56 protein-coding genes (1 of these 56 cut by a window edge) are annotated in these 56524 nt (G+C 71.1%); 28 read left to right on the plus strand and 28 right to left on the minus strand.

Features of this window, described 5'->3' with window-relative positions:
• On the plus strand, nt 1–887 hold an 887-nt coding region (locus ADL03_RS32660), incomplete at its 5' end, for a WD40 repeat domain-containing protein (RefSeq protein WP_197288849.1).
• Nucleotides 888–964: 77 nt separating this feature from the next.
• On the opposite strand, the gene ADL03_RS32665 is transcribed toward ADL03_RS32660, so the two are convergent.
• The 4 genes from ADL03_RS32665 to ADL03_RS32680 form a co-directional block, all read right to left on the minus strand.
• The gene (locus ADL03_RS32665; protein ID WP_053737455.1) at nt 965–2128 is read right to left on the minus strand and encodes an acyl-CoA dehydrogenase; all 1164 of its coding nucleotides are present in this window, start codon (nt 2126–2128) and stop codon (nt 965–967) included.
• A gap of 78 nt (nt 2129–2206) precedes the next feature.
• Complete coding sequence (purE, locus tag ADL03_RS32670; RefSeq protein ID WP_255353438.1) at nt 2207–2701, minus strand: 5-(carboxyamino)imidazole ribonucleotide mutase; 495 nt, start codon at nt 2699–2701, stop codon at nt 2207–2209.
• A complete protein-coding gene (locus ADL03_RS32675) occupies nt 2698–3885 on the minus strand; it encodes a 5-(carboxyamino)imidazole ribonucleotide synthase (RefSeq protein ID WP_053737456.1) in 1188 nt (395 codons plus the stop codon). The genes purE and ADL03_RS32675 overlap by 4 nt, the downstream gene beginning before the upstream one ends.
• Complete coding sequence (locus ADL03_RS32680) at nt 3822–4739, minus strand: helix-turn-helix transcriptional regulator (protein WP_063798783.1); 918 nt, start codon at nt 4737–4739, stop codon at nt 3822–3824. Before ADL03_RS32680 ends, ADL03_RS32675 begins: the two co-directional genes overlap by 64 nt.
• Before the next feature lie 68 nt (nt 4740–4807).
• Here ADL03_RS32680 and ADL03_RS32685 point away from each other — a divergent pair, with 68 nt between their 5' ends.
• Nucleotides 4808–5569: an NAD(P)-dependent oxidoreductase gene (locus tag ADL03_RS32685; RefSeq protein WP_053737457.1), complete on the plus strand. Its 762-nt coding sequence runs from the start codon at nt 4808–4810 to the stop codon at nt 5567–5569.
• Here ADL03_RS32685 and ADL03_RS32690 read toward each other — a convergent pair.
• The 4 genes from ADL03_RS32690 to ADL03_RS32705 all read right to left on the minus strand — a co-directional run bounded on the left by ADL03_RS32690 (nt 5527) and on the right by ADL03_RS32705 (nt 9011).
• The gene (locus ADL03_RS32690; RefSeq protein ID WP_053737458.1) at nt 5527–6465 is read right to left on the minus strand and encodes a hypothetical protein; all 939 of its coding nucleotides are present in this window, start codon (nt 6463–6465) and stop codon (nt 5527–5529) included. The two genes, ADL03_RS32685 and ADL03_RS32690, sit on opposite strands and share 43 nt — an antisense overlap.
• The gene (locus ADL03_RS32695) at nt 6462–7256 is read right to left on the minus strand and encodes an ABC transporter ATP-binding protein (RefSeq protein WP_053737459.1); all 795 of its coding nucleotides are present in this window, start codon (nt 7254–7256) and stop codon (nt 6462–6464) included. Before ADL03_RS32695 ends, ADL03_RS32690 begins: the two co-directional genes overlap by 4 nt.
• The gene (locus ADL03_RS32700) at nt 7253–7633 is read right to left on the minus strand and encodes a GntR family transcriptional regulator (protein WP_053737460.1); all 381 of its coding nucleotides are present in this window, start codon (nt 7631–7633) and stop codon (nt 7253–7255) included. The genes ADL03_RS32695 and ADL03_RS32700 overlap by 4 nt, the downstream gene beginning before the upstream one ends.
• 610 nt (nt 7634–8243) lie before the next feature.
• A complete protein-coding gene (locus ADL03_RS32705) occupies nt 8244–9011 on the minus strand; it encodes a hypothetical protein (protein WP_197288850.1) in 768 nt (255 codons plus the stop codon).
• 140 nt (nt 9012–9151) lie between these two features.
• On the opposite strand from ADL03_RS32705, the gene ADL03_RS32710 reads away from it, so the two are divergent.
• The 3 genes from ADL03_RS32710 to ADL03_RS32720 all read left to right on the plus strand — a co-directional run bounded on the left by ADL03_RS32710 (nt 9152) and on the right by ADL03_RS32720 (nt 12555).
• Nucleotides 9152–11344 carry a sigma-70 family RNA polymerase sigma factor gene (locus ADL03_RS32710; protein ID WP_053737461.1) on the plus strand — a complete coding sequence of 731 codons (2193 nt, stop codon included), beginning with the start codon at nt 9152–9154 and terminating at the stop codon, nt 11342–11344.
• Nucleotides 11345–11579: 235 nt separating this feature from the next.
• Nucleotides 11580–12092, plus strand: a complete 513-nt coding sequence (locus ADL03_RS32715; RefSeq protein ID WP_231642577.1) for a GtrA family protein — start codon at nt 11580–11582, stop codon at nt 12090–12092.
• Nucleotides 12022–12555 (plus strand): GtrA family protein, encoded by a 534-nt coding sequence (locus tag ADL03_RS32720; protein WP_053737462.1) that lies wholly within the window; start codon nt 12022–12024, stop codon nt 12553–12555. The genes ADL03_RS32715 and ADL03_RS32720 overlap by 71 nt, the downstream gene beginning before the upstream one ends.
• Before the next feature lies 1 nt (nt 12556).
• Here the strand turns inward: ADL03_RS32720 and ADL03_RS32725 are convergent, their stop codons facing one another.
• Nucleotides 12557–13831: an ATP-binding protein gene (locus tag ADL03_RS32725; RefSeq protein WP_053737463.1), complete on the minus strand. Its 1275-nt coding sequence runs from the start codon at nt 13829–13831 to the stop codon at nt 12557–12559.
• Nucleotides 13831–14505: a response regulator transcription factor gene (locus tag ADL03_RS32730; protein ID WP_053737464.1), complete on the minus strand. Its 675-nt coding sequence runs from the start codon at nt 14503–14505 to the stop codon at nt 13831–13833. The genes ADL03_RS32725 and ADL03_RS32730 overlap by 1 nt, the downstream gene beginning before the upstream one ends.
• Nucleotides 14506–14536: 31 nt before the next feature.
• On the opposite strand from ADL03_RS32730, the gene hisN reads away from it, so the two are divergent.
• Entirely contained in the window at nt 14537–15316 is a 780-nt protein-coding gene (hisN, locus tag ADL03_RS32735; RefSeq protein ID WP_053737465.1) for a histidinol-phosphatase, read from the plus strand.
• Here the strand turns inward: hisN and ADL03_RS32740 are convergent.
• The 4 genes from ADL03_RS32740 to ADL03_RS32755 are packed head-to-tail and all read right to left on the minus strand — an operon-like array spanning nt 15297 to nt 19156.
• The gene (locus tag ADL03_RS32740) at nt 15297–15548 is read right to left on the minus strand and encodes a hypothetical protein (protein ID WP_053737466.1); all 252 of its coding nucleotides are present in this window, start codon (nt 15546–15548) and stop codon (nt 15297–15299) included. The genes hisN and ADL03_RS32740 overlap by 20 nt on opposite strands.
• Nucleotides 15545–18346, minus strand: a complete 2802-nt coding sequence (locus ADL03_RS50565) for a glycohydrolase toxin TNT-related protein (RefSeq protein ID WP_053737467.1) — start codon at nt 18344–18346, stop codon at nt 15545–15547. The genes ADL03_RS32740 and ADL03_RS50565 overlap by 4 nt, the downstream gene beginning before the upstream one ends.
• Nucleotide 18347: 1 nt before the next feature.
• Nucleotides 18348–18662 carry a WXG100 family type VII secretion target gene (locus ADL03_RS32750; RefSeq protein ID WP_053737468.1) on the minus strand — a complete coding sequence of 105 codons (315 nt, stop codon included), beginning with the start codon at nt 18660–18662 and terminating at the stop codon, nt 18348–18350.
• Nucleotides 18659–19156, minus strand: coding sequence for a YbaB/EbfC family nucleoid-associated protein (locus tag ADL03_RS32755; protein ID WP_053737469.1), 498 nt, complete (start codon nt 19154–19156; stop codon nt 18659–18661). The genes ADL03_RS32750 and ADL03_RS32755 overlap by 4 nt, the downstream gene beginning before the upstream one ends.
• Nucleotides 19157–19253: 97 nt before the next feature.
• On the opposite strand from ADL03_RS32755, the gene ADL03_RS32760 reads away from it, so the two are divergent.
• Nucleotides 19254–19694 (plus strand): MaoC family dehydratase, encoded by a 441-nt coding sequence (locus ADL03_RS32760; RefSeq protein ID WP_197288851.1) that lies wholly within the window; start codon nt 19254–19256, stop codon nt 19692–19694.
• Nucleotides 19695–19705: 11 nt separating this feature from the next.
• Here the strand turns inward: ADL03_RS32760 and ADL03_RS32765 are convergent, their stop codons facing one another.
• From ADL03_RS32765 to ADL03_RS32775, 3 genes are read right to left on the minus strand one after another with little or no spacing between them, the layout of a single operon-like run.
• The gene (locus tag ADL03_RS32765) at nt 19706–20635 is read right to left on the minus strand and encodes a hydroxymethylglutaryl-CoA lyase (protein ID WP_053737471.1); all 930 of its coding nucleotides are present in this window, start codon (nt 20633–20635) and stop codon (nt 19706–19708) included.
• Nucleotides 20622–21149: a PH domain-containing protein gene (locus tag ADL03_RS32770; protein WP_053737472.1), complete on the minus strand. Its 528-nt coding sequence runs from the start codon at nt 21147–21149 to the stop codon at nt 20622–20624. The genes ADL03_RS32765 and ADL03_RS32770 overlap by 14 nt, the downstream gene beginning before the upstream one ends.
• Before the next feature lie 13 nt (nt 21150–21162).
• On the minus strand, nt 21163–21981 hold the full coding sequence (locus ADL03_RS32775; protein WP_053737473.1) for a biotin--[acetyl-CoA-carboxylase] ligase: 819 nt from the start codon (nt 21979–21981) through the stop codon (nt 21163–21165).
• Nucleotides 21982–22098: 117 nt separating this feature from the next.
• Here ADL03_RS32775 and ADL03_RS32780 point away from each other — a divergent pair, with 117 nt between their 5' ends.
• Entirely contained in the window at nt 22099–23745 is a 1647-nt protein-coding gene (locus tag ADL03_RS32780) for an acyl-CoA carboxylase subunit beta (RefSeq protein WP_053737474.1), read from the plus strand.
• The gene (locus ADL03_RS32785; protein WP_053737475.1) at nt 23742–23975 is read left to right on the plus strand and encodes an acyl-CoA carboxylase subunit epsilon; all 234 of its coding nucleotides are present in this window, start codon (nt 23742–23744) and stop codon (nt 23973–23975) included. Before ADL03_RS32780 ends, ADL03_RS32785 begins: the two co-directional genes overlap by 4 nt.
• A 260-nt stretch (nt 23976–24235) precedes the next feature.
• Here ADL03_RS32785 and ADL03_RS32790 read toward each other — a convergent pair whose 3' ends face one another.
• Nucleotides 24236–24622, minus strand: a complete 387-nt coding sequence (locus ADL03_RS32790) for a hypothetical protein (protein ID WP_053737476.1) — start codon at nt 24620–24622, stop codon at nt 24236–24238.
• Between the two features lie 107 nt (nt 24623–24729).
• Between ADL03_RS32790 and ADL03_RS32795 the strand changes: the two genes are divergently transcribed.
• The 3 genes from ADL03_RS32795 to ADL03_RS32805 all read left to right on the plus strand — a co-directional run bounded on the left by ADL03_RS32795 (nt 24730) and on the right by ADL03_RS32805 (nt 28136).
• Nucleotides 24730–26112, plus strand: coding sequence for an MFS transporter (locus ADL03_RS32795; RefSeq protein WP_053737477.1), 1383 nt, complete (start codon nt 24730–24732; stop codon nt 26110–26112).
• Entirely contained in the window at nt 26081–26671 is a 591-nt protein-coding gene (locus tag ADL03_RS32800) for a nucleoside triphosphate pyrophosphatase (RefSeq protein WP_197288873.1), read from the plus strand. The genes ADL03_RS32795 and ADL03_RS32800 overlap by 32 nt, the downstream gene beginning before the upstream one ends.
• 181 nt (nt 26672–26852) lie before the next feature.
• Nucleotides 26853–28136, plus strand: coding sequence for a dicarboxylate/amino acid:cation symporter (locus ADL03_RS32805; RefSeq protein ID WP_053737478.1), 1284 nt, complete (start codon nt 26853–26855; stop codon nt 28134–28136).
• A gap of 56 nt (nt 28137–28192) precedes the next feature.
• On the opposite strand, the gene ADL03_RS32810 is transcribed toward ADL03_RS32805, so the two are convergent.
• Entirely contained in the window at nt 28193–28849 is a 657-nt protein-coding gene (locus tag ADL03_RS32810) for a hypothetical protein (protein ID WP_157529537.1), read from the minus strand.
• Between the two features lie 133 nt (nt 28850–28982).
• Here ADL03_RS32810 and ADL03_RS32815 point away from each other — a divergent pair, with 133 nt between their 5' ends.
• The 8 genes from ADL03_RS32815 (at nt 28983) to ADL03_RS32850 (ending at nt 35948) form a co-directional block, all read left to right on the plus strand.
• Nucleotides 28983–30764: an acetyl/propionyl/methylcrotonyl-CoA carboxylase subunit alpha gene (locus ADL03_RS32815; RefSeq protein ID WP_053737480.1), complete on the plus strand. Its 1782-nt coding sequence runs from the start codon at nt 28983–28985 to the stop codon at nt 30762–30764.
• A 338-nt stretch (nt 30765–31102) separates the two neighbouring features.
• Nucleotides 31103–31489 carry a DUF1707 domain-containing protein gene (locus ADL03_RS32820; protein ID WP_053737481.1) on the plus strand — a complete coding sequence of 129 codons (387 nt, stop codon included), beginning with the start codon at nt 31103–31105 and terminating at the stop codon, nt 31487–31489.
• Complete coding sequence (locus ADL03_RS46030; protein ID WP_197288852.1) at nt 31468–32265, plus strand: HAD-IA family hydrolase; 798 nt, start codon at nt 31468–31470, stop codon at nt 32263–32265. The genes ADL03_RS32820 and ADL03_RS46030 overlap by 22 nt, the downstream gene beginning before the upstream one ends.
• Before the next feature lie 10 nt (nt 32266–32275).
• Nucleotides 32276–32842: a GNAT family N-acetyltransferase gene (locus ADL03_RS32830; protein WP_063798786.1), complete on the plus strand. Its 567-nt coding sequence runs from the start codon at nt 32276–32278 to the stop codon at nt 32840–32842.
• A 6-nt stretch (nt 32843–32848) separates the two neighbouring features.
• Nucleotides 32849–33433, plus strand: a complete 585-nt coding sequence (locus ADL03_RS32835) for a DUF3558 domain-containing protein (RefSeq protein WP_053737482.1) — start codon at nt 32849–32851, stop codon at nt 33431–33433.
• A gap of 97 nt (nt 33434–33530) precedes the next feature.
• The gene (locus tag ADL03_RS32840; protein ID WP_053737483.1) at nt 33531–33896 is read left to right on the plus strand and encodes a hypothetical protein; all 366 of its coding nucleotides are present in this window, start codon (nt 33531–33533) and stop codon (nt 33894–33896) included.
• Nucleotide 33897: 1 nt separating this feature from the next.
• Nucleotides 33898–35133, plus strand: a complete 1236-nt coding sequence (locus ADL03_RS32845; protein ID WP_053737484.1) for a PPE domain-containing protein — start codon at nt 33898–33900, stop codon at nt 35131–35133.
• Nucleotides 35133–35948, plus strand: coding sequence for an ESX secretion-associated protein EspG (locus tag ADL03_RS32850; RefSeq protein ID WP_053737485.1), 816 nt, complete (start codon nt 35133–35135; stop codon nt 35946–35948). Before ADL03_RS32845 ends, ADL03_RS32850 begins: the two co-directional genes overlap by 1 nt.
• Nucleotides 35949–36025: 77 nt before the next feature.
• Here ADL03_RS32850 and ADL03_RS32855 read toward each other — a convergent pair whose 3' ends face one another.
• Complete coding sequence (locus ADL03_RS32855; RefSeq protein ID WP_045317832.1) at nt 36026–36475, minus strand: gamma-glutamylcyclotransferase family protein; 450 nt, start codon at nt 36473–36475, stop codon at nt 36026–36028.
• Between the two features lie 109 nt (nt 36476–36584).
• Between ADL03_RS32855 and ADL03_RS32860 the strand changes: the two genes are divergently transcribed.
• The 4 genes from ADL03_RS32860 to ADL03_RS32875 all read left to right on the plus strand — a co-directional run bounded on the left by ADL03_RS32860 (nt 36585) and on the right by ADL03_RS32875 (nt 39945).
• Nucleotides 36585–37988, plus strand: a complete 1404-nt coding sequence (locus ADL03_RS32860) for an NAD(P)H-quinone dehydrogenase (protein WP_053737600.1) — start codon at nt 36585–36587, stop codon at nt 37986–37988.
• Between the two features lie 44 nt (nt 37989–38032).
• On the plus strand, nt 38033–38608 hold the full coding sequence (locus ADL03_RS32865; RefSeq protein WP_053737486.1) for a class F sortase: 576 nt from the start codon (nt 38033–38035) through the stop codon (nt 38606–38608).
• Between the two features lie 29 nt (nt 38609–38637).
• The gene (locus ADL03_RS32870; protein WP_053737487.1) at nt 38638–39327 is read left to right on the plus strand and encodes a hypothetical protein; all 690 of its coding nucleotides are present in this window, start codon (nt 38638–38640) and stop codon (nt 39325–39327) included.
• Between the two features lie 78 nt (nt 39328–39405).
• Nucleotides 39406–39945 carry a sortase domain-bontaining protein gene (locus ADL03_RS32875; protein WP_157529539.1) on the plus strand — a complete coding sequence of 180 codons (540 nt, stop codon included), beginning with the start codon at nt 39406–39408 and terminating at the stop codon, nt 39943–39945.
• A gap of 3 nt (nt 39946–39948) precedes the next feature.
• Here the strand turns inward: ADL03_RS32875 and glpK are convergent, their stop codons facing one another.
• Together glpK and ADL03_RS32885 are read right to left on the minus strand one after the other, a co-directional pair.
• Nucleotides 39949–41457, minus strand: coding sequence for a glycerol kinase GlpK (glpK, locus tag ADL03_RS32880; protein WP_053737489.1), 1509 nt, complete (start codon nt 41455–41457; stop codon nt 39949–39951).
• 14 nt (nt 41458–41471) lie between these two features.
• Complete coding sequence (locus ADL03_RS32885) at nt 41472–42215, minus strand: MIP/aquaporin family protein (RefSeq protein ID WP_082373671.1); 744 nt, start codon at nt 42213–42215, stop codon at nt 41472–41474.
• Between the two features lie 285 nt (nt 42216–42500).
• Between ADL03_RS32885 and ADL03_RS32890 the strand changes: the two genes are divergently transcribed.
• Both ADL03_RS32890 and ADL03_RS32895 read left to right on the plus strand, forming a co-directional pair.
• Nucleotides 42501–44210 carry a glycerol-3-phosphate dehydrogenase/oxidase gene (locus ADL03_RS32890; RefSeq protein ID WP_053737602.1) on the plus strand — a complete coding sequence of 570 codons (1710 nt, stop codon included), beginning with the start codon at nt 42501–42503 and terminating at the stop codon, nt 44208–44210.
• A 28-nt stretch (nt 44211–44238) separates the two neighbouring features.
• On the plus strand, nt 44239–45675 hold the full coding sequence (locus ADL03_RS32895) for an alkaline phosphatase (protein WP_053737603.1): 1437 nt from the start codon (nt 44239–44241) through the stop codon (nt 45673–45675).
• A 549-nt stretch (nt 45676–46224) separates the two neighbouring features.
• On the opposite strand, the gene ADL03_RS32900 is transcribed toward ADL03_RS32895, so the two are convergent.
• From ADL03_RS32900 to ADL03_RS47600, 6 genes are all read right to left on the minus strand, one after another.
• Nucleotides 46225–47418 (minus strand): amidohydrolase, encoded by a 1194-nt coding sequence (locus ADL03_RS32900; RefSeq protein WP_197288874.1) that lies wholly within the window; start codon nt 47416–47418, stop codon nt 46225–46227.
• An 89-nt stretch (nt 47419–47507) separates the two neighbouring features.
• A complete protein-coding gene (locus tag ADL03_RS32905) occupies nt 47508–48680 on the minus strand; it encodes a M20 family metallopeptidase (protein WP_053737491.1) in 1173 nt (390 codons plus the stop codon).
• A 214-nt stretch (nt 48681–48894) separates the two neighbouring features.
• Nucleotides 48895–49188 (minus strand): hypothetical protein, encoded by a 294-nt coding sequence (locus ADL03_RS32910; protein WP_053737492.1) that lies wholly within the window; start codon nt 49186–49188, stop codon nt 48895–48897.
• 56 nt (nt 49189–49244) lie between these two features.
• Nucleotides 49245–50240 (minus strand): methylmalonyl Co-A mutase-associated GTPase MeaB, encoded by a 996-nt coding sequence (meaB, locus tag ADL03_RS32915; protein ID WP_053737493.1) that lies wholly within the window; start codon nt 50238–50240, stop codon nt 49245–49247.
• Nucleotides 50233–52368, minus strand: coding sequence for a methylmalonyl-CoA mutase (scpA, locus tag ADL03_RS32920; RefSeq protein WP_053737494.1), 2136 nt, complete (start codon nt 52366–52368; stop codon nt 50233–50235). Before scpA ends, meaB begins: the two co-directional genes overlap by 8 nt.
• Complete coding sequence (locus tag ADL03_RS47600; protein WP_157529540.1) at nt 52365–54512, minus strand: methylmalonyl-CoA mutase family protein; 2148 nt, start codon at nt 54510–54512, stop codon at nt 52365–52367. Before ADL03_RS47600 ends, scpA begins: the two co-directional genes overlap by 4 nt.
• 89 nt (nt 54513–54601) lie before the next feature.
• On the opposite strand from ADL03_RS47600, the gene ADL03_RS32930 reads away from it, so the two are divergent.
• Together ADL03_RS32930 and ADL03_RS32935 are read left to right on the plus strand one after the other, a co-directional pair.
• On the plus strand, nt 54602–56227 hold the full coding sequence (locus tag ADL03_RS32930) for a serine/threonine-protein kinase (RefSeq protein WP_197288853.1): 1626 nt from the start codon (nt 54602–54604) through the stop codon (nt 56225–56227).
• 9 nt (nt 56228–56236) lie between these two features.
• Nucleotides 56237–56524, plus strand: the 5' portion of a protein-coding gene (locus ADL03_RS32935; RefSeq protein WP_053737496.1) for a purine-nucleoside phosphorylase. 504 nt of this gene lie beyond the right edge of the window; only the first 288 of its 792 coding nucleotides appear in the window; the start codon lies at nt 56237–56239; its stop codon lies beyond the right edge, outside the window.

Genomic DNA, 56524 nt, shown 5'->3' on the forward strand with positions numbered 1-56524 from the left:
CCGACAACACCCGCATCCTCACCGGCAGCAACGACAACACCGCCCGCATCTGGGACGCCACCACCGGCCAACCCATCCACCAGCTAACCGGACACACCGAGCGGGTTCGATCCGTGGCCTGGTCCCCCGACAACACCCGCATCCTCACCGGCAGCAACGACAACACCGCCCGCATCTGGGACGCCACGACAGGCCAACCCATCCACCAGCTAACCGGACACGAAACCGCGGTCAACGCAGTGGCCTGGTCCCCCGACAACACCCGCATCCTCACCGGCAGCACCGACAACACCGCCCGCATCTGGGACGCCACCGCAGGCCAACCCATCCACACACTCATCGGACACGAAGACGCCATCGACTCCGTGGCCTGGTCCCCCGACAGCACCCGCATCCTCACCGGCAGCGACGACAACACCGCCCGCATCTGGGACGCCACCACAGGCCAACCCATCCACCAGCTAACCGGGCACCAGAGCCTGGTCAACGCAGTGGCCTGGTCCCCCGACAACACCCGCATCCTCACCGGCAGCGCCGACAACACCGCGCGCATCTGGGACGCCACCACCGGCCAACCCATCCACACACTCACCGGACACACCGACTGGGTCCGATCCGTGGCCTGGTCACCCGACAACACCCGCATCCTCACCGGCAGCGACGACAACACCGTCCGCATCTGGGACGCCACTACCGGCCAACAGGTGGAGTCGTACATAGCGTTCTTGCCTGCTGACGAGCTAGCTATTCTCGATGCCAAGACAGACGCATTGATCGGTTGTACCGACGGTGCATGGCGCTGGCTCGGCTGGAACGTCATGCGCGACGGCCGGATTGACCGCATCCCAGCGGAATCCTTCGGCCCGCTACCTCCGTTGCCGGAGTAAAAGACGCAAACGGCCTGGCGGCCGACCCGATCGAGAGATCAGGTCGGCCGCCAGGCCGTTGTCGATACGTTGAAGAATCAGCCGTTCAGGACGGCGCGCGACATGACGACGCGTTGGATCTGGTTCGTGCCCTCGTAGATCTGCGTGATCTTCGCGTCCCGCATCATCCGCTCCACCGGGAAGTCACGCGTGTACCCGGCCCCACCGAACAGCTGCACGGCGTCGGTCGTGACCTCCATGGCCACATCCGACGCGAAGCACTTGGCAGCAGCGGTGATGAACCCGATGTTCGGCTCACCGCGCTCGGCCTTGGCGGCGGCGACGTAGACCATGTGGCGCGCGGCCTCGATCTTCATCGCCATGTCCGCGAGCATGAACTGCACGCCCTGGAAGTCCGAAATGGACTTCCCGAACTGCTTGCGGTCCTTGACGTACGCGACCGCGGCCTCCAGGGCGCCCTGCGCGATGCCCACGGCCTGTGCACCGATCGTCGGACGCGTGTGGTCCAAAGTGCGAAGAGCGGTCTTCAGGCCGGTGCCCGGCTCACCGATGATCCGGTCGGCGGGGATCGTGCAGTTCTCGAAGTAGATCTCGCGGGTCGGCGAGCCCTTGATGCCGAGCTTGCGCTCCTTGGGGCCCACCGAGAAACCGGGGTCGTCCTTGTGCACGACGAACGCCGAGATGCCCGCGGACTTCTTGGGCGCGTTGGGATCCGTCACGGCCATGACCGTGTACCAGGTGGACTCGCCGGCGTTGGTGATCCAGCTCTTGGTGCCGTTGAGCACCCAGTGGTCGCCGTCCAGGAGGGCCCGCGTGCGCATGGAGGCGGTGTCCGAACCGGCCTCGCGCTCCGACAACGCGTAGGAGGCCATGGCCTCACCGGACGCGATGGAGGGCATGACGAGCTGCTTCAGCTCCTCGGAGGCCGAGAGCAGGATCGGCATCGTGCCGAGCTTGTTCACGGCGGGGATCAGCGACGAGGACGCGCAGACGCGCGCGACCTCTTCGATGACGATGCAGGTCGCCACGGAGTCCGCGCCCTGGCCGTCGTAGGACTCGGGGACGTGGACGGCCGCGAAACCGGCCTTGACCAGGGCGTTGTGCGCTTCCACGGGGAAGCGCTCGTTCTCGTCGACCTCGGCCGCGAACGGCTTGATCTCCTTCTCGGCGAGCGAGCGGACGGCCTCTCGCAGCGCCTCGTGCTCCTCGGCGAGCTGGTAGGTGCCGAAGCTCGGGTTCACCTTGTTACCTCCCGGTAGCGAGTACTCGGCACGATGTTAGCGCCCGTTCACACGGGGCGCTGCTGTGCCGTTGAGCACTCAGAGGGACTTCTGCAGAGCGGCGTCCTTGTCCAGCACCAGCTGCTCCAGTTCTGCCTGGAAGCGGGCCATGCGGTCCTGCAACGCGGGGTCGCTCGAAGCCAGCATCCGGACGGCCAGGAGGCCTGCGTTGCGGGCACCACCCACCGAGACGGTGGCGACCGGGACGCCCGCGGGCATCTGCACGATGGACAGCAGGGAGTCCATGCCGTCGAGGTACTTCAGCGGCACGGGCACGCCGATGACCGGGAGCACGGTGGCGGAGGCGACCATGCCGGGCAGGTGGGCGGCGCCGCCCGCGCCCGCGATGATCACGCGCAGGCCGCGGCCGGCGGCGGAAGCGGCGTAGTCGAGCATGCGCTGCGGGGTGCGGTGCGCGGAGACGACGCTCACCTCGAACGGCACGTCGAACTCGGCGAGGGCCTCGGTGGCGGCCTTCATCACCGGCCAGTCCGAGTCGCTGCCCATGATCACGCCAACCTGAACAGCAGTCACTCCGAGCTCCCGTGAATGTCGTATCCGTCTGACCAAACGCCGGTGGACAACCAGTCCGCTGCCAGCCGCGCCCGCGAGCGGACCGTCGTCATGTCGGTGCCGAGGAACGTCACGTGGCCGACCTTGCGGCCCGGCCGTTCCTCCTTGCCGTAGAGGTGCACGTGCGCGTCCGGGAAGCGGGCGAACAGGTGGTGCACGCGCTCGTCCGGGCCCATGGCGGGCGGTTCGGACGCGCCGAGCACGTTCGCCATCACCACGGCCGGCGCCATCAGGTCGGTGCGGCCCAGCGGGTAGTCGAGGACGGCGCGCAGGTGCTGTTCGAACTGGGAGGTGCGGGCGCCCTCGATCGACCAGTGGCCGGAGTTGTGGGGGCGCATCGCGAGCTCGTTGACGACGACGCCGTCCGCGGTCTCGAACAGCTCCACGGCCAGCACGCCCACGACGCCCAGCGCGTCGGCGACCTTCAGCGCCAGCTCCTGGGCGGCGTCACCGTCCAGGGCGGGTGCCGGTGCGAGGACCTCGACGCAGATGCCGTCCGACTGCACGGTCTCGACCACCGGCCACGCCGCGCCCTGTCCGAACGGCGAGCGCGCCACCACGGCGGCCAGCTCGCGGCGCATCGGCACGCACTGCTCGACCATCAACGGCGTCCCGGCCTCCAGCAGCTCCGGCACGACCCGTTCGGCGCTCTGCGGGGTGTTCAGCATCCACACGCCGCGGCCGTCGTAGCCGCCGCGGATCGCCTTCAGCACGCACGGCCAGCCGTGCTCCGCGCCGAACTTGAGCACGTCGCGCACGTCGTGGACCTCGGCGAACGGCGGCACCGGCAGCCCGAGCTCCCGCAGCCGCACGCGCATCTTCAGCTTGTCCTGCGCGTACTGCAGGGCGTCCGGTCCGGGATGGACCTTCACGCCCTCGGCGACCAGCGCGCGCAGGTGCTCGTTCGGCACGTGCTCGTGGTCGAACGTGACGACCTCGCAGCCCTTGGCGAACGCGCGCAGGGCGTCGAGGTCGGTGTGCGTGCCGAGCACCACGTCGCGCGCCACGAGGGCGGCCGGGTCGTTCTCGGAGACGGCGAGCACGCGCAGGGACTGGCCGAGCGGGATCGCGGCCTGGTGCGTCATGCGGGCGAGTTGCCCGCCGCCGACCATGCCGACGACGGGAAGACGGGTACGGGAGTCCACGGTTCAGGCAGCCTACCTGCACGTTCCGAGCCGCTCACCGGCAGAGCCGGGTGGCGGGGGTGGCGTGAGGCGCAGGTCACGGGCGGCGGGGCGGGCGGGTCCGTCAGCAGTGCCAGCCGCTGCGCGGTCACGCTGCCCGCGGGCGCCGTGTGGATCACCAGCCGCTGGTCCTGCTCGACGTCGGCGACCACCTCGCAGTCGAGCTCCAGCAGGCCCGCGACCGGGTGCCGCAGCCGTTTGCGGTCCGAGCGGCGCACGGCCACGTCGTGCGCGGCCCACAGGCGGGCGAACAACGGGCTCGTCATCAGGTCGTCGACCAGCGGGCGCGCGGACGGGCGGCGGGCGAGGGTGGCGCGCAGGTCGGCGACGTGGCCGCGGGCGATGTCCTCGCGGTCCTCCTCCGGCACCCAGCCGCCGGGGCCGAGGAAGAAGGCGCGCAGCAGGTTGCGGCCGGCGAAGCTGCCGAAGACCTGTTCGGCGGGGCGGGTCCACGCCAGCACGTCGCCCAGATCGGTGATCACGAGCGCGATGTCGTCCTGGAGGCGGTCGAGCAGCAGCCGCAGGCCGGGGCGCACGCCGGTGGGCGGCGGTTCCTCGGGTGCGGCGGAGCCGGCCAGGCGGAAGAGGTAGGCGCGTTCGTCCGGGGTGAGGCAGAGGGCGCGGGCCAGGCCGTTGAGGACCGCGGCCGACGGGTGCGGGCCGCGGGCCTGTTCGAGGCGGCTGAGGTAGTCGACGGACATCCCCGCGGCGGCCGCGACCTCCTCCCGGCGCAGGCCGGGCGTGCGGCGCCGGCCCCCGCCGCGCGGTGGCAGACGTTCGCGGCGGGTGCGGAGGAACGAGGCCAGTTCGCGCACGGGTTCCACGGTAGCCGCGTACCGGCTGTCCCTGGCTACCGCGCGGCCGTGGCCGCAGGCTCGAAGGCATGAGGATCGCGATGACGGGGACGACCGGGCGGGTCGGGAGCAGGTTGCTGCCGAGGCTGCGCGAAGCGGGGCACGAGGTGCGCGTGTTCACGAAGAGGCTGGCGGACACCGAAGCGCTCGAAGAGCTCGTGGACGGTGCCGACGCCGTGGTGCACGTGGCGGCGGCGCTGAGGACCAGCACGGACTTCGAGGGCGTGAACGTCCACGGCACGAGGAGGCTGGCCGAGGTGTCGGCCGGGGTGCCGTTGTTCGTGCACATGAGCACGAACCTGGTCTACCCCGGCGGCTTGCTGCGACCGGCCACGGAGGACGACCCGGCGGAACCGTTGCCGGAGCTCGGCGACTACCCGAGGACGAAGGCGCTGGGTGAGCAGGCCGTCAGGGACACCAGGGAGGCGACGGTGCTGCGGCTGGCGTTCGTCTACGGCGACGGTGACCCGCACCTCGCGGAGTCGTTGCGGTGGGCGGAGCACTGGCCCGGTCACCAGCGGCTGCACATGGTGCACCACGCCGACGTGGCGCAGGCCGTGGTCAGGGTGCTGGAGACCGGGACGACCGGGACGTTCAACGTCGCCGACGACAGCCCCACGACCGCCGCCGAGCTGCACCTGCTGAACGGCATCACCCCCAGTGAAGCCGTTCAGCAGGCGCAGTTCGACCCGTGGCACGGGATCGTGTCGACGGTCCGCGCGCAACGGGAGCTCGGGTTCCGGCCGCGCTACCCCTCCGCCTGGGCCGCGGCGACCGCGGGCGTGCTCTGAGGAGCGGACGACACGTCGCGGCGGTGGGAGCGCGAAGGCCGCCACCCGCCGCCGCGGCGCAGCAGCCGGAACGTCAGGTACAGCGTCAGGGCGGCCAGCACCACGCAGATGCCGAACTCGATGAAGCGGAACGCGAGGATGCGGTCCACCGGCTGGAAGTCGGCGAACGTGCCGGCGGCCGCCTTCGTGCTGCGCATGCAGCTGTGCGGCAACGGGAACTCGGCACAGCGGGCGGTCACGCCGACCGGTTCCAGGTCGTTGCCGACGAAGCCGTCGGTGATCTTCAGGGCGTCCGCGGGCACGACCGTCGTCTGGTCCCAGCGGGCGATCGAGCGGTGCACGGGCAGGTAGTGGTCACGCGCGAACGTGGCCAGCACGACGCGGACCAGCGTGTAGGCGACGAGGGTCGCGGCCATCGCGGTGACCGTGTGCCTGGTCAGCAGACCGGCCAGGACACCGGTGGCCAGGCCCAGCACCGCGTACCCGGCCTGCACCGCCCAGTGCGCCTCGAACATCGACCACGAGCGGTCGCCGTCGCCACTCAGGCCGTCACCGCTGCCGACCAGCGCCCCGAGCACGGCGGCGGCCAGGCCGAGCACCGCGAGCTTGCCGCGCAACCACCGCGCCGGCGTGACGTCCTGGCCCCACGCCACGAAGTAGGTGCGTTCCTCCAGCTCGCGGGCGAGCAGCGGGGCACCCCAGAACGCGCCGACGAGCGCGCCGAACCCGAGCTGCACGATGAGGCTGTAGAAGGCCGCCAGCGGCATTCCGGTCTGGACGCCGCCGGTCTCGGCCGACGCGAGACCGAGCGCCGAGAGCAGGGCGACGACCGACATGACGGCGATCGCCCACCGGTGCTGGCGCCAGGTCAGCCAGATCATCGCTTCCGCGTTCACGCCGCACGCTCCAGGTGCGCCACGACGAGCTCCTCCAGCGTCACGTACCGCGCGGTCCACGGCTCGTCCACCCGTTCACCGCCGGAGCGCACCAGGAACGACGACTGCGCCTGACCGTGCCTGGCGGACACCACGGGTCCCTCCACCGGAGGTCTCGACGCGTGCGGGCCGGTGTAGAGGACGTGGTCCTCCAGCAGTTCGTCGGTGTCGCCGTCCACGATCAGGCGGCCGTCGTGCATCAGCAGCAACCGGTCGGCGACGCCGCCGATCTCGGCGACGACGTGCGTGGAGAAGACCAGCGTCATGCCGTTGTCCGTGACCTCGGTCAGCAACGAGCTCATGACCTTCCTGCGCGCCAACGGGTCCAGTTCGGACAGTGGCTCGTCCAGCAGCAGCACGTCCGGTCGTGCGCCCAACGCCAGTGCCAGCGTGACGTGCGTGCGCTGGCCGCCGGAGAGGTCGCCTATCTGCAGGCGTCGCGGCACCTTGAACCTGGTGAGCCAGGCGTCGGCGAGGTCGTTGTCCCACCTGGTGTTCATCCGCCGGCCGAACCGCAGGACGTCCGCGACCTTGAAGCCCTTGTACATCGGCTTGTGCTGCGGCACGTACGCGACCCGGCCCGCGACCGCGGCGTGCCCCGACTCCGGGGGCAGGTGCCCGGCCAGCACGTTCAGCAACGTCGACTTGCCCGAGCCGTTGGCGCCGACGACGGCCGTGACGCTGCCCGGCGGCAGTTCGAAGGAGACGCCACGGATGGCCCACTTCGACACTTCGGCCGCAACCACGCTCATCGCGCTCCCCCACTCAGCACCTCGCGCAGCAGCGCGAAGATGTCCTCGTCCTCCAACCCGGCGGCGCGTGCCTCCGCGACCCAGCCGGCGAGCGTGACCCGCAGCGGGTCCAGGTCCTCGGGGGCGGCGGACCCCAGGGACGCCTTGACGAAGGTGCCGGAGCCCTGACGGGCTTCGACGAGGCCGGCGAGCTCCAGCTCGCGGTAGGCCTTCAGCACGGTGTTCGCGTTCACCCCGCTGCGCGCGACGACGTCGCGGACCGTCGGCAGCCGATCGCCCGGCTGCAGCCAGCCGAGCCGCAAGGCCTCCCTGACCTGCTGCCCCAGCTGCAGGTACGCGGGATAGCCGCTGCCGCGGTCGACGTGGAACTCGACCACCCGTGCTCCCCCAGATTGTTCTACTCAACTAAGACAATAGAACACTTCCGCTCCCGTTGTGAAGTCACACGGGGCCCCGCGTTCCTCCCTGGGGGAACGCGGGGCCCCCGCGTGACACGACGCAGACGAGCGCACGCGGGGAGCTTTCGTACTCTCCTGCGGCACCAAAGCGCCCCGCGTGACACCACCGGCGAGGCTTACGCGGGGAGCTTTCGCACGACAGGAACGGACGAAAGCTCCCCGCGTGGCACGACAGGCACACGGCACGTGTCACGCGGGAAACTTCCGCACCGTCACGCGGCACGTGTCACGCGGGAGCGCCGCGTTGCTCCCTGGGAAACGTGGAGCCCCCGCGTGACACGACCTGACGAGCGCACGCGGGGTCGTACGCGGGGAGCTTTCGTACGACAGGAACGGACGGAAGCGCCCCGCGTGACACGAGGCAGACGAGCGCACGCGGGGAGCTTTCGTACTCTCCTGCGGCACGAAAGCGCCCCGCGTGACACCACCGGCGAGGCTTACGCGGGGAGCTTTCGCACGACAGGAGCGGACGGAAGGGCCCCGCGTGGGGTGGTGGGGAACGGGGAGGGGCGGGCGCGGGACAGGGGAGTCAGCGCCCGAGTGCGGTGAGGAGTGCGCAGGCTTCGGCGTGGGTGTCGGGGAGGCGTTCGAGCCAGACCTTCGCGGGGCCGGTCGGGCGGACGCCGGGGTCGTCGGCGAGCCGGTCCGCCGCGAGGACGCGCAGGTTGGAGACGCGGCGTGCGAGGGTCTCGTCCCGGCGGACCAGCACCGCGGCCACGCTCGGGCCGAGGGCCGCCAGCGTCTCGCCGCCGTCGAAGACCGTGCGCAGCGCGTCGGAGGCCAGTGTCATCGCGACCACGCGGGACCAGCCCTTGGCGCGGTGGGTGTCGAGGCGCAGCAGCACCAGCGCGTAGTCCAGCGGCACGACCGGCGTCCCGCGGTACACCTCGTCCAGCCGCCTGCGCAGGTACGCCGGCGTGGCGAGCCCGGTCAGCGAGTCCTCGGCCGCGCAGTCGCCGGCCTGCCTCGTCACGACGTCCGCCCACCCCAGCGCCGTCATCCGCACCAGCCGCGACGGGAGCGCGTCGACGTTCGGCGGCACGACGGGGGACGCGTCGGTCAGCACGGCGTGCAGCGCGGCCAGGTCGAGCAGCGTCTCACTGAGGCCGGCGCCCGCCTCGGCACGAGCGCGGCCGAGCCGCACGAGCGCGTCGGAGGGGTCGGTGTCCTCCAGCATCGCCGCGCACACCTCGTCCACCTCGGCGAGCGGCCAGTCTGCGGGGAACGCCCAGCCCGCGGCCATGGTGGCGGTCCGCCACCTGGACTTCAGCAGGCGTTCCGCTTGTGCGACTCCCACCCGGTCCGTCTCCCTTCTCCGGCGATTCCAGGTGGGAGACGCGCCCGTCCCCCGGTCGTGACGCAACCCGCGCGGGGGATTGAGATGACTCTTCGTCGCGCCGTAAGTCACACTGAGTGCCGCGAGGAGGGGAAAGAATCTTGGCGACCGTTCCTGCAGACGTCCAGGGCCCGAGCGACGCGGAACTCATCGAGTCCGTGCGCGCCGGGACCATCGACGCCTACGGCCAGTTGTACGAACGGCACGTCTCGGCGGCCTACAACCTCGCCCGCCAGTTGGCCCGCTCGCAGGCCGAGGCCGACGACCTGGTGTCGGAGGCCTTCGCGAAGGTGCTCGACACGTTGCGGGCCGGCCGCGGCCCCGACTCGGCGTTCCGCGCGTACCTGCTGACAGCGCTGCGCCACACCGCCTACGACAAGACCCGCCGCGACAAGAAGATCGACCTCACCGAGGACATGACCGAGGTCGCGCCGGCGGTGGCGTTCAGCGACACCGCGGTCGCCGGTCTGGAACGCTCGCTGGCCGCCCGCGCGTTCGCCGCGCTGCCGGAACGCTGGCAGATGGTGCTGTGGCACACCGAGATCGAGGGCCAGTCGCCCGCCGAGGTCGCCCCGCTGCTCGGGCTGACGGCCAACGGCGTGTCCGCGCTCGCCTACCGCGCCCGCGAGGGCCTCAAGCAGCAGTACCTGCAGATGCACCTGGCCGAGTCGGACGCCCAGCGGTGCAAGGCGACCGTCGAGCGGCTCGGCGCGTGGACCCGCGGCGGCCTGTCCCGGCGCGAGGCCACGCAGGTCGAGGCGCACCTCGACGAGTGCTACCGGTGCCGTGCACTGGCGGCGGAGCTCGCCGACGTCAACGGCGCGCTGCGCGGCCTCGTCGCCCCGCTGGTGCTGGGCGTGGGCGCCACGACCTACCTCACGATCGCGGGCACGGCCACGACCACGGCCGTCGTCGGCGCCGGTGCCGCCGGTGGCGCGGGTGCGGTCGGCGCCTCGCTGCCCCGCCAGCTGCTCACCGTCGGCGGGTCGGCGGCCGCGGTGATCGCGGCCGTTGCGATCGCGCTGGCCTCCGGCACCGGCGAGCAGCCGGCCGCGCAGGTCCAGGCCGAACCGCCACCGGCGCAGACGGTCGTGCAGCCGCCGCCTCCACCGCCACCGCTCCAGGTCCCGCCGCCGGTCCAGGTTCCGCCGCCCTCCCCCACACCGACGCCGACACCCGAGCCGTCGACCCCCGCTCCGCCGCCGCAGGCGCCACCGGCCGAGGAGCCTGCGCCGCCACCGCCCGCGGTGCTGACGCCGACCGTGCCGACCGGGTTCACGCTCACGCCCGGCGACGAGGCCAAGGACCTGCCGATCACCGTCCGCAACACCGGCGGCACCCCGGCGCCGCCCGCGAGCATGGTGCTGACCCTGCCGCCGGGCGTGCTGTCCAGCGGCGGGCCGTCGTCGTTCGCCGCACGGCTGCTGCAACCGGACGGCGCCGCCGACCAGACCGTGAACTGCCCGGCCGGCGGTGGCGTGATCACCTGCACGACGCCGCAGGGCATCGCTCCCGGCGGCCAGGCGACGTTCCTGTTCCGGCTGCGCGCCACGCACGAGGCGGTCAGCGGCGTCATCACCGGCGCGATCACCGCGGGCACGGCGATCAACGTGAACGTCAGCGTCGACGTCGAGGTCCCTCCGGTCAACGACGACATCGAGCTCACGGTGTCGACGTGGCACGAGTGGTTCTGGGACCCGCGCGTCGACGTCCAGGTGCGCAACCGCGGGCCACGGCCCGGCACGCTGAAGCTGGACGTGTCGTCGTCCGACAACCTCGTGCTGTTGACGCCGTACCGCGAATGCACGCGCACGGACAAGAACTCGCTCCACTGCGTCACGGACCTGGAGCAGGGCGCGAAGTTCCGGATGTCCGCGTGGGCGTTCGGGCGGCCGCACCGGGGCGGGTCGATCACCGTGACCGCCACCCTGGGCAACGCGTCGAAGTCGGTGACCGTGCCGGTGAAGGGCCGGCCGGACCACTGGCCGGTCGACCCGGTCGAGCCGCCGCCCACCGAGACCGCAGCGCCGACGACCACGCCGACGGTCCCGTCCGATCCGGTGAAACCGACCACGCCCGCCGTGCCGACCGCGCCGACGGTCCCGGTGCCGACCGAGCCGGTGCCGAGCCTGCCGCTGCCCTTGCCGACGCCGACCGTGCCGCCGTCGACCCCGGTGCCGACGACACCGCCGACGACGACCACTCCCCCCACCTCGGAGCCGTGCGAGCCGCCGATCTGGAAGCTGCCGCTGCTCCCCGACCTGCTCCCGTGGCCGTGCCGGCCGCACAGCTGAGCACCGCCGGCATCGGCTCCGACATCGCGACGTCGATCAGGAGTTGATCCCCGGTGGTGACTGGACGTGCAGGTCAGGACGCACAGGGTGGCGGAAGGCAACACCCGGAGGCGGTGGGCGTCACCTTGATCCGTAAGCTGACTTGGTGCTGCCAGTCGTTCGCAAGGTCCTGAGCTGGTTCCCCGAACCACTCCGGTTCCTCATCCACAAGCACCGTGAGCTGATCCGGTTCGCCGTGGTCGGCGGCACGACCTTCGTGATCGACAACGGCGTCTGGTACGCGCTCAAGTTGACGATCCTGACCGACAAGGTCGTCACGGCCAAGGTCATCGGCGTGCTGGTGGCGATCATCGCCTCGTACGTGCTGTCACGCGAATGGTCGTTCCACACCCGCGGCGGCCGCGAGCGCCACCACGAGGCGGCACTGTTCTTCCTGGTCAGCGGCCTGGGCGTGGCCATCAACATCCTGCCGCTGTGGCTGTCGCGGCACCTGTTCGGCCTGCAGGCACCGATGGTGCCGGTGCTGACCGAGGAGATCGCGGACTTCGTGTCCGGCTCGATCATCGGCATGCTGCTGGCGACCGGGTTCAAGTTCTGGGCCATGCGGCGCTGGGTGTTCCCGGACGCCGGCGCTCGGCCTGACCGGCGCGTTCACCCCATCTCCGTAGACTCGTCTCGTGTCCCTCTCCGAAACAGTGGTGTCCCGGTTTCCGGAGCCGATCCGGTCGATCGCGCTGAAGCATCGTGAACTAGTCAAGTTCGCCCTGGTCGGTGGCACGTGCTTCATCATCGACACGGTCCTGTTCTTCGGGATCAAGATCTTCGTGCTGCCCGCACACCCGGTGACGGCCAAGATCATCGCGACCCTCGTCGCCACGATCGTGTCGTACGTCCTCAACCGCGAGTGGTCCTTCCGCACCCGCGGTGGTCGTGAACGTCATCACGAGGCCGCGCTGTTCTTCCTGGTCAACGGCCTGGGCATCGTGCTGAACTCCGCGCCGCTGTGGGTGTCGCGGTACCTGTTCCACCTGCAGGAGCCGCACGTCACACGGGTGACCGAGGAGCTGGCGGACTTCCTGAGCGCGCAGATCGTCGGCACGCTCATCGCGATGGCGTTCCGCTGGTACGGCTACAAGAAGTGGGTGTTCCCGGACGAGAACGTCCGCAACCAGCGCCCGCTCGACGAGGAACAGGCGCTGGGCCACTCCTGAGCTAGCGCGGTGTGCTCGGTGCCTTCCAGGGGATGCCGACCACGTCCTGGGCCTTCGGGACCGGCAGGAACACCGCGAACGTCGCCGGTCGCGCCGTCGACAGCTCCAGCCGCCCGCCGTCGGCGTCGACCAGCGCACGGGCCAACGCCAGCCCCACGCCCGTGGAGCCGCCACCGGACACACCGCGTTCGAAGATGTGCGCGGCCAGCTCGTCCGGCACGCCGGCGCCGCCGTCGCTGACCTCGACCACGACCGTGCCCTCCTCGCCCCGCGCGGAGACGACGACCGAGCCCTCGCCGTGGCGCAGGGCGTTGTCGAGCAGCACGCCGATGGCCTCGCGCAGCCGGGCGGGCGTGGCGCGGGCGAGCAGGCCGTCGGGTACCCGGACGCGCAGCGCACGGCCCTGGCTCTTGACCTGCTCCCGCCACTCCTCGGCGATGGCGGTCAGCGCGGGCCGCAACTCCAGCGGTTCGGCGCCCACGGCGCGTGCGGCGCGGGCTGCGGCGAGGAGCTCGTCCAGCACGGCGGCGAGGCGTTCGGCCTGTTCGAGGGCGGCACGGGCCTCGGCGGCGGTCTCGGGTTCCGGGTGGTCGGCGAGGGCCTCCAGGCGCAGCTGCAACGCGGTCAGGCGGCTGCGGAGCTGGTGGGAGACGTCGCCGACGAGCTCGCGTTCGCGTTGGACGAGGCGGGCGAGCGCGGTCGCGGAGGTGTCGAGGGCCTCGGAGACGGCGTCGAGCTCGGTGATGTTGTAGCGCTGCCCGTCCTCGCGGAAGTCACCGGCGCCGAGCCGGGACGCGCGGGCGGCGACGTGGCTGAGCGGGCGCGAAAGCGTTTGCGCGGTCACCAGCGCGACGACGGTCCCGGTGCCGACGGAGAGCGCGAGCAGGAGCAGCACCAGGCCCGCGACCTGGGCCTGCGTGGTGTGCATCGGCCCGGAGGGGATCTCCAGCCGAACGGTGCCCTGCTGGGCGATCGGCAGCTCGACGGTCAGCGGGTCGGGGCCGGGTGCCGGGCCGGTGACCGTGGTGGTGCCGGAGGAGACCACGGTGAGCCGGCCGCCGGTGGGAACGGCGAACGTGACGGCCTCGACGTCGAGGCTCTGCCGGTTGGCGATCTGGTCGTCGAGCTTGGTCGCGATGCTCTGGGCGCGTTCGGTCAGGTCGCCGCGGGCGTTGTCCTCGACCAGTGTCAGCGCCGTGTAGCCGAGCGGGATGCCCAGCACGAAACCGGTGACGGCGACGGCGAGCAGGATCGCCCGCAGGATCCGGCGGCGCATCAGTCGGCGTTGAAGCGGAAGCCGCGGCCGCGCACGGTCGCGATGCGCTTCTCGGCCGAGTTCGGGGTGCCGTCGCCGAGCTTCCTGCGCAGCCACGACATGTGCATGTCGAGCGTCTTGCTGCCCTTGAGGTCGGGATCGTTCCACACCTCGGACAGGATCTCGTCGCGGCTCACGACCTGGCCCGCGCGCTGGATCAGCACCTTGAGCAGCTCGAACTCCTTGTTCGCCAGCTGGATCTCGCCGCCGTCGACGGTCACCCTGCGGGCGGCCAGGTCGACGCGCACGCCGTTGACCTCCAGCGTTCCCGGGGCACGGCGGCGCAGCAGGGCCCTGATCCTGGCCATCAGCTCGGCCAGGCGGAACGGCTTCGCCACGTAGTCGTCCGCGCCCGCGTCGAGCCCGACCACGAAGTCGACCTCGTCCGCACGCGCCGTGAGCATCAGAACGGGGATTCCCCTGCCGTTCTGCCTGAGTCTGCGGCACACCTCCAGGCCGTCCATCCCGGGCAACCCGAGGTCGAGCACCAGGAGGTCGATGCCCCCGGTGATCGCGGCGTCGAAGGCACTCGGCCCGTCCGCCACGACCTGCACTGAGTAGCCCTCCCGCGTCAACGCGCGGGAGAGCGGTTCCGCAATGGCCGGATCGTCCTCGGCCAGCAACACCACGCTCACGCACCCAGACTATTCGTGGAACGATCGCCGCGTGTCACGCCACGATGCTGATCTCGAACTCGCCCTCCGCCTCGCCGACGCCGCCGACGCGATCACCGCCACCCGGTTCCGCTCCCACGACCTCGCCGTGGAGCGCAAGCCGGACCGCACCCCGGTGACCGACGCCGACATCGCCGTCGAGGACGCGGTCCGCGCGCTGCTGGCCGCCGACCGTCCCGACGACGTCGTCATGGGCGAGGAACGCGGCGGCACGCTCGACGCCGAACGGGTCTGGGTGCTCGACCCGATCGACGGCACCAAGAACTTCCTGCGCGGCGTGCCGATCTGGGCGACGCTGATCGCGCTGGTCGCCGGCGGCGTGCCGGTCGTCGGGGTCGTGTCGGCGCCCGCGCTGGGCCGCCGCTGGTGGGCCGCCGCGGGCGGGGGCGCGTTCGCGTCGGACGCCGCGGGTGAGCGCGCGATCTCCGTCTCCGGCGTGCGGGAGCTGGAGGACGCCTACATCTCGACGACCGACCTCAAGACGTGGACGCAGTACCGGACGCGCGAGTCGTTCCTGCGGCTCGTGGACGCCACCTGGGAGAGCCGCGCGTTCGGTGACTTCTACCAGCACTGCCTGGTCGCCGAGGGCGCGATCGACCTGGCACCCGAAGCCGTCGCGAACCCGTGGGACATCGCGCCGTTCCAGGTGCTGGTGACCGAGGCGGGTGGCCGGTTCACCTCACTGGAGGGTGAGGAGCGCTACGACGGCGGCAACGTGCTGACGTCGAACGGCCACCTGCACGAGGCAGCGCTCAAGCTGTTGGCACCGTGAGGGTTCCGCGCGCGACCTGGGCCCAGGCCAGGCGGCCGAAGAGGTAGTGGCACGCCACGCTCTCGTCGTCGAACCGGGCCCAGTCGTACCGGTTGCCCTGCTCCTGCCAGAACACCTCGTAGCCGTCCTCGGTGATGACGCACCAGCGCTGGTCCGCCTCCTCGCCGATGCTGACGACGTCGTCCGGCACACCGATCTTGGTCAGCCACTCGGGCAGCGTCTCGACGTTCATGCGGTGATCTCCGTGAGGTAGCCGAGCGCGACGAGGTCGGCGACGGGGTAGGTGGTGCGGTACCGCGCGCCACCGCCGGGCTGGCCGAACCAGGGTGCGCTGATCGTGCGGTGGACGGGCAGGTCCCTGAGGACGCGGTACCTGCGGTAGCCCTGCCCCGCCAGCTGCGGCGGCAGGGAACGTTCCGCGTAGGGCGTGCCCGCGGTGCTCAGGACACGGCCCTCCGGCGTGCCGAACCGGTCGAGCTCGGCACCGGCCTTGAGGACCTCCGGCTGGCTCTCCTCGTACCCGCCCTCGCGTTCGGCCGGCCACCTCGGCGAGCCGTCCTCGGTGAGGAAGAGGGCGTCCCAGTCGCGTTCGTGCATGCCCGCCAACGGGTCGTACCCGTCGAGGATCGCCTGCACGGTGGGGTGGTCCTGGCCGAGGCCCTCGGAGGCGTCGACCGGCTGGGTGAACGACGGGTCGACCAGGTCCGCCCGCGGGTGGTCCTGCGGTGCGAACCGCCCGACCGGCTCGGCCTCGTGCTCCTGCTGCCGTGGTGCGGGCAGCTGGCGTGCGGGCTTGGGGGCGAGCCGCGGTGCCTGGCCGGCACCGATGAAGACCGCCATGAACCAGCTGCCGACGGCGGCCGCGGTGTAGGTGTGGCGGGCGATGTCGTAGGCGAGGCCGGGGGTTCCGGCCAGGGCCTGGGACTGGTCGCGGTTCTCCAGGCGGTCGGCGATCGGGCTGGACTGCTGGCCCAGGTCGACGCCGGGCGCCACGGGGGCCGAGACGACGGTGTCGCCGGGGTGGTGCGCGGTGACCGCGCCGTCGGGGGCGAGGCCGTCGAGGGCGAGGCCGGTCGCGGACGGGTCCTTGAGGGCGTCCTTGGCCAGGGCGTCCTTCGCGGAGTCCTTGGCGAGCGCGTCCTTGGTGGCGGTGGAGTCCTTGGCCAGTGCGTCCTTGGTCAGCGCGTCCTTGACGGCGGCGGGGTCCTTGGCCAGCGCGTCCTTGGCGGCGGGCTGACCCTGCTGGGTCTGGCCCGGCTGGTTACCGCCCTGGCCGGAGTGAGCCGATCCACCCTGGCCGCCGAGCTGGCCGTGGCTGCCCGGCTGGCCCGCCTGGTGACCGGCCTGACCCGCCTGGTTGCCGAGCTGGCCGGACTGGCTGCCGGGCTGACCCGGCTGGCTGCCGGACTGGCCGGGCTGGGAGCCGAACTGGCCGCTGGGCGGCTGGTTGGCATGGGCCTGGCCTGCCGCGGCCGCGGCACCGGCAGCACCGGGCACGCCGGTCTTGGCTGCCGCTGCCTGGGCACCCGAACCGGCCTGCGCACCGGCCTGGGCCGCTGCCTGAGCACCCGCCTGGGCACCTGCCTGAACGGCGGCCTTGGCACCCTGCTGTCCCTGACCTGCCTGACCCTGCTGTCCGCCGACCGCGGCACCCGCCTGGGCACCCGCGCCCGGAGCCGAGCCGACCGCACCGGCGGAGCCACCCACGGCGCCACCCACGGCGCCACCCACCGCGCCACCGATCGAACCGCCCACCGAGCCACCGGCGGAGCCCACGGGCCCGCCGATCGGACCGGACGGGCCGCCCATGGCCGGTGCGGACGGGGCGGTCGGTGCGGTGGCGTGCGGGGCCGCGGGCTGGTTGTGCACCTCGGGCATGAGCGGCCGGTCGAGGACCGCGGCACCGGCGGCCTGGGTGGTGCCCTCGGCGACCGGGCCGAGGGAGCCGTGGACGCTCGGGATGACGTCGGAGGCGTGCCCCACGACCGGCTGCGCGGCCGGAACGGCGTCGGCGACCGGTCCGAGCACCTGCGGGCCCTGACCGCGGCCGGGACCGTCACCACGGCCCGGACCGTCGCCGGAACCCTCACCGCGGCCGTGGCCGTGCCCGTCGCCGGGACCGTCGACCGCGTCGAAGGCCGGTGCGGCGGCGTCACGGCCGCCGGGGACCACGTCGAGCGCCGGGGCCACGACGGCGGCGGCCGGAGCGGTAACGGGGGCGGCGGCGTCGAGGACGGGCTGCACGACCGGGGCGGCGACGTCGGTCACGCCACCGACCACGTGGCCGGCCGTGTCGGTCACCGCGCCGAGCACCGGTGCGACGGGTGCGGTCACCGCGCCGACCACGGGGGCCACGGGCGCGGTGACACCGGCGACGACCTGACCGACCGGTGCGGTCACGCCGGACACGATGTCGCCGACGGGTGCGAGGACGTTGCCGAGCAGGCCACCGGGGGCACCGCCGGGCGTGGCACCGGGGCCGTGGGCGCCCGGCGCGGTGTTGACGGGCTGGCCGGCGTGGCCCATGTCGACGCCGGTGTCCAGCCGGATCGCCGAGGTCAGGGTGTTGGTGAGGTTCGCGACGTTGGCCGCGGTGCCGCGGATCAGGGTGTCGAGGCCGAGCAGCGCGGTGGTGTTGCCGGTGCCGGCGGCAACCTTGGCGGCGTCGTTGTTCTTGGCGAGCGTCACGAGCTCGCGGACGATCTCGACCTTGGCTGCGCCGACCTGCGTGGCGGCGTGGTCGAGGCGGTCGGCGGCGGCGCGGCAGCCCTTGGCGGCGCGCTGGAGCTCGCCGTCGGGTGCGACGACCTTCGTCCACCGGCCGCGCGCGGCGTCACCGGTGGAGCCGTGCAGGCCCTCGAAGGCGCGGCCGGCGGCACCGTCGGCGGAGGTGCCGAGGCGGCTGATCTTGTTGCCGGCCTCGCGCCACGCCGTGGCGCTCGCGCGCAGCTTGTCCTCGTCCGCCTTGGGCCACGAGACGCCGGCCTTGGCGGCGACCTCGGTGAGTTCGGCGGGAAGCTCCATGCCCATGTCAGCCGTCCAACCTTCGCATCGCGGTCGCGTTGCTCTCCTCGACGTGCCGGTACGTCTCCGCGGTCTTGGCGAGCTTGTCGCCGAAGTCGCCGAACGTGGTCGTGATCGAGGACAACGCACCGGCCGTGGCGCTCGCGGGGGCCTGGTGCGAGTCGGCGAAGCTGCGCCCGGCCGCGTCGTCACCCCAGCAGGCACCGAACGCCGCCAGCGCCCTGTCCAGCGCACCGGCGATCTCACCCGCCTGCCCGGCGAACCCGCGCAGCTCACCGGCACCGGCGTCGAGCCGGTCCAGATCGGCGTTGTACCCGGTCATCGCACCCTCCTGTTGATGAGCTCCGAGTCGAGCCAGCTCTCGCGCTGCTCGTTGTCCTCGTCGTCGTCGGCGCGGCGACGTGCGGGCTGCCGGTCCACCGCGGTCCTGTCCTCTGCGGTCCTGTCCTCTGGAGGGGCGTACTCGTCCGGCTTGAGGTCGGCGGTCCCCGCGACCAGCGCGGCCGGGTCCGCGGCGGCGGGCAGCACGGTGCTCAGCACCTGGTAGGTGCCCTCGGCGGCCTGCGCGGCAGCGGCGGCCACGGTCCGCACGACCAGGTCGGCCAGCTGCTCGGGCCGGTGCCGCCGGTAGGCCAACTCGGACAGTTCCAGGGCCGTGAGCTCGCCACGTGCGCCCACCGTCGCGGTGACCGTTCCGTCCGGACTGCTCGCCCGTCCCGCCACGGCCGCCAGCTCGCGCTGGACCGACGCCAGCTGCTCGCGGCTGCGCCGGTAGTCGGCCAGCAGCTCCTCGACCTGCGCACGGTGGTCGTCCACCGAGTCCCCCTCACACGCATAGCCCTGGGCTCGGGCTCTTGGACGCCGTTGCCCGTAGATCGGTTCCCGGCGACTTCGGTTACGTACGATCGCCGACGTGATCGCCTTCGAGGACCTGCCGGCAGGCCGAATCATCCCGCTCGGCGAGGTGACCGTCGACCGGGACGACATGGTCGATTTCGCCCGCAGGTTCGACCCGCAACCGTTCCACCTGGACGAGGACGCCGGCCGGGACTCGATTTTCGGCGGTTTGTCCGCATCCGGCTGGTACACGGCCTCGCTGTGGATGCGCGCCTACGTCGACAAGGTCCTCACCGGCTCCACCGGCCAGGGCTCGCCGGGGGTCGACGAGCTGCGCTGGCTCGCGCCGGTGTTCCCCGGTGACGTGCTGACGTTCGAGGTCGAGGTGCTCGACGCGCGGCTGTCGAAGAGCCGGCCCGGCCTCGGTCTCGTGCGGATGCGCGGCACGGCCCGGCGCGGCGACGAGGTCGTCTACCGGTTCGTGTCGACCGGCATGTTCCTCACCCGCGACCGGTAACCGCGGCCCGGCTACTTCGCCAGCGCCCGCACGACCCGCGAGGGGCTCGGCCGGCCCAGCCGCTCGGCCATCCACACCGACGTCTCGACCAGCTTGTCCAGGTCGACGCCGGTCTCGATGCCGAGTCCGTCGAGCATCCACACCAGGTCCTCGGTGGCGAGGTTCCCGGTGGCCGACTCGGCGTACGGGCACCCGCCCAGCCCACCGGCCGACGAGTCCACGGTCGTGACGCCGCACCGCAGGGCGGCCAGCGTGTTCGACAGCGCCTGCCCGTAGGTGTCGTGGAAGTGCACGGCCAGCGAGGAGACGTCGCCGAAGCCCTCCAGCAGCGCCTCGACCTGCCCCGGCGTGGCCACGCCGATCGTGTCGCCCAGCGACAGCTGCGAGCAGCCCATCTCCAGCAGCCGCTCGCCGACGGCCACGACCTGGGACCGCGGCACGGCGCCCTCCCACGGGTCGCCGAAGCACATCGACACGTACCCGCGCACCGACAGGCCCGCGGCCAGCGCACGTGACACCGTCGGGGAGAACATCTCGAACTGCGAGTCCAGCGTCCGGTTCAGGTTGCGCGAGGCGAAGGTCTCCGTGGCCGACGCGAAGATCGCGATGTCCGTGACCCCTGCCTCCAGTGCCCGGTCGAGCCCGCGCTCGTTCGGCACCAGCACCGGGTACGTGACGCCGGGCCGGTGCCGCAGACCGGCGAGCAGCTCGGAGGCGTCGGCCAGCTGCGGCACCCACTTCGGGTGCACGAAGGACGTCGCCTCCAGAGTGGACAGACCGGCGGCGGCCAGGCGGTCCAGGAACTCCAGCTTCACCGAGACCGGCACGACCGCCGACTCGTTCTGCAGGCCGTCCCGCGCGCCCACCTCCCAGATCGTCACCGACGACGGCAACGAGCCGGACGCGACCACGTCGGGCAGCCCCGCTTCACGCGCGCCCATCGACGGTCCTCGGGTGGAAGTCGTCTTCCGGGTTGTCGTTGACTTCGCGGTACAGCAACGTGTGCACCTTCTCCACGGCCGGGATGTCGTCGAACGGGGGAATCGGCTCTTCCGAGGCCGACTCGATGACCAGGGTGCCGCAACCGAGCATGCGGTCGACCACACCCTGCTCGAAACGGACGCCGATGACACGGGTCAAAGGGATGTCCAGGCCTGTGCGCTTCACCACGCCCTCACGGCACATCACGCGGTCCGTGGTGACGATGAAGTGGGTCGTGCGCCACCGGACCAGCGGCACCACCGTCAGCCACACGACCAGCACGACGCAGGCGACGGCCAGGACCGTCCGCGCGACGCCGGCCCACGACAGGTCCCCGACGAGCCCGGCCAGGTACGCGCCGAGCACGACCACCACCAGCAACCAGAACACCGGGAAGACCAGCGTCTTCCAGTGCGGGTGCCGGTGGATCACGACGTGCTCGCCGGAGCTGAGCAGGTCGTCGGGATAGGCCATGGGCCAACCCTAACTACGCGGTGCGCAAATGCACCACGTCACCTGCGGACACGCCGTGCTCCACACCGTCGGTGCCGCGCACGACGAGGGTGCCGTCGGACTCGATGCGCTGAGCGGTCCCTTCGAGCTGCACGCCACCCGCCAGCTCGACGCGCACGCGTTGGCCGATGGTCGCGCAGTGCTCCTGGTACTCCTCCAGCACACCGGAGTCGGCGGCGTCGCCGCCGTTCTTGCGCCACACGCCTTCCAGCCCGGCCAGCTCGACGAGCAGCCGGAACGCCAGCTCGCCACGATCCAGCTCCGCGGCACCGGAGTCGGCCAGCGACGTCGGCGCCAGCCCGCCCGGTGCGGGCTGCACGTCGTCCGGCAGCTTCGCGACGTTGAGCCCGATGCCGACCACGACGGCCGGTGCCGCGCCGCCGACGATCTCGGAGAGGATGCCGGCGCCCTTCCCGCCCCGCTCGCCGAGCAGGAGGTCGTTGGGCCACTTGAGCGTCGCCTCGACACCAACCGATTGGGCGACCCGCACGAGCGCCAGACCGGCGATCAGGTTGAGCCACGGCAACCGCTGCGCGGGCACGTCGGCCGGCCGGAACAGCACGCTGACGTACAGCCCTCCCGGCGGCGAGGACCAGCTGCGGCCACGACGCCCCTGCCCCGCGGTCTGCTCCAGCGCGATCAGCACGGTGCGGTCCTGCGCACCGGCGACAGCGGCCGCGGCCAGGTCCGCGTTCGTGGAGGCCGTGGCCGGCACGACGTCGAGAGCGGCGAACGGGCCGTGGGGTGCGACCAGCCGGGCGCGCAGCGCATCGGCGTCGAGTGCGGTGTCCATCACCTCAGGTTATGGGAACCGAAGAGAGTACGTGCGCCACAAGGCGACCGACAGGTTGCCGTGACCTGGACAACTGCACGGGGCAGTTCAGCAATGCTCTCGTTAGGCTGCGAGCCCATGAGCAGTGCGACCGAGCCGATCGGGACCGTCCCCGCCGGCGCTTCAGGCGCCCCGGACGTCCACACCACCGCGGGCAAGCTCGCTGACCTCTACCGGCGCAACGACGAGGCGGTTCACGCCGGCTCGGCACGCGCGGTCGAAAAGCAGCACGCGAAGGGCAAGAAGACCGCCCGCGAGCGCATCGACCTCCTGCTCGACCCCGGTTCGTTCGTCGAGCTGGACGAGCTGGCCCGGCACCGTTCCACGAACTTCGGGCAGGAGCGCAACCGCCCGTACGGCGACGGCGTGGTGACCGGCTACGGCACCGTCGACGGCCGTCCGGTGTGCGTGTTCTCCCAGGACGTCACGGTGTTCGGCGGCTCGCTCGGCGAGGTCTACGGCGAGAAGATCGTGAAGGTCATGGACCTGGCGATCAAGACCGGCCGCCCGATCATCGGCATCAACGAGGGCGGCGGCGCGCGCATCCAGGAGGGCGTCGTCTCGCTCGGCCTCTACGGCGAGATCTTCACCCGCAACGTCCGCGCGTCCGGCGTCATCCCGCAGATCTCGCTGATCATGGGCTCCAACGCGGGCGGTCACGTCTACTCCCCCGCGCTGACCGACTTCGTGGTGATGGTCGACCAGACCTCGCACATGTTCATCACCGGCCCGGACGTCATCAAGACGGTCACCGGCGAGGACGTGACGTTCGAGGAGCTCGGTGGCGGTCGCACGCACAACACCAAGTCCGGCAACGCGCACTACCTCGGCAACGACGAGGAGGACGCGATCGCGTACGTGAAGGAGCTCCTCTCGTACCTGCCGTCGAACAACCTCTCCGACGCCCCGGCGTTCGAGGGCACGCTCGCCGCGGGCTCCATCTCGGACACGATCACCGACGAGGACCGCTCGCTGGACACGCTCATCCCGGACTCGGCGAACCAGCCGTACGACATGCACGAGGTCATCAACCGCGTGCTCGACGACGGCGACTTCCTGGAGGTCCAGCCGCTGTTCGCGCCGAACATCCTCATCGGCTTCGGCCGGGTGGACGGCCACTCCGTCGGCGTCGTCGCGAACCAGCCCACCCAGTTCGCCGGCTGCCTCGACATCGACGCCTCCGAGAAGGCCGCGCGGTTCGTGCGCACCTGCGACGCGTTCAACATCCCGGTGCTGACGTTCGTGGACGTGCCCGGCTTCCTGCCCGGCACCGACCAGGAGTGGAACGGCATCATCCGCCGCGGCGCCAAGCTGATCTACGCCTACGCCGAGGCCACCGTCCCGCTGGTCACCGTGATCACGCGCAAGGCGTACGGCGGCGCGTACGACGTCATGGGCTCCAAGCACCTCGGCGCCGACATCAACCTGGCGTGGCCCACCGCGCAGATCGCCGTCATGGGCGCGTCGGGCGCGGCGAACATCGTGCACCGCAAGACCCTCGCGGCCGCCGCTGCCGCCGGCGAGGACGTCGACGCCCTGCGCGCGCAGCTGCAGCAGGAGTACGAGGACACGCTGTGCAACCCGTACGTGGCCGCCGAACGCGGGTACGTCGACTCGGTGATCCCGCCGTCGTACACCCGTGCGTACGTCGCGCGCGCGTTGTCGATGCTCCGGGACAAGCGGGAGACGCTGCCGCCCAAGAAGCACGGGAACATCCCGCTGTGAGCGCGCCGACCGAGGAGGGCCGGGAGACGCCGTTGCTCCGCGTCGTGAAGGGTGCGCCGGACGACCACGAGCTGGCGGCGCTGACCGCGGTGATCGCCGGGCTGGCCGCGGCCGTGCCGGTGGAGGACACGCCCGTGCGGCGGTCGGAGTGGGCGAACCCGGCTCGGCGCGTGCGCAGGCCTTTGCAGCACGGGCCGGGCGCTTGGCGTGCTTCGGGGTTTCCCGGCTGAGGAGTTCGGGTGCTCGGCCGGGCTGGGTTCCCCTGCTGAACAGCCTCGGTTCTCTGTCCGAGGAAGGCTCAGGTCCCCAGCCGGGCGGCCTCGGGTTCTCGGTCGAGCGGGCCCGGCTGGCCCGGTTCGCCGGTCGAGCACGACCCCGGTCCGCCTGCCGAGCACGACCCCGGTCCGCTGGCCGAGCACGCTGACGCAGGGGTACCCCCGAACTGGGAACCCCTGCGTTTCACCGTACTCACCGGGTCCGACAAGATCGGCTAGCAAGGCACCCGGCGGCTCTTGAAGTCCAGGTCCACGGCCACCTCGCGGCACCGGACCTCACCGTCCACGCGCAGCTCCAACGTCCAGAACACGCTGCCGTACGACTCGCTGGTGCGCAGGACGTGGGCATCGGGCGTGGGCAACGGCAGCCGGGAGCGCAGCGCGGGCTCCACCTGCGTGAGCAACGCGTTCTCCGCGCGGTCGACGGGGTTGGCGAACGGCCAGATGGGTACGCCGTACCCGATCGGGTCGCTCGCGAGCACGCCTCCCACCGCACACGATCCAATGAGACCGCCCAGCACGCCCAGGAGTGTCGCGATCCGTCTGCGCTTGCCTTCGCGATCGGAACCGCGTTCGGTGAGGACAAGCACCCAGCGCTTCACTTCACCGAGGGTGCCGACGGAAGAGGTGACCGCGCATCAGTAGTCCTACGCAATCCGCAGACCGGGCCAGCTGGCGCGCCGTTTACGCACTTTGTGTCGGCTTCTTCATGACGTTGCTCGACACGACCATCGTGAACGTCGCGATGCCCTCGATGCAGGCGGGTCTCGGCGCGTCGCTCAACGACATCATCTGGGTGAACAGCGCGTACCTGCTGGCGTTCGCCGTGCCGCTGCTCATGACCGGCCGGCTCGGTGACCGGTACGGGCCGAAGCGGCTCTACCTGGTCGGCCTGCTGCTGTTCGTGCTCGCCTCGCTGGCCTGCGGGCTCGCGGGCAGTTCCACGGCGCTGATCGCCGCCCGTGCCGTCCAGGGGCTGGGTGCGGCGGCCATGACGCCGCAGACGATGGCGTTCATCACCCACCTGTTCCCCGCGGACCGGCGGGGTGCGGCGCTGGGCACGTGGGGGTCGGTCGCGGGCCTGGCCACGGTGTCGGGGCCGCTGCTGGGCGGTGTGCTGGTCACGCACCTGGGCTGGCAGTGGATCTTCTTCGTCAACATCCCGATCGGCGTGCTGGCGCTGGTGCTGCTCGCGCTGTGGGTGCCGGACCTGCAGACCGGCCGCGCGCACCGGTTCGACGTGCTCGGGGTGGTGCTGTGCTGCCTCGGGCTCGGGCTGGTGGTGTTCGGCATCCAGAACGGCGAGCACTACGGCTGGGGCCGGGTCGCGGGGCCGGTCACGATCGCCGGGGTCATCGCGGCGGGCGCGGTGCTGCTGGTCGCGTTCGTGCTCTGGCAGGCGGCCGCGCGCAACCCGGAGCCGCTGCTGCCGTTGCGGATCTTCCGCAACCGCGACTTCTCGCTCGGCAACGTCGCGAACGTCGTCATCGGCTTCACCGTGACCGGCCTGTTCGTGCCGCTGGTGCTGTTCCTGCAGACCGTGCCGAAGCTGTCGCCGCTGATGGCGGGCCTGGTCACGGCACCGGCGTCGGCGATGTCCGGCCTCACGGCGATCTTCGCGGGCCGGTGGTCGAACCGGCCGAACGCCAAGGTGCTGCCGATCAGCGGGTTCCTGCTGCTGGCCGCGGGCATCGGCGCGATGACGTTCCTGCTGCACGACGGCATCCAGTGGGTGCTGATCCCCTCGCTCGTCGCCGCAGGCACCGGCATGGGGCTGGTGTACTCGCCGCTGACGAACATCTCCACGAAGTCGCTCGACCGGTCGCTGCTGGGCGCGGGTGCCGGCATCTACAACACGTCACGCCAGTTCGGGAACGTGCTGGGCAGCGCGGCGATGGGCGCGGTGCTGCAGGTGACGCTGGCCGCCACCGGCGACTTCACGGCGGCGGTGCGGGCGACGCTGTGGATGCTGGTCGCGGTGCTGGTGGTCGGGCTGGCCGCCGCCGCGGCCTTCCGGCCGGCCGGGAGTGCTCCCGTGCCAGACTCCCGGCGTGCACCTGATCCTGGCCTCTCAGTCCCCCGCTCGTCTTAGCGTGCTCAGGGCGGCGGGCGTCGAACCCGTCGTGCGCGTCTCCGGTGTCGACGAGGACGCGCTGCTCGCGGCGCTGGCCGACGCCTCGCCCGAGGACCGGGTGGTGGCGCTGTCCGCCGCGAAGGCGGAGGCGGTCGAGCACGACGACGAGTGCGTGGTCATCGGGTGCGACTCGATGCTGCTGTTCGAGGGCGAGCTGGTCGGCAAGCCCGGAACGGTGGAGGCGGCGCGGGAGCGGTGGCAGCGGGTGGCCGGCAAGAGCGGCGTGCTGATCACCGGTCACACCGTGCTGCGCGTGTCCAGCGGCGAGGTGGTCGGCAGGGCCTCCGCGGCCGAGTCGACGACCGTGCGGTTCGGCACGCCGAGCGCCGACGAGCTGGAGGCGTACCTCGCGACCGGCGAGCCGTTGCAGGTCGCGGGCGGTTTCACCATCGACGGGCTCGGCGGCTGGTTCGTCGACGGGATCGACGGCGACCACACCTCGGTGATCGGCATCAGCCTCCCGCTCACCCGGCGGCTGCTGGGCCGGCTGGGTGTTGGGGTGTCCACACTCTGGTAGACGCTGGTCACAGTTCACCCGATCAGGGAAGACTGCCCCCGGAGCGCGCGTTGGGGGTATGCGGTGAACGAGCATTTGACGCGTCGTCGGAACATCGACCACGGACGCAGGACGAGCACGGGCTGTACGGGCTGACCGCCCCCAGTCCCGTTCCGCTCATCCCTGCCCAGGAGATGTTCCCGTGTCGCTCGTCCAGACATACCGCAAGCCCAAGGTCTTCGGCCTGACCGTGCTCGCCGCGCTCGTCCTCGGCGCGCTCGCCGGCTGGCTCGGCAAGGGCACGTGGCTCGCGCCCGTGCTCGCCTGGATCGGCAGCAACTTCACCAAGCTGCTCCAGCTCACCGTCATCCCGCTGGTGTTCACGGCGATCGTCGTCGGCATCGCGTCGCTGCGGCACCTCGGCGGCGGCCGCACCGCCGCACGCCTCGGCGGCAAGACGTTCCTGTGGTTCGGCATCACGTCGCTGATCGCCGTGCTCATCGGGCTCGCCGTCGGCGCTGTCCTCAAGCCCGGCCAGGGCGTCCACATCGATCCCGCCGCCGGCGCGGTCGACAAGCTCGCCAAGCGCGCGTCCGGCTCGTGGAGCACGTTGTTCGACAACCTGATCCCGTCGAACATCTTCAGCGCCTTCACCGAGGGCGACGTGCTGCAGGTCGTGTTCATCGCGGTGCTCGTCGGCTTCGCCGCCTACGCGCTCGGCGAGAAGGCCGCGCCGTTCACGAACCTGGTGCGCTCGTTCTTCGACATCGTGCAGAAGGTCGTCGGCTGGATCATCCTGCTGGCCCCGATCGGCATCTTCGGCCTCATCGGCAACGCCGTCGCCACGTACGGCAACTCGTTCGTGCGGCCGCTGTTCTCGTTGATCGTCGCCGTCTACCTCGGCACCGCGATCGTGCTCTTCGTCGTCTACCCGGTGCTGCTGAAGTTCGTCGGCAAGGTCTCGCCGGTCGAGTTCTTCCGCAAGTCCTGGACGGCGATCCAGTTCGCGTTCGTGTCCCGCTCGTCCGGCGCGACGCTCCCGTTGTCCCGCAAGGCCGCCACCGACCTCGGCGTCTCGCAGGAGTACGCGAACTTCGCCGTGCCGCTGGGCACCACGACCAAGATGGACGGGTGCGCCGCGGTCTACCCGGCCGTCGCGACGATCTTCATCGCGAACCTGTTCGGCATCCAGCTCTCGGTGTGGCAGTACGTCGGCATCGTCGCGGTGGCCGTGTTCGGCGCGTTCGCGACGGCGGGCACGACCGGCTGGTACACGATGCTCACGCTGACTCTGGGCGTGATCGGCCTGCCGCCGCAGGTGATCGCGACCGGTGTGGCCGTGGTCTACGCGATCGACCCGATCCTCGACATGATGCGCACCGCGACGAACGTGGCCGGGCAGATCACCGTGCCCGTGGTGGTCGCGCGCAGCGAGGGGCTGATCGAGGACGGCGCTCCCGCCGAGAAGGAACTGATCAACGCCTGAGCGTTCGTGTCCTGGACGTTCGTGCTCTGAACGTTCGTGCCTCAAGCGTTCGCGTTCTAGGTGTTCGTGCAGGGACGGAGCTGAGACAACTTCGGCGCCGGTGTGGGCCAGCCTGGCAGCTGCTCCCGCGCCGGCGCCGCCTGCGTGCAGCCGATGTCCGGGCCGAGAGCGCTGAAGACCTGCACGAACGCGTTCCTGCACTGACCGCCGCACGCGAGCTGCGCGGCGACGATGTCCGCGACGCCGTCCTCGTTGACGTCGTGCAGCCCGAGGTAGGCGGCGCTGGCCAGGTAGGTGGTCTGGATGCGCGACCACGTTCCGTTCTTGCGGACCAGCACCTCGCCGAGCACCTTGTTGTTGTGCGGGCCGCGCACCAGGCACACGCTGACCGCCGCGTCCTGGCACAGCAGCGAGTCGCCGGTGATCGTCGCGCCCGCCTCCGCGGTGGTCATCTCGAAGATGAACGTGCCGGTCCCGCCGGTCACCCTGATCCGCCCGCCGCCGGTGCCGCCGAGCAGTTCCACCATGTCGTTGCCGACCGACCTGCCGACGATGGACTGGCAGACGGTGCTGCCGCAGCGCATTCCGCCGCCGTTGCCGGACTGACCTGAATCGGTGTGGTCGGGGCGCTGGAGGTAGGCGAACACCAGCCCCGCCACGACCACGACGGCAGCGACGACGGCGACCACCTGCGAGGACCTGGGTGCACCCACAGAGCAGATTGTGGCCGATGCCCCCAGGATGGCTGTGAAGTGAGCCGTCTCTCCCTCTCGGAGTTCACCGATTTCCGTAGACTGCGGCACCAGCCAGAGCCGTAATTGCCGGTCCAGCAGGAGGTACGACGCCGTGTCGCTGCGCAAGGTCCTCATCGCCAACCGCGGTGAGATCGCCGTCCGGGTCATCCGCGCCTGCAAGGACGCCGGGCTGACCAGCGTCGCCGTCTACGCCGACCCCGACCGCGACGCGCCGTTCGTCCGGCTCGCCGACGAGGCGTTCGCGCTGGGCGGCAACACCCCTGGCGAGAGCTACCTGTCCGTGGAGAAGGTGCTGGCCGCCGCCGCGCAGTCCGGCGCGGACTCCGTGCACCCCGGCTACGGCTTCCTGTCCGAGAACGCCGAGTTCGCCCAGGCCGTGATCGACGCGGGCCTGGTGTGGATCGGCCCCACCCCGCAGGCCATCCGCGACCTCGGCGACAAGGTGACCGCGCGGCACATCGCGATGCGCGCCGGCGCGCCACTGGTGCCCGGCACCAAGGACCCGGTGTCCGGTCCCGACGAGATCGTGGCGTTCGCTTCCGAGCACGGGCTGCCGGTCGCGATCAAGGCCGCGTTCGGCGGCGGCGGCCGCGGCCTGAAGGTCGCGCGCACGCTGGAGGAGATCCCGGAGCTGTTCGACTCCGCGGTTCGCGAGGCCGTGACGGCGTTCGGCCGCGGCGAGTGCTTCGTCGAGCGCTACCTGGACAAGCCGCGCCACGTCGAGGCACAGGTGCTCGCGGACACGCACGGCAACGTGATCGTCGTCGGCACCCGTGACTGCTCACTGCAGCGCCGCCACCAGAAGCTGGTCGAGGAGGCGCCCGCGCCGTTCCTGACCGACGAGCAGCGCGCCACGATCCACTCCTCGGCGAAGGCGATCTGCCTGGAGGCCGGCTACCACGGCGCCGGCACCGTCGAGTACCTCGTCGGCCTGGACGGGTCGATCTCGTTCCTGGAGGTCAACACCCGCCTGCAGGTCGAACACCCCGTGTCGGAGGAGACGACGGGCCTCGACCTGGTGCGCGAGCAGTTCCGCATCGCCGCCGGCGAGAAGCTGCGGTACACCGAGGACCCGGCGCCGCGCGCGCACTCGATCGAGTTCCGCATCAACGGCGAGGACGCCGGCCGCGGCTTCCTGCCCGCGCCGGGCACCGTGACCACGTTCATCGCGCCGTCCGGCCCCGGTGTCCGCGTGGACGCCGGCGTCGAGAGCGGCTCGGTGATCGGCGGCCAGTTCGACTCGCTGCTGGCCAAGTTGATCGTGACCGGCTCCGACCGCGACGAGGCCCTGGCCCGCGCCCGGCGGGCGCTCGACGAGATGGTCGTCGAGGGCATGGCGACCGTGCTGCCGTTCCACCGGGTGATCGTGCGCGACGCGGCGTTCACCGCCGAGACGCCCGAGGGCTTCACCGTGCACACCCGGTGGATCGAGACCGAGTTCGACAACCAGATCCCGCCGTTCTCCGGTGGCGCCGAGGCCGGGTCGGACGAGACGCCGCGGCAGACCGTGGTGGTCGAGGTCGGCGGGCGGCGGCTGGAGGTGTCGCTGCCGGGTGACCTCGCGGTCGGTGCGCGGCCCGTTGGTGGTGCTGGTGCCGGCGGAGGGAAGAAGCCGGCGAAGGCGAAGCGCGGGGGTGGCGGGTCGGCCGCCGTCTCGGGTGACGCGGTGGCGGCGCCGATGCAGGGCACGATCGTGAAGGTGGCTGTGGAGGACGGGCAGACCGTCGCGGCCGGGGACCTGATCGTGGTGCTGGAGGCCATGAAGATGGAGAACCCGGTGACGGCGCACAAGGCGGGCACCGTGACGGGGCTTTCCGCGTCGGCCGGGGACCCGATCACGCAGGGGACCGTGATCTGTGAGCTGAAGGACTGAGCGCGCGCTGACGCGGGGGTCCCCCTGGGAGGTGGGTCCCCCGCGACCCAACGTACTCAGGGGGTCTGACAACCGCGGACGCCCCGATTCGCGGACGCTACACCTGCGCTCAGTGATGCCACGCGGGAAGCATTCGTACGACCGGATCGTACGAAAGGTCCCCGCGTGCGATCAGCGGTGAGCCTCGATTCGCGAACACCCCGGTCCGCAAGCCCTCGGCCCGCGCCAGCCTGACCACCACAGCCCACGGCCACCGCGCCCAGCCGCCTGTGACGGCCGGCTGTGATCTGCGAGCGTCCGGGCCCGGCCATGCCGCACGGCTCACCTACGATTGCAGCGTGAGCGACCCGTCGAGGGACATCCGCATCGGTGACGCCGAACGCAGCCAGGCGCTGCAGGTGCTCGGCGAGCACATGAGCGCGGGCCGCATCGACGTGAACGAGTACGGCGAGCGGTCCGCGAAGATCACCACGGCGAAGACCCGGGGTGAGCTGCTGGCGTTGTTCTACGACCTGCCGGATCCGCGGCCGCAGTTCGGCGTGCCCACGCCGATGTTCGACCGGCCCTCCGCCGCGCCCGCGCGCCGGTGGGAGGGTGCGGTGGTGCCGGTGGTCGGGATCGCGGTGGTGATCGCCTTCTTCGTGGTCGTCAAGAACCCGCTGATCTTCCTGCTCATCCCCGCCGTGGCGATCCTGTGGGGCCAGTGGAACGGACGCCGGCGCTGAAACCGTTGCTGTTGCTCGACCTCGACGGGGTGTTGCGGGCCTATCCGCCGACGCCGCCGGACATCGCCGCCATCGCGTTCGAGCCCGCGCTGCTCGATCGGGCCGTCACGGGGAAGATCACCGACGCGCAGTGGCACGACGAGATCGCGAAGACCATTCAACGCGAGCGGGTTGACGCCTGGGCGGCCGGCGGCGAGGTCGTGCGGGAGGCGTTGCAGCTGGTCAGGGCCGCGCGGAGGCAGTGCTTCGTGGCGTTGCTGTCGAACGCCACCACGCGGCTCGAGGCCGACCTGAGCCGGCTGGGGCTCGACGGGGAGTTCGACGCGGTCTTCAACTCGGCACGGCTCGGGCTCGCCAAGCCGGATCCCGCGATCTACCGGCGGGTGCTCGACGAGCTCGGCCGCACCACGGCGGTGTTCTGCGACGACGACGCGGAGAACGCCGCCGCGGCGACCGCGGCCGGGTTGGACGGGGTGCACGTGCCGGACACGGAGGCGTTGCGGGTCGCGCTCGCCACGCGCGGGCTGATCCCGCCGACCGTGCTGGTGGTTCTGCCCGACCGCGACGAGGCCGAGGAGCTCGCCGGGGAGCTGGGGCGGCAGGGCTGGGCGCCCGCGCTGGTGCACCGGGACATGCTGGCCGGTGAGGACGACGCCGAGGACGTGGACTGGGTGATCGAGCTGACCGCGGCCCCGGACGGCTCGCCCGCCTCCGCGCACCGACACGAGCTGGACGTGCTGGCGGAACGGCACGACGGGTTCACCGCGGACGATTAGCCTCTCCGGCGTGGAGCCAGTCGAGATCAACGCCGGCGAGTACTACCTGAGGGCGTTCCGCCGGGACGACCGCATCGACGACGTTCCCGCCCTCGTGGCGGCGTTCGCCGACGAGGACACGCGCCGGTACATGCCGAGGATGGGCCTCCACAACGAGGCGGCCGCGGAGGTTTTCGTCGAGTACCTCAGCGTCGGCTGGCGCTACGAGCAGCGCGTCTCGTGGGCGGTGTGCGATGCGACCACGGCCGAGGTGCTGGCCGGGGTGGTGATCCGCGACCTCGACCTGCAGTTCGGGCTCGGTGAGATCACCTGCTGGACGCAGCCCGCGCACCGCGGCAGGGGTGTGCTGACGACCGCGCTCAACTCGACGCTGGCCTTCGCGTTCGGCGGGCTGGGCGTGCACCGGGTCGCCTACCGGCACGCGGTGTCGAACAAGCCGTCACAGCGGGTCGCGGAGAAGTGCGGATTCACCCTGGAGGGTCGACTTCGGGACGAGGCGATCGTCGATGATCAGCGCGAAGACATGTTGCTGTGGTCTCGGCTGGCCACGGATCCGGCACCGGAGCGGCTACGGTGACCGGCCATGCGGATCCGAGCGCTCCTCGTCCTCGCGGTGACGCTGGCCGGGTGCACGGCCGGGCCTGAACGCAGCTCCGGCGGCAGCAGTGCGCCGCCACCGCCGTCGACCACGGCCTCGGCGACCAGGCCGTCGCTGCCGCCACGCCCGCTCGCGATCCCGCTGGACGAGCTGGACCCGTGCGCGGTGCTGACGCCCGACCAGCGCGTGGCGCTGAGCCTGGACAACCCGCCGAGCGCGTACCTGGAGAGCAGCTTCGGTGGCGCGAAGGCGTGCACGATGCGCAGCACCACCAGCGGCAACGTCGCCCGGCTCGCGCTCGTGCTGGTCTCCGGCGCCGACGTGTGGCTCTCGGAGAACGCCCAGGTGGAGTACACGGTGAGCACGATCGAGGGCTATCCGGCGGTTACCGTCCGCACACCCGAGATGGACGACGTCTGCAACGTCGAGCTCGACGTCGCGGAAGGCCAGTTCCTCGACGTCATGTTCCGCGACGGCGGCAATTCCACTGCGGTGCAACAAGATCATTTGTGTCTGGGTGCCCAGCGGGTGGCGGAGGCCGCGATGGCCAGTTTGCTCCAGAAGCGCTGACCCACACGGGGGGTTGTCACCCAACGCACTCCACAGCGTTACCTTCGGTGGTTAGAGTGGCCAAGCGCTTGTAGGTACAACTGCCGGAGGTTCCACCATGCCGCCAGGGGGACGCAGCGGGGCTGACTCCTCGCCGCCCGTCCAGCACGAGCTGAACGTGGAACCAGAGGCGATCCCGGCGTTGCGCAGCACGTTCTCGGCCGCGCTGACGAAGCTCGACAAGCAGATCGAGCTCGCGATCACCGAGTTCCGGGTGCGGCCGTGGGCGGGTGACCCGGTCAGCGCCGAGGCAGCGGAGAAGTTCAACGAGCGGTCGGTCACCGACGGCGACTCCGCACTGGAGGCGCTGCAGAACTACCAGCGGCAGCTCAAGACCGCGATGGACAACCTCAACCAGATCGAGCGCCAGTACCGCGTCGTCGAAGGCGACAACACCGGGCTGATGGGGAAGAGTGGTTGCTGAGATGGTCGAGCACCGCTGGCAGGGCTACAGCCACGAAGAGCTCTACGAACGCATCCACGCGGGTCCCGGCGCCGCCGCCTCGCACGCCTCGATCGAGCGCTGGGCCGGCGTGTCGGCCGCGCTGAGCGAGATCAACGACGACCTGCACCGCGGCATCTCCAAGTCCGGCGCGCACTGGCAGGGCAAGGCGGCCGAGCAGGCCGCCGCGGGCATGAACCCGCTCGCGGCCTGGGCCGACGGCGCCCGCGGCGGTGCCGACGTCATGCGCTACTCGGCCGAGCTGCAGGCCGACCACATCGCCAAGGCCCGCGCCGACATGCCCGCCCCCGTCAAGGTGACGGCGGAGCAGCCCGGCGCGCTGGTCGCCGGCATCACGCACCTCTTCGGCGGCCAGACCGACCACGAGAAGCAGGAGGCGGCCGCGGACTCGGCCGAGCGCCGCGCCCGTGAGGTCATGGCCACCTACGCCTCGTCCACCACGGCGAACACCTCGACGCTGGGCCAGTTCAGCCAGCCGCCGCAGCTGCACATCAACGCGTCCGGCGTGACGTCGAGCGGCGGTCCCGGCGTGCACACGACCGGCGGCTGGGTCGTCGGCCCGCACGGCGGCACCGGCGCCGTTCCGCGCACCGGTAGCGGCACGGGCTCGCGTGGTGGCTCCGTCGCGCCTCCGCGTGGCGGCAGCGGCACCACCGGCCCCGGCACCTCGACCTCGTCTCCCGGCAGCTCGACCCGCACCTCGGGAGTGTCGCCCGCGGCCACCGCGGGCAAGGGCCCCGGCTCGACGTCGCTGTCGTCCGCGGGCACCTCCGGCGTTCCCACCGGCACCGGCACGTCGGGTGTCGTGCCCGGTCAGCGGTCCGGCAGCCGGTCGTCGTCGTCTTCGTCCTCCTCCGCCGCCGAGAAGCGGGAGATGGAGGAGGGTGCGACCGCGGCCTCCGGTGCGGCGGTCGCCCCGGTGCCCGGTCACACGGCGTCGGTCAGTGGCGCGGGCGGTGCCGGCGGCTCGTCGATGGGGTCGCTGGGCACCATCGGCGCGCAGAACAACGACCGCGTGCACCAGCGCTCCGTGCCGTTGCCGCAGTCGTACGACCCGTTCGGCGGCATGGGCCCGCGCAAGGGCGAGGACGAGGAGGACCTCGAGCACAAGGCGGCCGACTACCTCCGCGAGCGCGACGACATCTACGGGGTCGGCAGCTACACGTTGCCGGTGATCGGGGAGAGCACGACCGACTGATGACTGTGCTGGGCCTGGACTTCGGGGCGAGCGACACGCGCGACCCGGTGATCGTCTCCGCGCTGGAGTTCGACGTCCTCTGGGAGCACCTCGGCCTGGAGACGATGCCGCTGGTGCTCAAGGTGCCCTCGCCGGGCAAGACCCGCGAGGAACGCCGCGAGCTGGAGGACCGGGTGTGGCGCCAGCTCGGCGCCCGCGGCCTGGGTGGCCCGCGTTCGCTGGACCCGACCCTCGAAGACCTGCTGCACGTGCTCAACCGCCCGCAGCAGGAGATCGACGGCCGCCTGTGGCTGCACGAACGCAGCGTGCGCGTGCTCGCCGCCGGCAAGGGCCAGGCCGGGGTGCTGGCCGTTCTCGACGGCGGCCAGGTCGTCCTGCGCCCCGCGGAGGCCGACGGGCTGCCCCGCGAGGCCCTGACCGTGCTGCCCACGGCCCCGGCCGGTGAGGGTCATTCGATCACCCTGCCGTCCGCCGACCTGGACGCAGCGGCCTCCTCAGCAGCCTCTCCCGAAGACCTGGAGCAGGAGCTGCGGTCGCGCGGCATGCGTCCGGACGACGCCCACACGCTCGCCGACATGGTCCGCGACGCGTCGCACCGCGGCCAGTTCGGTGCCGCGGCCCGCGACAAGTGGGGCAAGCGCCTGCGACCGGACCGCGTGATCTCGTTCTACGACACGCCGAAGGGCCGCTACCTGCAGATGCGCCGCGCCACGCCCGGCCGGCCGCCGTGGTCGACCATCACCCCGGTCGACTACCGCCGCCTGCACCACCACCTCGCCGAACTGCTCGACGAGGCCGCCGGCCAGCCACGCTGAAGGTCACGCGGGGTCCCCGCGTTCCCTCCAGGGTCACGTGGGGTCCCCGCGCGCGGTCAGCGGTCAGCGGCGAGGGGTCAGGGGCCGATGCCTTGGCAGGGGCGGGTGCGCAGGTCGTTCACGTAGTCGTCGGGCGCACCGGCCGCCTCGGCCGCGTCCGCCACCACGCCGATGTACCGGGCGGACGGCAGCCCGCCCTCGTAGGCGTCGAGCACGTACAACCACGCCACGACCGAGCCTTCGAGGGTCTGCACCCGCAGCCTGATCTTCTTGTACAGCCCGAGCGCCCCCTCCCACCGGTCCAGGCGCGACTCGTCGCGCGGTGAGACGTCGTAGAGCACGCAGAACGTCTGCTGGTCGGGCTCCTCGACGATGGTGGCGAGCGCACCCTCCCAGCCGAGGTCCTCGCCGCCGAAGGTCAGACGCCAACCCACGAGCCAGCCGGTCCCCGCGAGCGGGGAGTACGGGGCTCGCTCCATCATCTGGTTCGGATCCATGTTCGACCCGTACGCGGCATAGAGCGGCACGTCCGACAGAGTAGCGACTCGACGATCAGCTTTCGGTCCTGACGACACGGTGGTTTCGGACAACGCGTACGGTTGTGCCGGCCAGCAAGCGCGCAGAAGGGAACTGATCGTGACCCGCATCGTCATCATGGGCGGCGGACCCGCAGGTTACGAGGCAGCCCTGGTCGCTGCGCAGCACAGCGCCGACGTGACGCTGGTGGAGAACGACGGCGCCGGTGGCGCGTGCGTGCTGTACGACTGCGTCCCCTCCAAGACCTTCATCGCCTCCGCGGGTGCGCGCAGCGCCTTCCGCAACGCCGGTGAGCTGGGCATTCAGACCAACAACGACCAGGCGGCGGTCGACCTGCCGGTCGTGCACGGCCGGGTGAAGGGCCTCGCGCTCGCCCAGTCGGCCGACGTCCGGGCGCGGTTGCAGCGCGAGGGCGTGCGGCTGGTCAACGGCCGGGCGCGGTTCGCGGACGACTCGCGGGGCCTGGCCCAGCACCGGGTGATCGCGACGACCGCGGACGGCTCGGAAGAGGTCCTGGCCGCCGATGTGGTGCTCATCGCAACCGGCGCCACCCCGCGCGTGCTGCAGGGCGCCGAGCCCGACGGCAAGCGCGTCCTGACCTGGCGGCAGATCTACGACCTGCCCGAGCTGCCCGAACACCTCGCCGTGATCGGCTCCGGCGTGACCGGTGTCGAGTTCGCCAGCGCCTACACCGAGATGGGCGTGAAGGTGACGATGGTCTCCAGCCGGGACCGGGTGCTCCCCCACGAGGACGCCGACGCGGCCGCCGTGCTGGAGGACGTGTTCGCCGAGCGCGGCACGGCCGTGGTCAAGCACGCCCGCGCGGACCGGGTCGAGAACGTCGGCGACGGCGTCCTGATCCACCTGGAAGACGGTCGCACGATCGAGGCGTCGCACGCCCTGATGACCGTCGGTTCGGTCCCGAACACCGAGAACATCGGGCTCGACAAGATCGGTATCGAGCTCGGGCGTGGCGGCTACATCCCGGTCGACCGGGTCAGCCGCACGAACGTCAGCGGCGTCTACGCGGCCGGCGACTGCACCGGCGTGCTGCTGCTCGCCTCGGTCGCCGCCATGCAGGGCCGCATCGCGATGTGGCACGCGCTGGGCGAGGGCGTCAGCCCGATCAAGCTCAAGACCGTGGCCGCGAACGTCTTCACGAACCCCGAGATCGCCAGCGTCGGCATCAGCCAGCAGGCGATCGACTCGGGCGAGGTCCCGGCCCGCACGATCATGCTGCCGCTCGCCACGAACCCCCGCGCCAAGATGGAGGGTCTGCGCCGCGGCTTCGTGAAGCTGTTCTGCCGCCCGGCCACCGGCGTGGTCATCGGCGGTGTCGTGGTGGCGCCGAACGCGAGCGAGCTGATCCTGCCGATCGCGCTGGCGGTGCAGAACCAGCTGACCGTCGAGCACCTCGCGACGACGTTCTCGGTCTACCCGTCGCTCTCGGGCTCCATCACCGAGGCGGGCCGCCAGCTCATGCGGCACGACGATCTCGACTAGGTAACGCACGGCAACCCTGCCCCGGACACCCGCGTGTCCGGGGCATGCGTTCGTCCTGGGGACTTCTCGTCGCGCTGGTGTTGCTGACCGGCTGCGGTCAGGCACCCGACGTCGTGCCGCCCACCGCACCACCACCGGCGACGGCAACGTCCGAAGTGGACAGGGCGATGCCGCCGTCGGAACCGACCGAGGTGCGCATCCCGAAGATCGGCGTGCGGTCGTCGCTCGTCCCGCTGGGACTCAACCCCGACGAGACGGTCGAGGTGCCACCGGTCGAGCAGCCGATGCAGGCCGGGTGGTATGAGCTGGCCCGCACTCCCGGTGAGGCCGGCCCCGCCGTGCTGCTGGGCCACGTCGACGGCAACCGGCAGCCGGGCGTCTTCTTCCGGCTGCGCGAGCTCGCCGCGGGCGACGAGGTCGAAGTGTCCAGAAAGGACGGCACCACGGCCCGGTTCCGCGTGCGCGGCACCGAGCAGATCGCCAAGCACAGCTTCCCGACGGAGGCCGTCTACGGCGACACCACGGGACCCGAGCTGCGGCTGATCACCTGCGGGGGCAGCTTCGACCAGGCCGCCCGCAGCTACCGGGACAACATCATCGTCTACGCGACGCTGATCTGAGACACAACAACACAGCTGGGGGAAAGAAGATGAAGCGAACCACGTCCGTCGTCGCGGTGTCGGCGCTGGCAGCGCTGGTCCTGACCGGTCAGAGCGCGAGCGCGCAGGAGGACGTCACGCCCGCGTTCCGGATCTCACCGGACATCCTGGTGGTGGACCAGCACTTCGAGGTGCGGATCGAGCAGGGCACCTGTCCCGGCGGCACCGAGCACGTCACCTCCCCCGGCTTCGCCGCACCGCTGCCGGCGGGTGAGCTCCACGGCACCGCGGTCAGCGTGCCGGGCAAGTACACCGCGACGCTCAAGTGCAAGGGCAGCAGCAAGACCGGTACCGCCCAGTTCGGCGTGTTCGAGCTCGGTGACACCTTCTTCTTCCTCCCGGACGAGGTCGAGGCCGGCGGAGACATCAGCGTGATCAAGACCAAGCAGTCGTTCTGCGGCGAGGTCGCGACCTCACCCGGCTTCACCGCGCCCATCGAGCTCAAGTACGAGACGCCGAACACGCGGAGCGGCAACGGCAAGGTCGTCGACCGCGCAGGCACGTACGAGGCCGAGATGATCTGCGGGGGCCGGCCGATCCGCCACCAGTTCGTGGTCAAGGCGAAGGCGCCGGCGCCCACGTCCACCCCGGCGGCGCCCACGTCGACGACGCAGAAGCCGAAAGGTCCCGTCGTGAAGCCCAAGGGCGCCCCGCAGACCGGCGGTGGCGGCACGGCGTGACACACGACACCCACATGGATCGCGTCCATCCGGTGAACTACCGAGCAACCAAGCCACCGGATGCGCGTCATTGAGTTCGTGGGGACTCGTGTCTTGATCGCGGTGCTGAGCGTGGCCCTGGCCACCGCCGCCTGCTCGGCAGGGCCGGCACCGAAGCCGACGGCGGCGACGGGCGACAGCGCGCCGCCGCCGGTGGTGTCGCCGCTGGGCAACTCGGATCCGATGGAGCTGAGGGTGCACCGGATCGGCGTGCGGTCCTCGTTGATCCAGCTGACCCTCAGCGCGGACGGCGCCGTGCAGATGCCGCCGGCCAACGAGGGCATGCAGGCCGGCTGGCACCAGACGCACCCGAAGCAGTGGATCATCGTCGGGCGGATCGAGAGCAACAGGGCCCGCGGGGTGTTCTACCGGCTGAACGACCTGTCCGAGGGCGACGTCGTCGAAGTGTCCAAGAAGGACGGTTCGGTGGCGCGGTTCTCGGTCACGCGCACCGAACGCGTCATCCGCGACGACTACTTCGCCGAAGCGGTGGCGAAGGACGCGGACGAGCAGGGGCTGCGGCTGATCACGTGCGGCACCCGCGACAACGTGATCGTGCACGCATCCCCTGCCCAGTGACCCTTAATCCTCGACCCAGTCGAAGGTCTTCGTGACAGCCTTCTTCCAGTTCGCGTACTCGGACGTGCGGCGGGAGTCGTCCATCTGCGGCTCCCACTGCTTGTCCATCGCCCAGTTCTCGCGGATGTCGTCCTCGGTCTCCCAGAACCCGACGGCGAGCCCGGCCGCGTAGGCGGCGCCGAGCGCGGTCGTCTCGGCGACGACCGGCCGGATGACCGGCACGCCCAGGATGTCCGCCTGGAACTGCATCAGCAGCTCGTTGACGACCATGCCGCCGTCGACCTTCAACGCCGTCAGGTCCACACCGGAGTCGGCGTTCATCGCGTCGAGCACCTCGCGGGTCTGGAACGCGGTCGCCTCCAGCACCGCCCGCGCGAGGTGGCCCTTGTTGACGAACCGCGTGAGGCCCACGATCGCGCCACGGGCGTCGGAGCGCCAGTACGGCGCGAACAGGCCGGAGAACGCGGGCACGAAGTACGCCCCACCGTTGTCCTCCACCGACCGCGCGAACTGCTCGATCTCGGCCGCGGAGCCGATCATGCCGAGGTTGTCGCGCAGCCACTGCACGAGCGAGCCGGTGACGGCGATCGAGCCTTCCAGCGCGTACACGGGTGCCGCTTCGCCGATCTTGTAGCAGATCGTGGTGAGCAGGCCGTTCTCGCTCATCACCTTCTCGGTGCCGGTGTTGAGCAGCATGAAGTTGCCGGTGCCGTAGGTGTTCTTGGCCTCGCCCGGCGACAGGCAGGCCTGGCCGAACGTGGCCGCCTGCTGGTCGCCGAGGATGCCCGCGATCGGCACCCCGGCCAGCGCGCCGCGTTCGCGCACCTGGCCGTAGACCTCCGACGACGACCGGATCTCCGGCAGCATCGACATCGGGATGCCCATGTCGGACGCGATCGAGGAGTCCCACTGCAGCGTGTCGAGGTCCATCAGCATGGTGCGCGAGGCGTTCGTCGGGTCGGTGACGTGCACGCCGCCGTTCGTCCCGCCGGTCATGTTCCACAGCACCCAGGTGTCCATGTTGCCGAACAGCAGGTCGCCCGCCTCGGCCTTCTCGCGGGCGCCGTCGACGTTGTCGAGGATCCAGCGGACCTTGGGGCCGGAGAAGTAGGTGGCCAGCGGCAGGCCGACCTTGGCCCGGTAGCGCTCCTGCCCGCCGCCGAGGTTGCCCAGCTCGGTGACGATCTTGTCGGTGCGGGTGTCCTGCCAGACGATGGCGTTGTAGACGGGTTCGCCGGTGGTGCGGTCCCACACCACGGCCGTCTCGCGCTGGTTGGTGATGCCGACGGCGGCGATGTCGGCCGTGGTCAGATCGGCCTTCGCGAGCGCGCCCGCGGCGACCTGGCGGGTGTTCTGCCAGACCTCCTTCGGGTCGTGCTCGACCCACCCGGCCCTGGGGAAGATCTGCTCGTGCTCCTTCTGGTCGACCGACACCACCCGACCGGAGTGGTCGAAGATCATGCACCGGGTCGACGTGGTGCCCTGGTCGATCGCGGCCACGTACTGGGTCATGCGCGTGAGTCCTTTCAGACCGGGAGAACCAGGTAGAGCAGCGCCGCGAGCGCGCCGCCGACCAGCGGGCCGACGACGGGCACCCAGGAGTAGCCCCAGTTGGCGTTGCCCTTGTTGCGGATGGGCATCAGGAAGGCGTAGGCGATGCGCGGGCCGAGGTCACGCGCCGGGTTGATGGCGTACCCGGTGGGGCCGCCGAGCGACGTGCCGATGACCAGGACCACGAACGCCACGCCCGCGTAGCCGAGCGCCGAGTTGCCGAACTGCGGCAGTCCGCCCTCGGCGGCCTTCGCGGGCGGGGACAGCAGGACCCAGGCGACGAGCACGAACGTGCCGATGATCTCGGACACGAGGTTCCACGGCGCGTTCGGCACGGTCGGGCCGGTGGAGAAGATGCCCAGGGTGTTCTGCGCTTCGTCGTGCGTGTCGAACTGCAGCTTGTAGGTCGCCCAGCACAGCATCGCGCCGATGATGGCACCCACCATCTGACCCAGGATGTAGAACGGGACGTCACCCCACGGAGTCTTGTCCGCGATGGCGAGCCCGAGCGTGACGGCGGGGTTGAGGTGCGCACCGGTCGGGTTCGCGATGCTCGCGCCGGTGAAGACGGCGAACGCCCAGCCGATGTTGACGAACAGGAAACCGGTGCTGTTGCCGAGCGTGTCTTTCAGCACCTGGTTCGCGACGACACCGGTACCCAGGAGGATGAGGACCGCAGTCCCCACCAGCTCCCACACGAAGATCGAGCCTGCGCTCATCGTCGACCTCCCTCGTCTGCGGCCGGGAGGGAGCGCAAACCCGGAGGTCAGGCCGCGCTGCCCGCCCACAACGTGCTCGGACGCTATTACCGGCCTGATCAGTTTGTCCATGCCAACCGAGTGGGATCGGGCCGTTTTCAGGCCGTCGGGTCGTGCTGCTCGTGCCCGTGGGCGGACCGCGGTGACTGCAGGTAACGTGATCCGCGAGTCGGCACATGGGAGGCATCCGTCGTGGCCACGCGCAACAACGAAGGCGAAGCACCGCACACCCCCGCCGCCCCTCCGATCACCGGCAGGCTGGGGCCCGCCGAACGCGAGGAGGCGTGGCAGCGCCTGGGGTCGGAGACGTTCGACGTCGTGGTGATCGGCGGCGGCGTGGTCGGCGTCGGCGCGGCACTGGACGCGGCCACGCGCGGGCTGCGAGTGGCCCTCGTCGAGGCCCGTGACCTGGCCTCCGGCACGTCGAGCCGGTCGTCGAAGCTCTTCCACGGCGGCCTGCGCTACCTCGAACAGCTGGAGTTCGGCCTGGTCCGCGAGGCCCTGCGGGAACGCGAGCTGATGCTGACGAGGATCGCGCCGCACCTGGTGAAGCCGGTCGCGTTCCTCTACCCGCTGGCGAACCGCGTGTGGGAACGCCCGTACACGGCGGCCGGCCTGTTCCTCTACGACACCATGGGTGGCGCCCGTTCGGTGCCCGGCCAGAAGCACCTCACCCGAGCGGGTGCGCTGCGGCTGGTCCCGGCGCTGAAGCGCGACGCGTTGATCGGCGGCATCCGCTACTACGACGCCCAGGCCGACGACGCCCGCCACACGATGATGGTCGGCCGCACCGCCGCCCACTACGGCGCCGTCGTGCGCACCTCCACGCAGGTCGTCGGTTTCCTGCGCGAGGCGGACCGCGTGTCCGGTGTGCGGGTCCGCGACGTCGAGGACGGCCGCGAGGTCGACGTGCGCGCCCACGCCGTGATCAACGCGACGGGCGTGTGGACCGACGAGCTGCAGCGCCTCTCGGGTTCACGCGGCCGGTTCCGCGTGCGGGCGTCGAAGGGCGTGCACATCGTCGTGCCGCGCGACCGGATCGTCGCCGAGGCCGGCATGATCCTGCGCACCGAGAAGTCCGTGCTGTTCGTGATCCCGTGGCGCAACCACTGGATCGTCGGCACCACCGACACCGACTGGAACCTCGACCTCGCGCACCCCGCCGCGACCAAGCACGACATCGACTACATCCTCGACCACGTCAACTCGGTCCTCGCGACCCCGTTGACGCACGACGACATCGAGGGCGTCTACGCGGGCCTGCGCCCGTTGCTGGCCGGCGAGTCCGACTCGACCTCGAAGCTGTCCCGCGAACACGCCGTCGCGCGCGTGGCACCGGGCCTGGTCGCGATCGCGGGCGGCAAGTACACGACCTACCGCGTCATGGGTGCCGACGCCGTGGACGCGGCCCAGGTCGACATGCCCGGCCGCATCCAGCCGTCGATCACCGACAAGGTCCCGCTGGTGGGTGCCGACGGCTACCACGCCCTGGTCAACCAGGCCGACCAGCTGGCGGCCAAGCACGGCCTGCACCCGTACCGCGTCCGCCACCTGCTGGACCGCTACGGCTCACTGGTGCACGAGGTCCTCGGCCTCGCCGCGGGCAACCCCGAGCTGCTCAAGCCGATCGGCGCCGCCCCCGACTACCTCCAGGTCGAGGCCGTGTACGCCGCGTCCCACGAGGGCGCCATGCACCTGGAGGACGTGCTGACCCGCCGCACCCGCATCTCCATCGAGTACGCGCACCGCGGCGTGGAGTGCGCGGAGGCCGTGGCCCGTCTCGTGGCCCCGGTCCTCGGCTGGGACGACGACACGGTGAAGCGCGAGATCGAGGTCTACAGCGCCCGCGTCGAGTCCGAACGCACCTCTCAGACGAAGGCGGACGACCAGGCCGCCGACGCCGTCCGCGCCGCCGCACCGGAGGCACGGCCGCAGTTGACCGAACCCGTGAGCTGACCGGCCGACCTCGGGCATGCTGGGTGGCATGTCTGGGGTTGATCGTCGTACGTTCCTGCTCGCCACCGCCGCCGCCGGTGCCGCCACCACGGCCCTTCCCGGCTCCGCGCACGCCGCCACGCCCGTCTTCGAGCACGGCGTCGCCTCCGGTGATCCGTTGCCGGACGGCGTCCTGCTGTGGACCCGCGTGGTCACCACCGAACCGATCCGCTGGGAGGTGGCCAAGGACCCCGCGTTCACGCGCGTGGTCGCCCACGGCCACACCGTGACCGGCGCCCACCGCGACCACACGGTGAAGGTCGAGGTCTCCGGCCTCCGCCCGGCCACCCACTACTACTACCGCTTCACCGCGGCCGGCACGCTCTCCCCCGTCGGCCGCACGAAAACCGCTCCCCGCCCGTCCGACGACTGCGGCTCGCTGAAGTTCGGCGTGGTCTCCTGCTCGAACTGGATCGCCGGCCACTTCGCCGCCTACGGCTACCTCGCCTCCCGCGACGACCTGGACGCCGTCATCCACCTCGGCGACTACATCTACGAGTACTTCGAACCGGGCGTCCGCGTCACCGAGCCGCAGGCCGAGTGCGAAACCCTCGCCGACTACCGCACCCGCCACGCGCAGTACAAAACCGACCCGCACCTGCAGTCCCTGCACGCCAAGCACCCGTTCGTGGCAACGTGGGACGACCACGAGTCGGCCGAGAACGCCTCGTCCATCGGCTCCCCGGTCCACGACCCGGCCACCGAGGGCCCCTGGGCCACCCGCCTGGCCGCCGCGACGCAGGCCTACTTCGAGTGGATGCCGGTCCGCGAGGGCAAACTGACCCGCCGCCTGCACTTCGGCCGCCTCGCCGACCTCACCATGCTGGACCTGCGCAGCTACCGCACCGACACCACCATCCTCGGCCCCGCCCAACGCCACTGGCTCGCCTCGTCATTGGTGGACGGCCGCGCCCGCTGGAAGCTGGTGGGCAACTCGGTGATGCTGTCGCCGTTGAAGATCCCGCCCCTGCCCGGCCAGCCCTCCACCAACACCGACCAGTGGGACGGCTTCCCCGCGGACCGCGACCACGTGCTGCGCGCCCTGGACCGGGCAGGCATGAAGAACGCCGTGTTCCTGACCGGCGACATCCACTCGTCGTGGGCGATCGACGTGCCGTTCGGCGACACCACGGTGGCCACGGAGTTCGTCACGACCTCGGTGACCTCCGACAATTTCGACGAACGGATCGGCGTGCCCCCACGGACGGCGTCGCTGCAGATCGAGGCCCAGTTCCGCACGCTGAACCCGCACGTGAAGTTCGTGGAACTCGACTCGCACGGCGCGCAGGTGCTGACGGTGACGCCGGAGCAGGTGCAGATGGACTGGCACTACGTGGCGGACAAACGGGACCCGAACACGTCGACCGCGCTCACGCACTCGTGGCGCACACGCCACAACACCGCACAGGTGGAACAGATCCTGTAACCACACCGCTGTTCCAGCCAAGGCGAGGCAAGGCGTTACCTGTGATCGAGCCGCAGGCGAGGCGTTCGCTTTTGATCGAGCCGAAGGCGAGGCGTCAAAGCCTTTCCTCGGGCGGTTCCGCGGTGGGTGGCTTCCCCGTCTAGCGCTCCGATCGTTTGCCGGGCACGGGAAGGGGAGTCAAACCGACACGCTTTTCGTGAAGGGGAGTCAAACCGACACGCTTTTCGTCGGTTTGACTCCCCTTCCCGGGTCTGGCTCGCTCTGTGAGTGCTAGACGGGGCAGACGCCCACCGCAACGCAACCAAACAAAGCAACCGGCAGCCGCCCCAAGCACCAGGCGTGCCATCTACCTGCTCAAGGCGCTGGAAGGCTTCTTTGGGAGTGTCGGGGTCTGGGGCGGAGCCCCAGGAACCCCCCCAAAGTCCAAGCTAACGCAGGCATCCCCTCAAAAACAGGACCCCCTGATCAACCCGACTGTACTCAGCAGGTCTGACAATCAGGGGGCCCGCATCCAGCTCAAGCCGCAGACTCAAAGCCGCAGACTCAACCTCAAGCCAGCGCAGCCAGCGCCGTGTGCACCATCACCCGCACCCCGACGAGCAAAGCCCGCTCATCCAGGTCGAACGTCGGCTGGTGCAGATCCCGCTGCTTCTCCACCCCGTTCCACACCCCGAGCCGCGCGAACGACCCGGGAACGTGTTCGAGGTACCACCCGAAGTCTTCGCCACCGGACGACTGCTCGGTCCCGGCCAGCGCGTCGTCCCCGAGCGCCGCTTCGATCCCGGCGCGCAGGATCTGCGTCGACTCCCGCTCGTTCACCACGGGCGGCACGCCACGGCGGTGGTGCAGGTCGAACCCGACTCCGGTCGGCAGCAGCAGCCCGGTAACGAGGTCCTTGACCAGCGGCTCCAGCTCGGCCCAGATGTCGCGGTCGCCGGTGCGCAATGTGCCGCGCAGCACGCCGTCCTGCGGCACCGCGTTGGGCGCCTCACCGGCGTGCACCGCACCCCACACCAGGACGGTGCCGGACCGCGGGTCGACCCGGCGCGACAGCATCGTCGGCAGGCCGGTGATCACCGTGCCCAGCGCGTGCACCAGGTCGGCGGTCAGGTGCGGGCGGGACGTGTGGCCGCCCGGCGACGAGAGCCGCAGCTCCAGCAGGTCCGAGGCGGACGTGATGGCGCCGATGCGGGTGCCGATGCGGCCCACCTGCAGCCGCGGGTCGCAGTGCAGGCCGAAGATGCGCTCCACGCCGTCGAGGCCGCCGGCGGCGAGCACGTCGAGTGCTCCACCGGGCATGACCTCCTCGGCCGGCTGGAACACCAGCCGCACGCGGCCCGGCAGTTCCGTGGCGGACGCCAGCGCCAGTGCCGCGCCCAGCAGCACCGTCGTGTGGGCGTCGTGGCCGCACGCGTGCGACACACCGTCCACAGTGGAGGCGAACGGGGAGCCGGTGTTCTCGTGCAACGGCAGCGCGTCCATGTCGGCGCGCAACGCGACGATGCGGGGGCCGCGGCCGATGTCGCAGATCAGGCCGGTGCCGCCGGGCAGCACGCGGGGTTTGAGGCCCACCTCGCGCAGCAGGTTCGCCACGAGCTCGGTGGTGTTGTACTCGCGCCGGGACAGCTCGGGGTGGGCGTGGATGTGGCGCCGCCAGGCCACGACGTCCGAGGCGTGTGCCTTCAGCCAGTCGTCGAGCCAGGCGGGGCCGCGGCCCTCTCCGAGATCATCCACAGGAGACATGCTCACCCCGGTGGGGCCGACGAGCATCTCGGTGGCGGAGGAAGCGGTGTTGCCGGAAGGGGCCCCGGAGGGGCGGGAGTCCAGGACCGTCATGCGGCACCTCCGCTGGCCAGCAGTCGTGCGCGCTGCTGGGGGTCGGTGGCTGTCGCGATCGTCGTCCAGGCCATGGCGAGTGCTCCTTCGAGCATCGCACGGTCGGCCGATGCCGACGCACAGGCGGTCGCGAACTCTTGTTGGTGGTTCACCGCGTCTCCGCAGTCGATGGCTATGGTCGGGTGGATTGCGGGCAGCACCCTGGTGACGTTGCCCATGTCGGTGCTCCCGATCTTCTTGCTCGCTTCCTCTGCTCGGGAAAGCGGTCGTCGTCCCAGCTCGGTGGCCGCGTGCCGGTAGGCATCGGCGAGCCACGGGTCAGGTGTCAGTTCGGCGTAGATCGGCGAGACCTGCACGACCTCATGGGTGCAGCCGGTCGCCAGTGCTCCGGCGCCGAAACAGTCCCGGATCCGGTTCTCCAGGCGCTGCAACGATTCCAGGTTTTCCGCCCTCACATCGAACATCGCCGATGCGCGGGCGGGTATTACGTTCGGGACCGTGCCACCGTTGGTGACGATGCCGCTCACCATCTGGCCGGGCTCGAGGTGCTGCCGCAGCAGGCTGATCGAGATCTGCGCGACGGTGACCGCGTCGGCGGCGTTGATGCCCAGGTGCGGGGCGGCGGCCGCGTGTGACGGCTTGCCGCTGTAGTGCACCTCGAGGTCGGTGATGGCGAGCGAACGCGCCGCGCAGGACTCGTACGGCGCGGGGTGCACCATCATCGAGAACGAGACGTCGTCGAACACGCCTCGCTCCAGCATCAGCACCTTACCGCCGCCGACCTCTTCCGCCGGTGTTCCGATCACCTTGACGGTGATACCCAGCCGGTCGGCGATGTCACGCAACGCGAGCGCGGTTCCCACGGACGCAGCAGCGATGACGTTGTGCCCGCACGCGTGCCCGACCTCGGGCAACGCGTCGTACTCGGCACACAGTCCCAGCACCAGCTCGCCGTCGCCGAACGTGGCGACGAACGCGGTGTCCAGGCCGGCGACGCCGCTGTCGACCTTGAAGCCCTCGCGGGCCAGCAGGGAGGTGATCTTCTCGGCGCTGCGGTGCTCGGAGAACGCCAGCTCAGGCTCGGCGTGGATCGAGTGCGACAGGTCAACCAGCGCGTCGGAGTACCGCTCGACGGTCGAGCGTGTGCTGATCTTCAAGTCGGTACTCATTTGCCACCATCCTGCATCACCACTCCAAACCCGCGGCGCGCTGATGATGATCAACCGGCTGGCCGGTCGCAGCGCTGCGCCGAGCGGCGAGCGAGTTTCGGTCTGACCGATCAACGATGACGCAAGTGGCCGGGAATCACGCTTAACTTCGACTATTGCGTCCCACTGGATGGGACGCGCCGTCTCAGCGCGAGCGCACCTCCACGTCCTCGGGTTAGCCCTTCTTGGCCGCCCGTGCCTTGCGCCAGGCCGCCCACCGCTTCTTGTTGCGGTAGTAGACCACCACGAACAGGACCAGCGCGATTCCGCCGATCCACAGCTTGCGCTTGGTCTCCTGCCGCACCTCAGGCGACGGTTCCTGGGGCGCGTTCACGCTCGGGCCAGGGTTCACCGTCGTCTGCCCGGCCACCACCACGGGGGCGTTCGCGCTCTCCTCAGCAACGGACGTTCCGGCGAGACCGAGAACGCCCATCAGCGCGAACACGCAGGCCAGCAGCAACCTCGACATGGCCTGAACTCTACAACGAATACCACGTTCGAAGGTCACCCAAACTAGTTACACGCTCACCCAGCGTCCGTTTGGAACGCCTTCAGGAGCTGCTCCGCCGCGAGCGTCGCGGTGAGCTCACCGGTGCGCACCTTCTCCTCCAGCGAGGGCGCCAGCGCGCGCACGGCGGCGCTCTCGCGGACCTGCCGCCACAGCTCGTCGTGGACCATCATCCAGGTCCAGTCGACCTGCTGGCGGCGGCGCCGTTCGTCCAGCTCGCCGGCCTCGCGCAGGGTGGTCCGGTGTTCCAGCACGCGGGACCACAGCTCGTCCAGACCGGCGCCGGTGAGGCCCGAGCACGTGAGCACCGGCGGGTGCCACACCGCGTCCGGGGCGCGCAGCAGCTTCAGCGCGCCCGCCAGCTCCCGTGCGGCCTTGCGGGCGTCCAGCTCGTGCTCGCCGTCGGCCTTGTTGACCGCGATGACGTCCGCGAGCTCCAGGACGCCCTTCTTGATGCCCTGCAGCTGGTCGCCGGTGCGCGCGAGGGTGAGGAACAGCGAGCAGTCCGTCATGTTCGCGACGGCCACCTCGGACTGTCCGACGCCGACCGTCTCGACCAGCACCACGTCGAAGCCGGCGGCCTCGACCAGCACGATCGTCTCGCGGGTGGCCTTGGCGACGCCACCGAGCGTGCCGGAGGTCGGCGACGGCCGGATGAACGCGTCCGGGCTCACCGACAGCCGTGCCATCCGTGTCTTGTCGCCCAGAATGCTGCCGCCGGTGCGGGTGGACGACGGGTCGACGGCGAGCACCGCGACCCGGTGACCCCGCTCGACCAGCGTGGTGCCCAGCGCGTCGATGAACGTCGACTTGCCGACACCGGGCACGCCGGTGATGCCGACCCTGACCGCGCCGCCGGACTTCGGCAGCAGCTCGACCAGCAGCTCCTGCGCCTTGGCCCGGTGGTCGGCACGGGTCGACTCGACCAGCGTGATGGCCCTGGCCAGCACACTGCGATCGCCGTCGAGCACGCCCTTCGCGTACTCGGCGACGTCGATCGCCCTCCTAGCCATGGTGGCCGAGCTGGTCCGCGAGCTTCACCAGCAGGTCCTTGGCCGCGTCCGCGATCACGGTGCCGGGCGGGAAGATCGCCGACGCGCCCGCCGCGTACAGCTCGTCGAAGTCCTGCGGCGGGATCACGCCACCGACGACGATCATGATGTCCGCGCGGCCGAGCCTGGCCAGCTCCTCCCTGAGCGCGGGCACCAGCGTCAGGTGGCCCGCCGCCAGCGAGGACACGCCGACGATGTGCACGTCGGCCTCGGCGGCCTGGCGCGCGACCTCGTCCGGCGTCTGGAACAGCGGGCCGACGTCGACGTCGAAGCCGAGGTCCGCGAACGCCGTCGCGATCACCTTCTGGCCGCGGTCGTGCCCGTCCTGCCCCATCTTGGCGACCAGGATGCGCGGCCTGCGCCCCTCTTCCTCCGCGAACGTCTCGACGACCGCGCGGCAGGCGTCCACGTTGGACACTTGGCCGACCTCCTGCCGGTAGACACCGGAAATGGTGCGGATCTGCGCGCTGTGCCGGCCCCACACCTTGCCCAGCGCCTCGGAGATCTCCCCGACCGTGGCCTTGGCGCGGGCCGCGTCGATGGCCAGCTCCAGCAGGTTGCCGCCACCGCCCGCCGCGTTCGTCAGGGCCTGCAGCGCACCGTCCACAGCGGACTGGTCGCGTTCCTCCCTGAGCCTGCGCAGCTTCTCCAGCTGCTGCGTCCGCACACCGGCGTTGTCGACCTTGAGGACCTCGATCTGCTCGTCGCTGGTCACCAGGTACTTGTTGACGCCGATCACCGGCTGCCGCCCGGAGTCGATGCGCGCCTGCGTGCGCGCCGCCGCCTCCTCGATGCGCAGCTTCGGGATGCCCTCGTCGATCGCGCGCGCCATCCCGCCGGCCTTCTCGACCTCGGTGATGTGCTCCCACGCCTTCGCGGCCAGCTCGTTCGTGAGCCGTTCGACGTACGCGCTGCCACCCCACGGGTCGATGACCCGCGTGGTGCCCGACTCCTGCTGCAGCAGCAGCTGCGTGTTGCGGGCGATGCGCGCGCTGAAGTCCGTCGGCAGCGCGAGCGCCTCGTCCAAGGCGTTGGTGTGCAACGACTGCGTGTGCCCCTGCGTCGCCGCCATGGCCTCGACGCACGTGCGCGCGACGTTGTTGAACACGTCCTGCGCGGTGAGCGACCACCCGGACGTCTGGCAGTGCGTGCGCAGGCTGAGCGACTTCTGGCTCTTCGGCTCGAACCCGTTGACCAGCTTCGCCCACAGCAGCCGCGCGGCCCGCATCTTGGCGATCTCCATGAAGAAGTTCATGCCGATCGCCCAGAAGAAGCTCAGCCGCGGCGCGAACGCGTCGACGTCCAGCCCGGCCGCCCTGCCGGCGCGGATGTACTCGACGCCGTCGGCCAGCGTGTACGCGAGCTCCAGGTCGGCGGTCGCCCCCGCCTCCTGCATGTGGTAGCCGGAGATCGAGATGGAGTTGAACTTCGGCATGTGCGCGCTGGTGTAGCTGAAGATGTCGGAGATGATCCGCATCGACGGCTGCGGCGGGTAGATGTAGGTGTTGCGGACCATGAACTCCTTGAGGATGTCGTTCTGGATGGTCCCCATGAGCTGCTCCGGCTTCACCCCCTGCTCCTCCGCGGCCACCACGAACAGCGCGAGGATGGGCAGCACCGCGCCGTTCATCGTCATCGACACGGACATCTTGTCCAGCGGGATGCCGTCGAAGAGCGTCCGCATGTCGTAGATCGAGTCGATCGCGACCCCCGCCATGCCGACGTCACCGGCCACGCGCGGGTGGTCCGAGTCGTAGCCGCGGTGCGTGGCCAGGTCGAAGGCGACCGACAGCCCCTTCTGCCCGGCCGCGAGGTTGCGGCGGTAGAAGGCGTTGGACTCCTCGGCCGTCGAGAAGCCCGCGTACTGCCGGATCGTCCACGGCTGGTTGACGTACATCGTCGGGTACGGCCCGCGCAGGAACGGCGCGACGCCGGGGTAGGTCCGCAGGAAGTCGAGACCGTCCACATCGGACGGCCCGTAGACCGGCTTGACCGCGATGCCCTCCGGCGTCTCCCAGGAGGGCAGGTCGGTCTTGTACTCCGCCTGCGGCAGCGGCCCGAGCTCGACGTCCGCGAAGTTGGGGATCATCGCTCCACTCCCTGGGGCTGCGTGATGCCGAGGAACTCGAAGGTGCCGTTGAGGATCTCCAGCGCCGGGCAGCCCACGTACACGTGCCCGTCGACCTGCGCGTCGCTCTTCCGCCCCGCGAGGAGCACCCGTTCCGCACCGGCCTCGCGCAGGGCCTCGACGGCGGGACCGGCGAGCTCGGCGTAGCTGCTGTCGCTGCCGCACACGACCGCGATCCGCGCACCGGACGCCTTGAACCGCGCCGCGACCTCGTCGGCGGTCTTCGTCGGCCCCGCGTTGGGGGTGGCGAAGCCGCCGGCGTTGAAGAGGTTGGCGGCGAAGGTGGCGCGGGCGGTGTGCGCGGCGACCGGGCCGAGGGTGGCCAGGAAGACCTGCGGGCGTTCCGGCTGGGCGTCGGCCAGGTCGCGCAGCTCCTCGAAGGCCTGTGCATAACGCACGCGCGGGAGGCCGAAACTGTCAGACCCGCTTGAGATGATTGGGATGGGGGGTGCGTCCCCCCAGGGGGCCTGCGAGTCGGTATCGATTCCGTGGGGCGGAGCGGACGGCGTGGCCGAGGCGGGAGGCGTTGCCGAGGCGGGCGAGACGGACGCGGGAGGCGCTGTGGACGTGGTCGAAGCTGCCGACACGGGCGAAGCGGACGCCGGAGGCGTGGCCGACGCAGGCGTTGTGAACGCGGGTGGCGTTGCGGACGCAAGCGAAGCTGCCGACGTCGTTGAGGCAGGCGCGGCCGAGGCAGGCGAGGCCGCCGACGCGGGTGGCGTGGCGGACGCGGGCGAGGTTGTCGACGCGGACGACGTTGCGGGCGCGGACAGCGATGCAGACGTCGCTGGCGTGGTGGATGCGGACGGCGTTGCGGACGTGGTCGAAGCTGCCGACACAGGCGAAGCGGACGCCGCCGGGTGGGGCGGGCGGACCACCGGCTTCTCGGCCAGGTTCGGGAACTCGCTCACCCCCGTGATCGGGTCGCTGCGGTCCGCCAGCCGGGCCGACCGCCGCGCCCAGGTGTCCGCGATCCGCGACACCACCAGCGAGGACGCCCCCGGCAGCCCACCGGCGCGTTCGATCTCCTGGAACCACTTCCAGGCGGCCACCGCGAGGTCGTCGGTCAGCTTCTCCACGTACCAGGAACCGGCCGCCGGGTCGATCACCTCGCCGAGGTGCGACTCCTCCAGCAGCAGGTTCTGCGTGTTGCGCGCGATGCGGCGCGCGAACTCGTCGGGTACGCCGATCGCCGCGTCGAACGGTTGCACGGTCACCGAGTCGGCGCCGCCGAGGCCCGCGGACAGGCAGGCGACGGTCGTGCGCAGCATGTTCACCCACGGGTCGCGGCGGGTCATCATCGCCGACGAGGTCACCGCGTGCTGCACCTGCGGCACGTCGGCGCCGGACACCTCGGCGACCCGTGCCCACAGGCGGCGGGCCGCGCGCAGCTTCGCGATCGTCGTGAACTGGTCGGCGGTGGCGGCGTAGCGGAACTCCAGCTGTGCGAAGGCGGTGGCGACCGGCAGGCCCGCGGCGGTCAGCGAGCGCAGGTACGACACGGCCAGCGCCAGTGACGCGCCGAGCTCCTCGGAGTCGGAGCCGCCCGCGTCGTGGAACGGCAGTGCGTCGACCACGACCGTGCGCAGCGACGGGAACTGGGCGACGGCCTGCTCGATCACCGGGAGCGACTCGGCCGAAGGGACCAGTGCGAGGTTGCCGGTCACGTCGGCGGGCAGCAGCGGTGCCTGGTCGTAGATCCGCAGCATCGTGCGGGCGGCCTCGACGTCGCCGTCGAGCACGATCGGAGCGAGGTCGAGGTAGACGCCGTCCAGCAGGCGTTCCAGCGACGACGCGGGCACCGCGAGCCACAGCGACGTGACGCCGCCCTCGAGGTCGTTCAGCAGCGCCACGGGATCGGGTACCGCGTGGCGTTGCCGCACGTCCCAGCCCTGCTTGACGGGTGCGAGCGCGTACGGGGGCAGCGCGTCGTCGGCGGTGTACAGCGGCTGGAGCGCGAAGCCGTCGTACGTCTGGGTGACCAGGGAGTCGAAGTCGGCGCCCGTCTTGCGCAGGACGGCGTCGACCAGTTCACGCCACTGTTCCCGCGACGCCGCGGGGAACTCGTTCGGGCGGAATTCGGCGGGCAAGGCCAACTCCATCATCGTTGCAGTGTCGCGGAACGGTACGCGCGCGGCTATGTGAGGTTCACCGCCGTTAACGATGCAGCCGGTAACTCGGGAACAATGGCCTGGTGGACGACCAGGAGCGCGTGATCGCGGCTAGGTACCGGCTGCTGCACCTGCTGGGTCAGGGGTCCATGGGCACGGTGTGGGCGGCGCACGACGAGGTGCTGGGGCGGCAGGTGGCCGTGAAGGGCATCCTGCACACACCCGGCATGCCGGACGTCGAGGCGGCCCAGCTGCGGGAGCGCACGATGCGGGAGGCGCGCGCGGTCGCCGCGCTGTCGCACCCGAACCTGGTGACGCTCTACGACGTGGTCCAGCACGACGGCAACCCGTACGTGGTGATGGAACTGGTGCCCTCGCGCAGCCTCGGCGAGGTGCTCAAGGAACAGGGCTGCCTCACCGAGAAGCAGGGCGCTGCGGTGCTGGACGCGGTCGCGGCGGCGCTGGAGTCGGCCCACCGGGTCGGGATCACGCACCGCGACGTCAAGCCGGGCAACGTGCTCATCGCGGACGACGGACGGGTGAAGCTCACGGACTTCGGCATCGCGCGCAACGTCGCCGAGGCCACCATGACCGCCCGCGGCATCACGCTCGGCACGCCCGCCTACATCGCGCCCGAGGTCGCGCAGGGCGGTGACGTGTCCGCGGCGGCCGACCGGTGGTCGCTGGGCGCCACGGTGTGGGCGGCGATGGCCGGTGAGCCGCCGTACGTGGGGCGCAACGTCATGCAGACGATCAACGCGGTGATCAACGGCGAGGTGCCGGTGCCCGCGGGTGCCGGGCGGCTGGCGCCGGTGATCAGCGGGTTGATGCAGAAGGACCCGGAACAGCGGATGTCGCTGGTCGACGTGCGGCGCAAGGTCTACCCGCTGCTGCCGGAACCCGGCACGGACGCGTTCGAGATCCGTGCGCCGCGGCCGATGCCGGTGATCGTCCGGCCCAAGCCGAAGATCGAGCCGGACGCGCCGCTGGCCGCCGACCCCGGGCCGCTGCCGTTCCAGGTCACGAAGCCCGCCGCGCCGGAGCGCACGCCGATCACCAGGACGTTGGTGCTGGTCGCGGCGGTGGTGCTGTTCCTGGTGGGCTCCGGTGGCGGGTTCGCGCTGACCCGGCTGGTCGCGGGGGCGCCGCTGCTGCCGCCGGTCGAGCAGGGCGCGCCGACGCTGCCGACGCTGCCGAGCTCGCCGACGTTCGAGCAGCGCACCGAGAACGCCGTCACCGCGGCCGGCGACCAGGGCGGGAAGTTCACCCTGAAGGTGGACCAGAGCTGGACCAGGTACGCCGAGCAGCGGGCGGCCGACCAGCGCGTCCCGGCCTCGGCGGTGGTGCACTTCGTGTCGCCGTCCGGTGCGTACGAGGTGGCGGTACAGCGGTTCCCCGACTTCTATCCGAAGCGCAAGATCGCCGAGTACGTGGCGGCCGTGCAGGCGCGCTGGGCGAGCCGGTTCTACGGCGGTGAGAAGGTGCCGACGCCGAACCTGGCCGGTGCGCGCACGGAGGACGGCATCCAGTTCGTCTACAAGACCGTGGAGGGTGACGAGGCGACGGCGTTGCGCCGGTCGCACTTCTCCCGTGTGCTGCCGTACGGCAACGACCTGTGGGTGGTCGAGGTCGTCGTCCCGACCGAGCAGGAGGACGCGGCGAGGGAGCGCCTCTTCGACGCGATCGCCTCGACCTTCGCCCCGGTTTAAGCTCTCGCGGTGACTGAAGAAGAGCTGGCCGGCAAGGCCGCGGAAGAGATCCAGGGCCGCACCGGCGTGGCGAAGCACGACATCGCGATCGTGCTCGGCTCCGGCTGGCGGCCCGCAGCCGACGTGATCGGCGAGCCGGCCACCGAGATTCCGGTGGGAGAGCTGACCGGCTTCGAGGCGCCGACCGCGCTCGGCCACGGCGGCACCATCCGCTCGGTGGAGGTCGGCGGCAAGAAGGTCCTCGTCGTCCTCGGCCGCACCCACGGCTACGAGGGCAAGGGCGTGCAGAAGGTCGTC

It is taken from the genome of Nocardia sp. NRRL S-836 (assembly GCF_001279525.1).
GTDB lineage: Bacteria > Actinomycetota > Actinomycetes > Mycobacteriales > Pseudonocardiaceae > Lentzea.

Excerpts from the sequence above, each read along its gene's own strand:
- ADL03_RS32905 (WP_053737491.1), bottom strand. The coding sequence starts at position 48,680 with ATGAGTACCGACTTGAAGATCAGCACACGCTCGACCGTCGAGCGGTAC.
- ADL03_RS32765 (WP_053737471.1), bottom strand. The coding sequence starts at position 20,635 with ATGGGCGCGCGTGAAGCGGGGCTGCCCGACGTGGTCGCGTCCGGCTCG.
- ADL03_RS32870 (WP_053737487.1), top strand. The coding sequence starts at position 38,638 with ATGAAGCGAACCACGTCCGTCGTCGCGGTGTCGGCGCTGGCAGCGCTG.
- meaB (WP_053737493.1), bottom strand. The coding sequence starts at position 50,240 with ATGGCTAGGAGGGCGATCGACGTCGCCGAGTACGCGAAGGGCGTGCTC.
- scpA (WP_053737494.1), bottom strand. The coding sequence starts at position 52,368 with ATGATCCCCAACTTCGCGGACGTCGAGCTCGGGCCGCTGCCGCAGGCG.
- ADL03_RS32695 (WP_053737459.1), bottom strand. The coding sequence starts at position 7,256 with ATGAGCGTGGTTGCGGCCGAAGTGTCGAAGTGGGCCATCCGTGGCGTC.
- ADL03_RS32725 (WP_053737463.1), bottom strand. The coding sequence starts at position 13,831 with ATGCGCCGCCGGATCCTGCGGGCGATCCTGCTCGCCGTCGCCGTCACC.
- ADL03_RS32865 (WP_053737486.1), top strand. The coding sequence starts at position 38,033 with ATGCGTTCGTCCTGGGGACTTCTCGTCGCGCTGGTGTTGCTGACCGGC.
- ADL03_RS32775 (WP_053737473.1), bottom strand. The coding sequence starts at position 21,981 with ATGGACACCGCACTCGACGCCGATGCGCTGCGCGCCCGGCTGGTCGCA.
- ADL03_RS32910 (WP_053737492.1), bottom strand. The coding sequence starts at position 49,188 with ATGTCGAGGTTGCTGCTGGCCTGCGTGTTCGCGCTGATGGGCGTTCTC.
- ADL03_RS32835 (WP_053737482.1), top strand. The coding sequence starts at position 32,849 with ATGCGGATCCGAGCGCTCCTCGTCCTCGCGGTGACGCTGGCCGGGTGC.
- ADL03_RS32795 (WP_053737477.1), top strand. The coding sequence starts at position 24,730 with ATGACGTTGCTCGACACGACCATCGTGAACGTCGCGATGCCCTCGATG.
- ADL03_RS32750 (WP_053737468.1), bottom strand. The coding sequence starts at position 18,662 with ATGACCGGGTACAACGCCGATCTGGACCGGCTCGACGCCGGTGCCGGT.
- ADL03_RS47600 (WP_157529540.1), bottom strand. The coding sequence starts at position 54,512 with ATGATGGAGTTGGCCTTGCCCGCCGAATTCCGCCCGAACGAGTTCCCC.
- ADL03_RS32840 (WP_053737483.1), top strand. The coding sequence starts at position 33,531 with ATGCCGCCAGGGGGACGCAGCGGGGCTGACTCCTCGCCGCCCGTCCAG.
- ADL03_RS32770 (WP_053737472.1), bottom strand. The coding sequence starts at position 21,149 with ATGGCCTATCCCGACGACCTGCTCAGCTCCGGCGAGCACGTCGTGATC.
- glpK (WP_053737489.1), bottom strand. The coding sequence starts at position 41,457 with ATGACCCAGTACGTGGCCGCGATCGACCAGGGCACCACGTCGACCCGG.
- ADL03_RS32850 (WP_053737485.1), top strand. The coding sequence starts at position 35,133 with ATGACTGTGCTGGGCCTGGACTTCGGGGCGAGCGACACGCGCGACCCG.
- ADL03_RS32685 (WP_053737457.1), top strand. The coding sequence starts at position 4,808 with ATGAGGATCGCGATGACGGGGACGACCGGGCGGGTCGGGAGCAGGTTG.
- ADL03_RS32900 (WP_197288874.1), bottom strand. The coding sequence starts at position 47,418 with ATGTCTCCTGTGGATGATCTCGGAGAGGGCCGCGGCCCCGCCTGGCTC.
- ADL03_RS32885 (WP_082373671.1), bottom strand. The coding sequence starts at position 42,215 with ATGAGCGCAGGCTCGATCTTCGTGTGGGAGCTGGTGGGGACTGCGGTC.
- ADL03_RS32740 (WP_053737466.1), bottom strand. The coding sequence starts at position 15,548 with ATGAACGTCGAGACGCTGCCCGAGTGGCTGACCAAGATCGGTGTGCCG.
- ADL03_RS32780 (WP_053737474.1), top strand. The coding sequence starts at position 22,099 with ATGAGCAGTGCGACCGAGCCGATCGGGACCGTCCCCGCCGGCGCTTCA.
- ADL03_RS32845 (WP_053737484.1), top strand. The coding sequence starts at position 33,898 with ATGGTCGAGCACCGCTGGCAGGGCTACAGCCACGAAGAGCTCTACGAA.
- ADL03_RS50565 (WP_053737467.1), bottom strand. The coding sequence starts at position 18,346 with ATGGGCATGGAGCTTCCCGCCGAACTCACCGAGGTCGCCGCCAAGGCC.
- ADL03_RS32895 (WP_053737603.1), top strand. The coding sequence starts at position 44,239 with ATGTCTGGGGTTGATCGTCGTACGTTCCTGCTCGCCACCGCCGCCGCC.